Consider the following 56,361-nt stretch of genomic DNA (forward strand, 5'->3'; position numbering starts at 1 on the left):
TGATCTCCTCCGCCCGCTCGTCGGCGTTGAGCATCACCGCATGGCCGGCGAGCTTTTCCGCGTAATCCTCGAAGCCCGTGACCTCGAACAGCACGTTGCCGTGGAAGCGATGTCCGCGCGTGGCGTTGCCCGCCGTCACGCCCGCGACCTCCAGCGGCACGACCGCGCCGTCGATGAGGCACACGATCGACTTGAGCGGCCGGATCCACTGGAACGTGTCCGATCCCCAGCGCATGGACTTCGGCCACGGAAATTTCGCCAGCACGCCCGCCACGACATCGGCCACGATGGCTGTCGCGGCCCGGCCCGGCTTCTCGATCCGCGCGATGTAATAGTCGCCCTTCTTCTCGTCGTGGACGATCTCAGCGTCCGACAGCGAGGCCAGCCCCGCCGACTTGAGAAACCCGGCCACCGCCTGCTCGGGCGCGCCCACGCGCGGACCCTTGCGCTCTTCGGAGACAGCGGGCGAACCCTCCGGCACATCCTCGACGGCGAGCGTCAGCCGGCGCGGCGTCGCGAAGCTGTGCGCGTCTCCGATTGCGAGACCGGCAGCCCGCAGGCCTTCGGTGACAAGACGCTTGAGGTCCTCCGCGGCGCGCGCCTGCATGCGCGACGGAATCTCTTCGGAAAAGAGCTCAAGCAACAGTTCGGCCATGGGTCGGTGCCTCGTAGAGTGCTTCCGGAAAAGTGGGAACCGGTAATGGCGGAGCCATGCCAGCAACAGTGTCCGATAGGAAGCACGACAAAAAAGGTGGGGTCTTCAGCGATCAATCGAAATCCGAAAGCCCCGGATGGCGTTTCGTCGAGTGTGAGACATACGAGCCTGCCCGCCCACCGGCAACCCGCCACAAGGCCCCGCGAGACATAAAAAAACCGGGGGCACGCTGGTCGCATGCCCCCGGGTTCTGACGGAAAGATTGCCGTGCTTACGGTGCCGGAGCGGGCGCAGGCTCGGTCGCCGGCGCTTCGGGTGCCGCGGGCGTCTCCGGAGCAGGCGCGGGTGCGGCTTCGGGAGCCGGAGCGGGCGCAGCCTCAGGCGCGGCGGGAGCGGCTTCCGGAGCAGCGGGCGCGGCCTCGGGTGCGGGAGCAGGCTCAGGTGCGGCGGCCGGCGTCGGCTCGGGCGCAGGTGCCGGGGCAGCCGCGGGGGTCGCCTCCGGAGGCGGCGTGCCGATGTATCCGATCGCCTGCTTGCCGACATCGTCGACCGTGCCGGTGCTGGTGAGATAGCCGAGCCCGACCACCAGCGCTGCAAAGAACATCCAGAACACGGCCCGGTGTCGGGCCAGCAGAATGCCGCCGATCAAGAGCGCCGGTACACCGATCGCAAGGATCCCAATCACTGTCTCGTTCACGAACGTCCTCCCTCGGATGCGAGCCACGCGGCGCAGCAGGCCTTGGCCAGCTCACGCACACGGAGAATATATCCCTGCCGCTCCGTAACAGAAATTACGCCTCTTGCATCGAGCAGATTGAACACATGAGAGGCTTTTATGCACTGGTCGTAGGCGGGCAACACCAAGAGATGCTTTTCGCCATTTGCGCCCTTGGAAAGCAGCGATTTGCATTCGTTCTCGGCATCTCGGAAGTGCTGCAGCAGCAGCGCCGTATCGGCATGCTCGAAATTGAACCGCGAATACTCTTGTTCCGCCTGCAGAAAAACGTCGCCGTACGTCAATTTGCGATCGTCAGTGCGGCCGTTGAAGTTGAGATCGAACACGCGGTCGACGCCCTGCACGTACATGGCGAGGCGCTCGAGACCGTAGGTAATTTCCCCCGCCACCGGGTTGCAGTCAAAACCGCCGACCTGCTGGAAGTAGGTGAACTGCGTCACCTCCATGCCGTTGCACCAGACTTCCCAGCCGAGCCCCCAGGCGCCGAGTGTCGGGCTCTCCCAGTCGTCTTCCACGAATCGGATGTCGTTGACCTTGGTGTCGATGCCGATCGCGTCCAGGCTCGCCAGATAGAGGTCGAGGATGTTCTCGGGCGACGGCTTCATGATCACCTGGAACTGGTAGTAGTGCTGAAGCCGGTTCGGGTTCTCGCCATAGCGCCCGTCCTTGGGTCGCCGCGACGGCTGCACGTAGCACGCGCTCCAGGGCTTCGGCCCGAGCGAGCGCAGCGTGGTTGCCGGATGGAACGTACCCGCGCCGACCTCCATGTCGTAGGGCTGCAGCACGACGCAACCCTGCGCGCCCCAGAACTGCTGCAGCGTCAGAATGAGGTCCTGGAAGCTTTCCTTCGGCCGCAACGGAGGCGCAGCGGAGGATTTGGCCTCGGCCGGTCGGGATGCTGTTTTTGCCATTGCGGATATGCCGGAATTTTGGGGGTTGAGCCGCGCACTATACGCATTCGCGCTCCCCTGTCACGGGCTCGACGCTACCGGCCGGCTCTCGGGCCGTGCCCCCCTGCAAAAGGCGGAAAAAAGAGAGACGCAAGTGCTGCCTGGCGGCGGGGAAAAGCTACTTCACCCGCGGGCGGTACACACCTGACTGAGGATCGAGGTCGAGCGCACCGAGATCCTTCGGGGCGGCGCCGGGCGCGCTTCTCATGGACGACGGCTTCATGGACGCCGGATCGGCCGTCGCGTTCTGCACGAGGCGCGAGACCCATTTGAAACCGGCATAGAGCCCGGCACCGGCGATCACCAGGGCGAACACATGCGGCATGGCGTGTTAGACCTCCTCACGAACCGGACGGCGAAACGAAGCGCGCGCTCATAGCCCGAAGCGCGACCACAGGGCGCGGATCTCGATAGCCGACACCAGATCGTCGGCGAAAGCAAGACCAGCGGATTCGGAACCGCCGAACACCGACGGCAGCTTGCGCAGCCGCGAGGCGAGCCAACCCCGTTCCACCGGCACGACGCGCAGCCGCACGTTCTCGCCATGCACCTCGCGCATCTTGGTGCGCACGTCAGAAATGCCGTCGATGAGCCCGAGTTCCAAAGCGTCCGACGCCGACCAGAACGCGCCCGAAAAGAGCTCCGTGTTCGGTCCCTTGAGCCGCCCCACCCGGCGATCCTTGACGACGCCGATGAACACATCGTGCACGTTGCGCTGAATGGACTTCAGGCGCTCGATGTCGTCGGGCTTTTCAGGCTGGAACGGATCGAGCGATCCCTTGTGCGTGCCCGCCGTATAGACGCGGCGCGTAATGCCGAGCTTTTCGATCGCGCGGTCGAGACCGAAGCTCGCCGAAATCACGCCGATCGATCCGATGATGGACGACGGATCAGCATAGATCTCATCGCCCGCGACCGCGAGATAGTAGCCGCCCGACGCCGCCACATCCTCGCAAAACACATAGATTCTCTTGCCCTTTTCCTCGGCGAGCTGGCGCATCCGCTTGAACAGCAGGCTCGACTGCACCGGACTGCCGCCGGGCGAATTGATGACCACGGCTACCGACTCCGCGCGCGACATCGAGAACGCCCGTTCGATCGGTCCCGCCAGCGCCGCAAGGCTCAGCCCCGGCCGCAGCGGCGAGGCCATGCCGATCGCCCCTGACAACCTCAGCACGGGCACGACCGGGCCCCGGTTGAACCAGCTCATAAAGTGTCTCCTTTCCGAGGTCGCAAAATTGGGTCGAACGATCATGACGAGGCTCCCGCGGCCACTTCGGCGAGGGGCGGCGCGAAGGCCGCGTCGAGTGCAAGCCCGCGACGGAGAACGCCGTCCGCGCCGGGCGTGGCGCATTTCTCCGCGTCGTGCATCACCAGCCCCGCCTCGATCCGGAACGGCGCGCGAGACCCCTTGATGCCGCGCACGATCACTCTGTGGGCCGCTTCCCCAATTTGGGAATGAAGGGGCCGGACCGAAAGTGCGCCAAAACGGCCTTCGAGACTGCCGAGCAGCGCCGGCAACGCGTCCGCCTTGTGGATCACGATCGCCTCCCCTCCCGGCCGCGCCATGCGCGCCATGAACCGCGCCCAGTCGGCGAGCCCGGCTTCCGGCATGGCGTGCGCGGCGGCCTTGAGGCGATGGCGCGCGGCCGTGCCGGCGCCCTCGGAATGAAACGGCGGATTGGCGATCACATGGTCGAAATGCTCATGCCGAACCCCGAGCGCCACGAGCGCATCCCGGCTGATCCGTCCGACGTCGGCTTCAATCACGGTCACGCGGTCTTCGAGGCCGTTGCGCTGAATGTTCTGGCGCGCCAGCGCGACCAGCTCCGCTTCCCGCTCGATCAGCACCACGCGAGCGCCAAGGCACCTCCGTGCGACACAAAGGCCCGCCGTCCCGACCCCCGCGCCGACGTCCAGCACCCGTATCGGCTTCTCCCCGCAGCTCCCCACCGCCGCAGCCAGGAACACCGCATCGAGCCCCGCGCGATACCCTTGAAGCGGCTGGTAGATTCTGAGCCCGCCGCCAAGAAAGGCGTCGTCGCTGACGGACATATGCAAGGCCTCGTGACAACTCATTTTTCGATGCACCCACGCCAAACACTAGCTATGGTGCGGGGGACATTAGACCCCAAGAAACGTCCGCAACAAACCAAGGAATTTGCCGTGGGAGTAGTCGTCCCCCTGGATGAGGCGCGCGAGCCGAAAGGCCTCGCACCGCTGTTCGAGATCGTCGACGAGGACATGAAGGCGATCAATCGCATCATCCTCGACAAGGCCGTATCGGAAGTCGAGCTCATCCCCAAGCTGACCCACCACCTGGTCAATTCCGGCGGCAAACGTCTCCGCCCGATGCTGGCCATCGCATCCTCCAAGCTGTGCGGCTACGACGGCCCGAAGCATGTGCCCACGGCGGCCGCCATCGAGTTCATGCACACGGCCACCCTTCTGCATGACGACGTCGTGGACGAAAGCGACACCCGGCGCGGCAGAAAAACGGCGCGCCTGATCTGGGGCAACCAGACCACTGTTCTCGTCGGCGACTTCCTGCTCGGCCAGGCCTTCCGGATGCTCGTCGAGGTCGGATCGCTGCCGGTGCTGCGCATTCTGTCGAACGCGGCCGCGACCATCGCCGAGGGCGAGGTCATGCAGCTTGCCGCCGCCAAGAACACGGCGACGACCGAAGACGCCTATCTCGAAATCATCGATGCGAAGACCGCCGCTCTCTTCGCGGCGGCAGCCGAAGTCGGCGGCGCCATCGCCGAGCGCCCTGCCGACGAGCAAGCCGCCCTGCGCTCCTACGGCCGCAACCTCGGCCTTGCGTTCCAGCTTGTCGACGACGCCCTCGACTACTCCGGCGACAGCACGAGCCTGGGCAAATCCGTCGGCGACGACTTCCGCGAGGGCAAGATTACGCTGCCCGTCATTCTCTCGTTCCGGCGCGGCACCAGCCGGGACCGCGAATTCTGGAATCGCACCATCGTCAGCGGCGAGCTGGGTGACGGCGACCTCGAGCACGCGATCGGCCTGATGCGCCAGCACAAGACGATAGACTCGACGCTCGAGCGGGCGCGCTCCTACGGCGCTATCGCCCACGACGCGCTGGAGATCTTCCCGCCGAGCCGCGAGAAGAGCGCCATGCAGGACGTGATCGGGTTCTGCATCTCGCGCGCGCACTGAGCGGCACCGCTCGAGGATGAGCGGCACGGCCAGTGAGCTTGAATGACTCGCGGACTTGAGATCAGCCGAACGTCACCGCCGCGATCCACCAATCGGGATGGGCTGCGGCAAGGCTCTGGCGCACGCGATGCGCCTCCGCGGCGTCACCCACGATACCGAAGCATGTCGGCCCGGCGCCCGATAGCGCCGCGTACCTGACGCCCGCCTGGTCCGTCAAAGCGGAGAGAACCTGGCGGATCTCCGGCACGACCCCTGCGGCAGGCGCCTCCAGATCATTGCCGGTTGCGCGCATGAAGTCGAGCAACGCAGCCCTGTCCGCAAACGCAGGCGCCGCTTGAGGCAACGACCCGGGCGGCACCGGCCCGGCGCCCAGCGCACGAAACACGCGCGCCGTCTTGTCTCCCGGCACCGGCGCGAGCGGATTGACGAGCACGGCCGAGAGCGGCGCCAGCCCACCCGGAAGGTCGGCGAGGTCATGCCCGACGCCCGTCATCCAGACCGGTCGCGAGCCGAGGCACACCGGCACGTCAGCTCCCACGCGCGCCGCGATCGCAGGCCAATAGACCGCGGCGGCCGCCTCGGGACTGGCGCGCCGAATAGCTCGGATCAGCGCCGCGGCATCCGCAGACCCGCCGCCGAGCCCGGCAGCTACCGGCAGAGTCTTTTCGAGATGGACGCGCCCGAGCGCAACACCCGGCGCATGCGCGGCGAGCAGGTCGAACACCGCATCGAGCGTCGTCGTATTCGCCGAGAGCGCGGACGCAAACGGGCCCGAGACGACGATCTCGCGCGGCAGTCCCGGCTCGAATGTAAGCGTATCGCCGATGCTCGCGAACGTCGTCAGGCTGGCGAGGCGATGATATCCGTCCGCCTGTCGTCCCTCGACGCGCAGCGTGAGATTGACCTTCGCGGGCGCAAATTCACGGATGGAGGACATGGATGGAGGACACGGGCCCAGTTCGTACGTCAAGTTCGCGCGCCGTACCCGGCACATCGTATCCGGCACGCTGCCTTGCGCGAAAAAGACGGCGAGCCGCTAGCGCCTGAAGGAAAGTGAGCGTCCAGGGCGGACGCTTACTTCTGGTTGGATTCGCCCGCCTTCGCCGCCTGCTTGCCGTTGCCGTCTGCGGTCGGAAGCGCTGCCGACAAGCCGGACTCGAGCTTCTTCTTGATCTTGTCCTCGTCCTCGGGCGCCGGCTTCAGCGTCAGCGCCTGATCCCACTGGTACTTCGCTTCCCGCTCACGGCCCACACGCCACAGCGCATCGCCCAGGTGATCGTTGAGCACGGGATCGTTGGGCTCGAGCTCGACGGCGCGTTCGAGATAGCGCACGGCATCGTCGAAGTTGCCTTGCATGTAGTGCGCCCAGCCAAGGCTGTCGACGATGTAGCCGTCCTCTGGCTTCAGCGCGACGGCCTTCTCGATCAGCGACATGCCTTCCTTGAGATTGCGACCCTGGTCGATCCACGAATAGCCGAGATAGTTGAGGATCAGCGGCTGGTCAGGATAGAGCGTCAGCGCCTTCTCGAGATCGGCCTCCGCAGCAGACCAGTTCTTCAGCCGCTCGTAGCTCGTCCCGCGCGCATAGTAGTAGACCCAGTGGCGGCGCTCGGGCTTCGGCACCAGCGCGAGCGCTTGATCGTAGTGCGGCACGGCTTCCGCGTAGAGCTTGCGGGCGCGCAGGATGTTGCCGAGCGCGTCCAGAATTTCGAGCTTGTCGCTCACCGTGAGCGGCATGCGCGCCTCGACCTCGGCGGCCGCCGCATGGGCGACAGGAGCAGGCGCCGCGCCGCCGCCGGCCGCAATAGCGCGAATGGTTGCCGGGCCCGCCACACCGTCGGCGCGCATCTTGTTCTTCTTCTGGAACGCCATCACGGCGCTCCGCGTGCCGACGCCGAAGCGGCCGTCGCTGGTCGGGACGTCGTAGCCGAGCGACTTGAGCGCCGACTGCAGCTTCTGCACGCCGTCGCCCTTGTCGCCGAGACGAAGCACGTCGTCGCCGTCAGCCAGCTCGCCGAGCTCGGACGCCGGGTTAGGCGCCGCGGCCTTCTGTTCGGCAGCCTTCGGCGCAACGGGCGGAGCGGCCTTCCCATCGGTATCGAGTAGGCGAGACAGCGTCTGCCGCGCCTCGTCGACCTTGTCGAGCGAGTTGAGATTGAACGCCTTGCGGATTTCCACCGCCGTCGTCAGCGGGCTCGTTACCGGAATCCGCTCGTAGGTCTTGATGGCATCAGCGTACTGCTTGTTGCCTTCATAGGCGCTGGCCAGCGCCGCGAGCGCGAACTGGTGCTCGGGCTCCACGTACAGCGCCATCTGCATGTAGAGAACGCCGACGCCCACGGCGCCTTCGCCGATCAGGGCTTCGCCGAGACCGTAGAACACCTCGGCCATGCCCTCGGACGCCGTCGTGACGATCGGCTTCAGCGTCGCGCCGGATTCGATCGCCGCGCGCAGGCTCCTCAGCAGCGGGTGTCCGTCTCCCTGCGATTTGGCGATGTGCGCATCGATGATCGACAGCGCCTTCTTGCGGTCTCCGGCAATTGCCGCATGGCGGGCAAAGGCAAGCGCGGTGCGAAGCGTCCGGCCATCCTGGCCATAGACGAGATCGTAGGATGCGCGCGCCTCTTTGTGCTTGCCCGCGATGTCGGAGATCAGCGCGCGATGGTAGCGCAGGAAGAACTGCGCCCATTCCGCCTGCTTGGGCAGGTTGAGGCTGGCGAGCGCTTCCGACATTTCATTGTGCGAGACGTGCACCCAGGCGATCGCGAGCGCGCTGGTCAGCTCGCCAATCGGGCCGGACCCGGCCGATTTGAAGTGCGCCTCGGAATCCTTCCAGTCGTTGGCCTTGAAGTCCCGCAGCGCCAGCGCGAGCTGCGCCATGCGGTGCTGCTTCTGCACGCCGGCGAGATCTTCCGCCAGCTTGAAGGCCCGCGGCCAGTCTCCGCGCGCGGCTTCAATCTGGAAAGCCTGCTCGAGCAGCAGCTCGTTCGAGGGATCGTGGATCAGGGCGTTGCGGTAGAAGTCCGCCGCTTCCTCGGAATCGTTCTGGGCCCGCGCGAAACGCCCGGCGAGATAGCTGCCGACCAGAGAGCGCGTTCCCTCGAAAGCCTCGCCTGGTTCAGCCGTCTCGCCGCGGGAAAGACCCGGCGCGCCGATCAATCCGAGCGCGACAAGCGGAGCGAAGATGGCAAACCGGCCACGGCGAATACTCATTCCCTGATCCTCTCCGGGCTTACCGCAAGAACGAGCGGTCAGAGTAGCAAACCTTTCGACCGGTTGGCCACTCCGCTTCACCACTGATCCGAAGCTAAATTTCGCCATCGGTTCGTGCGGCGTGAGGGACCAGATACCTACATCTCGGCGTAATTCGGTCCACCCCCACCTTCAGGGCAGACCCAGGTGATGTTTTCGCTCGGGTCCTTGATGTCGCAGGTTTTACAGTGAACGCAATTTTGCGCGTTGATCTGAAAACGGGCGCCGCCCGCCTCGTCGCGCACCACTTCATAGACGCCCGCAGGGCAATAGCGCTGCGCGGGCTCGGCATACTGAGGCAGATTGACCTCGATCGGAATGGCCGGATCGGTCAGCTTGAGGTGGACCGGCTGATCCTCCTCATGGTTGGTGGCCGAGAAAGAAACGTTGGTCAATTTGTCGAACGTGAGCACGCCGTCCGGTTTGGCGTAGGCGATGGGGGTCGCGTTCCGGGCCTTCCGGAGGGACTTGGCGTCGCTCTTGCCATGCCCGAGCGTGCCGAGCGGCGACCAGCCGAAAAGAATCGTCCGGAGCCACATGTCGATCCCGCCGAGCCCGACGCCGGCCACTGTGCCGAATCGCGACCAGAGAGGCTTCACGTTCCGCACGCGCTTGAGATCGGTCGCGATCGGTCCGGCCCGGACGGCTGTTTCATAGCCTTCGAGCACATCGTAGGCGCGCCCGGCCGCCAGCGCCTCGACGGCCGCCTCCGCCGCATGAATGCCCGACAGCACCGCATTGTGGCTGCCCTTGATGCGCGGCAAGTTCATGAAGCCCGCGCTGCACCCGAGCAGCGCGCCGCCCGGGAAGGCGAGCTTGGGGATCGATTGCCACCCGCCTTCCGTCAGAGCGCGCGCGCCATAGGCGATGCGCCGCCCGCCCGCGAAGACCGACCGGATCGCCGGATGCGTCTTGAAGCGCTGGAACTCGTCGTAAGGCGAGAGATACGGGTTGTCGTAGTTGAGGTGGAGAACGAAGCCCACTGACACGAGGTTCTTGCCGTAGTGATAAAGGAAAGAGCCGCCGCCGGTCTTCAAGTCGAGCGGCCAGCCGAAGCTATGCTGCACGAGGCCCGGCCGATGCAGCTCGGGCGACACCTCCCAAAGCTCCTTGAGGCCGATGCCGTATTTCTGCGGCTCGGCGTTCCGCGCCAGGTCGAAACGCGAGATCAGCGTCTTGGCCAGCGAGCCGCGCGCGCCTTCCGCAATCAGCGTGTACTTTCCGCGCAGCTCCATGCCGCGCTGGAAGGTGTCCTTCGGCGTGCCGTCGCGCGCCACGCCCATGTCGCCCGTGGCGACGCCGACCACCGCGCCCTCCGCGTCGTAGAGCACTTCCGTAGCGGCGAACCCGGGATAGACCTCGACGCCCAGCTCGGCCGCCTGCTCGCCGAGCCAGCGCACGACGAGGCCGAGGCTGCCGATGTAGTTGCCGTGGTTGTTCATGAGCGGCGGCATCAGCATGTTCGGCAACTGCACGTCGCCCGCCGGGCCGAGCACGAGGAAGCGATCCTCGGTCACCTGCGTCGTGAGCGGAGCGCCGCGCTCGCGCCAATCGGGAATGAGTGCGTTGAGGCCCACCGGATCGATCACGGCGCCGGACAGGATGTGCGCGCCGACCTCGCTGCCCTTCTCGAGCACAACGACCGAAATATCCTGCCCCGTCTCCACTGCGAGCTGCTTGATGCGGATCGCCGCCGACAGACCCGCAGGCCCCGCACCGACGATAACAACATCGAACTCCATGGCCTCCCGCTCGGGAAGGTCACTCTCTTCGCTCGCCATTCGGTATTGTCCCTAGTTTAGGTGGTCGCCCATAATCCGATTTGGTCCCAAATGCCGGAGGCGTCAAGCTTTGCGGGCCCACCTGCGTCGCCGGGGACGTGCAATCGGAGCGCCGGGCCGGTAAAGTGCGCCGCATGCAATCCGAAATCGACATGCGCGGGATGGCCGCCCTCCTCGACTGGTACCGGGAGATGGGCGTCGATACGTCCGTCGCCGCCGAACCGACGAATTGGCTGGAGAGGGGCGAGACCGCACCCGGAAGCGACTATAAGCTTCCTCAGCCCCAGCCCGATCTGGAACGGGACCCCGCTCGGGTAGAGGCCCGCGCGGATGGGCGTGCAGACCTGCGCGAGCGTCCCCCCACACCCTCGGCCCCGCGCCCCACGGCGCGTGACGGCGGCGACCGGCAGCCGCCGGGGCAAGCCCCCGCACGCAGCCAGCCGCCTCCCGCCATGGCCCCGCCGCGACCCGCGTTTGCGGCGACCCCACCGGACGCCGCCGGATTGGCTGCCCGCACCGTCGCCCGCGACGCCCGCACGCTCGACGAGCTTGAAGCAGCCCTCCGCGCCTTCGACGGCTGCGGCCTCAAGGCCACGGCAAAATCGCTCTGTTTCTACCGCGGCGCCCCCAAGGCCCGGCTGATGATCGTCGGCGAAGCTCCGGGGCGCGAAGAGGACCTTGAAGGCCGGCCGTTCGTCGGCCGCGCCGGTCAGCTTCTCGACAAGATGCTGGCCGCCATCGATCTCAAGGAGCAGGACGTCCACATCACCAACGTCGTCTACTGGCGCCCGCCCGGCAACCGCACGCCCACACCGCAGGAAAGCCAGGTGTGCCGCCCGTTCCTGGAACGCCAGATGGAGCTGGTCGGCGCCGACGTCATGTTGCTGCTGGGCGGCGCGGCGGCGAAACAGGTGCTGGGCACGGACGACGGCATCATGCGCATCCGCGGCAAATGGCGGGACGTCCCGAGCGGTGGACGCACGATCAAGACGATGGCCACGCTGCACCCCGCCTACCTGTTGCGCACTCCGGCCGCGAAACGCCACGCCTGGCGCGATCTGCTCGCCATCCAGGCCGCCCTTCTCGCTCCCCCGACTTGACCCCAAGGCTTGACGCTCAAGACTTGACCCCACTCCCCTGCAGGACCTTGCCGCCATGAGCCGCCTCGACGAAACCCGGCCCTTCATTCCCGTCCGCATCGCCATCCTGACGATGTCGGACACGCGCACGGCCGCCGAGGACCGCTCCGGCAACACGCTGGCCGAGCTAATCACCGGAGCCGGGCACACCGTCGCCGGCCGCGCGCTGGTCAAGGACGATGTGGAAGCGATCCGCGCACGCGTCTCGGGCTGGATCGCAGACCCCGAAGTGGATGTCGTCATCACCACCGGCGGCACCGGCTTCACCGGCCGGGACGTCACGCCCGAGGCCGTGAAACCGCTGTTCGAGAAGGAGATCGACGGCTTCGCGATCCTCTTCCACCAGCTCTCCTACGAAACCGTCGGCACCTCGACCATCCAGTCGCGCGCGTGCGGGGGCATTGCGCGAGGCACTTTGATTTTCTGTCTTCCAGGATCGACAGGCGCCTGCAAGGACGCCTGGAACGGCATCCTGAAATGGCAGCTGGACAACCGCCACCGCCCCTGCAATTTCGTCGAGATCATGCCGCGCTTCGAGGAGCACCGCCCGAAGGCCTGAGACGGCCGTCGGGATTCGCGCTCTAGCCGCGTTCCGCCACGGCTCCGCGAGACACCTGCTCTTTACGCCGCCCGGTCAGCGACGCGATTCGATCGAGCGGCACCCCGAGCAGAAAGAGACTGAGCCGAAGCTGGCTCGTCGCCATGCTCGCGATTGCGCCTTCGGCCCGGTACCGCTCACCGATCGTCAAGGCACGCGCGTTGAGACCCGTGAGCCGCCGCCGCCCGATCCGCCGTGCGAGATCCACGTCTTCCAGCACCGGCGCCTTGCGAAAGCCCCCGGCCTCGTTGAACAGCGACCGCGAAACGAGCAGGCCCTGATAGCCGTGCGGCAGCTTGAGCACGCGCGTCCTGAGCGCCACCATGCGCTCGACGACCCGCGGCATCGTCCCGTCGTCATCGAAGCCGAACTGGAAGTAGGCCGCCGTCGCGCGGCGCCGTCCGCTGGACACGCGTTCGATGTGGAGGTCAGCCTCGCGTTCCCATCCAGCTTCGAGCAGCGTGTCGGCGTTGATGAACAAGAGCCACGGCTGGCGCGCGCGTTCGGCGCCCGCCTTGAGTTGCGCGCCGCGCCCCGCCTCGCTCGTCACGATATCCGCGCCCGACCCGTCCGCGATCTCGAGCGTGCGGTCGGTCGAGCCGCCGTCGGCGATGATGACCTCACGCACAAGCCCTTCCACGGCCGCCGGAATCAGCGCCGAAAGCGTTTCGGCGAGATGGGCCTGATGGTTGAGCGTTGGGATGATGACAGAGATCATGTCTTTCCTTGGCACGGCCGCGCCGGAGCAACAAGAGACGGCGCACAGCCCGGACGACGCAGGTGCTTAGGGTGAGGCGAGCGTGCACGACGCATGAGCACGAAGGCGAATTTGTTCTTTCTTTGTTCTCACGTTTGCACTAGGCTGCGCGGGCATGAAGACACCCCGCACCGCCGCAGCAAAGCCCGCTCCGCCGCCGTCCGAGGCTCTGCCCGGCAGCCTCGTCGACGAAGCGCGCCGTCGCGGCCGTGGCGCGCGCTCGAACCACACCGGCCGCTTTGAAACCGAGCGGCGGACCACGTTCGACGACGGCTGGGAGGGCATGGCCGAACTCGACGCCCTGAAAACCGAGGTGACGATCGAGCCGGCGCGCTCGATCATCACGCGCAACCAGAGCCCCGACATCTCGTTCGACCAGTCCATCAATCCCTACCGGGGCTGCGAGCACGGCTGCATCTATTGCTACGCGCGCCCAAGCCACGCCTACCTCGGCCACTCCGCTGGCCTCGACTTCGAAACCAAGCTCTACGCGAAGACAAATGCGCCCGAGCTGTTGGAGAAGGAGCTGTCCAGCAAGGCCTATTCGCCCAAGGTCATCGCCCTCGGAACCAACACGGACCCCTACCAGCCCATCGAGCGCGAGCACCGCATCACCCGCGCGATCCTCGAAGTGCTCGAACGCACCGGCCATCCGGTCGGCATCGTCACGAAGTCCGCGCTGGTCCTGCGCGACGTCGACATCCTCTCGCGCATGGCCGCCCGCGGGCTGGCCAAGGTCGCGCTCTCGGTCACCACCCTGGACCGGAAGATCGCGCGTGCCATGGAGCCGCGCGCAAGCACGCCGTCGAAGCGCCTTGATGCCCTGCGCGGGCTGGCGGAGGCTGGCGTGCCCGTCTCCGTGATGGTGGCGCCCATCGTACCTGGTCTGACGGACAGCGAAATCGAGCGCATCCTCGAAGCGGCCCGCGACGCGGGAGCGACGGAAGCCGGCTACGTGCTCCTCCGCCTGCCGCTCGAGCTCAAGGACGTCTTCCGCGAGTGGCTCGCAAGTGAGTTTCCCGACCACGCCGGACGCGTGATCAACCTGCTGCGCTCGATGCATGGCGGGGCGGATTACGTGGCCGAATTCGGCGTCCGCCAGAAGGGCCGTGGACCCTATGCCGATCAGATCGCCCTGCGTTTCCGCCTCGCCATGAAACGTCTCGGCCTCAACGAGCGCCGCCAGAAGCTGCGCCTGGACCTCTTCACGCCGCCCGTGCGCAAAGGCGGCCAGATCCCGTTGCTCTGACAACAAACTGTGTGAACGCGCACGTCTATCCACAGTTGGCTTTGACAGAAGCCCCCTCGCCCGCGACCCTTGGCGAATGCGGGTGGATGATTCGAGAATTGTGCCGACCTTCGAATTGGAGGCTGCCGAGCTGACGCTCGACGGCGGACCGATCGCAGGCATCGACGAGGCAGGACGCGGCCCCTGGGCGGGCCCTGTCGTCGCAGCCGCTGTCGTGCTCGATCCATCGCGCATCCCGCAGGGTATCGACGATTCCAAGGCGCTCGACCCTGAGGATCGCGAACGCCTGTTCGAACGCATCATGAAGACGGCCCTCGCTGTCGGCGTCGGCATCGGCGATGTGGACCGGATCGATCGCGACAACATTCTCGCCGCCACCATGTGGGCGATGGCCGAAGCCATGGCCAAGCTCTCCTGCAAGCCCCGCCTTGCGCTGATCGACGGTAATCGCGCCCCGCGCCTGGCCTGCCAGGCGCGCACCATTGTCAAAGGCGATGCGAAGTGCCTGTCGATCGCCGCAGCTTCGATCGTCGCCAAGGTCACGCGCGACCGCATGATGATCGAGTTCGCCCGCGAGTTGCCGGGCTACGGCTTCGAGCGTCACAAGGGCTACGGCACCCCGGAACACCGGGCCGCCCTGACTCGCCTCGGTCTCACGCCCCAGCATCGCCGCTCGTTCAAGCCGGTGCAGCTTGCCCTCGGCCTGCTGGAAGCCGAAACGGTCTGATCCCACCTTCCGAACCGTCCGGCGCGCCGGGCCCATCACGCGTCTTGCGTTTTGGGCCCGCGCCTGAGATCGTTGTTCCTCAGTTATGATTTTTTCCCATCAGGAATGGACCCCTTCGCCCGATGCCTCACAGCACGCCGCTCATCGCGACGATCGTCACCGGCCTCGCGCTTGCCTTTGTCTTTGGTGCGCTTGCGCATCGCCTGCGCATTTCTCCGCTGGTCGGTTATCTCGTCGCCGGCATCGCGATAGGGCCGTTCACGCCGGGCTTCATCGCCGACCAGGGCCTCGCCAACGAGCTGGCGGAGATCGGCGTCATCCTCCTGATGTTCGGCGTCGGCCTGCATTTCTCGATGAAAGAGCTTTGGGCCGTGCGCAACATCGCGGTGCCCGGCGCCGTGGTGCAGATCGCGGTCGCGACGCTGCTCGGCGCGGCGCTCGGCCATGCCCTCGGCTGGACGGCGGGCGGCGGGCTCGTCTTCGGCCTCGCGCTCTCCGTTGCAAGTACGGTCGTGCTGCTTCGCGCCCTGCAGGAACGACGCCTCGTCACCACGGAACGCGGCCAGATCGCCGTCGGCTGGCTCATCGTCGAAGACCTGGTAATGGTTCTGACGCTGGTTCTATTGCCGGCCATCGCCCCGCTGCTGGGCGGCAACTCCGACGGCCAGCCGAATGGCGGCGGTTCCTCGCTCGACATCAACCAGCTCCTGATGACGGTCGCCTTTACGATCGGCAAGGTCGCGGCCTTCGTGGCCCTGATGATGGTCGCCGGCCGCCGCATCATTCCCTGGATCCTGCACTACACGGCCCACACCGGCTCGCGCGAGCTGTTCCGCCTCGCCGTGCTCTCCATCGCGCTCGGTGTCGCGTTCATCGCCGCCAACCTGTTCGGCGTCTCGTTCGCGCTCGGTGCGTTCTTCGCGGGCCTCGTGCTGAGCGAATCGCAGCTCTCCCAGCAGGCCGCCAACGAAAGCCTCCCGCTCCGCGACGCGTTCGCGGTGCTGTTCTTCGTCTCGGTCGGCATGCTGTTCGACCCAAACATCCTCGTCGAGCAGCCGCTCGCCGTCCTCGCCACGGTGCTCATCATCGTCATCGGAAAATCGCTGGCCGCGCTCGCCATCGTGCGCGCCTTTGGCCATCCGATGGGCACCGCCTTCACGATTTCGGCAAGCCTCGCGCAGATCGGCGAGTTCTCGTTCATCCTTGCAGCCCTCGGCGTCAGCCTGGAGCTTCTGCCGCCCTCCGGCCGCGATCTCATCCTGGCTGGCGCGCTGATCTCGATCATCCTCAATCCGGCGTTCTTCTCGGGGCTCGACCGCCTGAAGCCCTGGCTCGAAAAGAAAGACGGCACCGCCGAAGCCGCCCACACGCCGGAGGAGGCCGAAGAGGAAAGCGCACCGATCCACGTCACGACGCTCGAGGGCCATACCATCGTCGTCGGCATCGGCCGGGTCGGCAAACGCATCACGGATATCCTGGCCTCGGGCAGCGCGCCGCTCTACGTGATCGATGAGAGCGACGAGGAGATCAAGCGCCTCCACGCGCGCGGCATCGAAGGCGTCTCCGGCAGCGCCGCAACGCTGCTCTACGCTGCCAATCCCGCCAAGGCGGCAAGCCTGATCGTTGCCATTCCGAGCAACTTCGAAGCCGGCCAGGTGATCGAGCAGGCGCGCGCCGCCAACGCGGACGTGCCCATCATCGGACGCGCGCAGTCTGAAGCTGAAGCGGACTATTTGCGCCGTTACGGAGCCACGCACGTGGTCCTCTCGTCGGACACCATCGCCGACGCGCTTGTAGCTGCATACCGCAAATCCTCCGGCACCTGAGACCGGGTCATTCCGACATTCTTGCAGCCTGAACCGGGCGCAACCGGCGCAGCGTGCGCAATCACGCCTGGGCTATTGGCGAACATCGACAATACGTGAATCGATAATTAACCGTTGTTATTCAGTTGGTAACGGCGATCGCATAAAGCTTTAGATGATCAGGCGCACGGTCGCCCCCGCCACGTAGAACGGTTCCCATGCTCAGCCATATGAAGCTCAAGTACAAAGTCGGCGCGCTTATCGCGCTTCTCGCGTTGATCCCGGTCGCGGGTGCGGGGCTCTCGTATCTCAGTCTGTCCGCGCAGGGCACGGCCCAGGAGTTGGCCATGCGAGCCAAGACCGGCCAGACCCTTCTGGAGCGCATCAACGGCCTCGTCTACGCGATCGTCATGGACTCGCGGGGCGTCTACATGTCGAACGATTGGGCATCAGCCGAGCGCTACGGCAGCGGCATCCTGAAAAGCACGAGCGACCTGCAGCAAGTCACGCAGCTCTGGGAAACCACGCTTGAGCCCGAACACCGCGCCGACTTCACCGACGCGGAGACCACCATCAATCAGTTTATCGGCTTCCGCACCGAGCTGGTCCGCCTCGCGCGCGAGGACTCTCTTGTCGCTGCACGCCAGTTCGGCGACAACGACGCCAACCGCTCGAACCGCAAAGCGCTGAACGACAAGCTGCGCACGCTCTCGACCCACTACGAAACCTACGTCGCGACAACGACGCAAGCCTCCGATCAAGCGCGCGACGCAACGCTTCGCACGTCCGCCATGACGGGCATCGTATCCATCCTGACCATGCTCGCGGGCATCTGGCTCGTCGTCACGAACCTGACGCGCCCCATCGAACGCATGAAGCTCTCGATCCTCGATCTCGCCTCCGGCAACACCGAAAGCGAAATCTACGGCACGGAGCGCCGCGACGAGCTCGGCGAAATTGCAGGCGCGGTTTTGATCTTCAAGCAGAACATCCTCGAAGCCGAACGCCTGCGCGGCGAGCAGGCCGAGAATGAGAAGCGCATGGCCGCACAGCGCAAGTCCGACATGCTGCGCCTTGCCAACCAGTTCCAGGAGAGCGTGGGCCGCGTGGTCGACACCGTCTCGGCTGCATCGAGCCAGCTCGAGAGCGCCGCCGGCCAGCTCACCCTGAATGCCGCCTCAACCCAAGAGCTCTCCGGCACGGTGGCGAGCGCCTCCGAGCAGACGTCGGTCAACGTTCAGGGCGTCGCCGCCGCATCCGAGCAGCTCTCGTCCACCGTTCTCGAAATCGGCCGCCAGGTCGATGAAAGCAGCTCCATCGCCGAGGAAGCCGTCCGTCAGGCCGCCAAGACGAACCAGAACGTCGTCGAGCTTTCGCAGTCGGCCGAGCGCATCGGCGCCGTCGTCGAGCTGATTGGCCAGATCGCGGGCCAGACGAACCTCTTGGCGCTCAATGCCACGATCGAAGCAGCGCGCGCTGGCGATGCCGGAAAGGGCTTTGCCGTCGTCGCCCAGGAAGTGAAGGCGCTGGCCGCTCAGACCGCCAAGGCCACGAGCGAGATCGGCAGCCAGATTCAGAGCATGCAGGAATCGACCCGCCAGGCTGTCGAAGCGATCAACGACATCGCCTCGACCATCAACCGCATCTCGGCAGTCAGCGGCGCCATCGCCTCTGCCGTCGAGCAGCAGGGCGCCACCACGCAGGAAATCAGCCGCAACGTTCTCGAAGCCGCGAAAGGCACGAGCGAAGTCGCCTCGTCCATCACGGCCGTGAGCCAGGGCGCCTCCGAAACGGGCTCCGCGTCGTCCCAGGTTCTGGCGTCCGCCAAGTCGCTCTCGGGCGACAGCCGGACGCTCAAGATCGAGGTCGAGCGCTTCCTGACGATGGTGCGCGCAGCCTAACCTATTGATCTGGAATCCCTATCGGATCGCGCCGGTCACAAGCCGGCGCGATTTACGTGTTCGCCTTTTGTTCGACGTAAATATCTGCGAGTCTTTTCGCTGTCGGGAATGCTAAGACTTCATTGCTCGGGAACCCGGCCATTAACCGAATTTTAACGTCCCATCTTTAGATTCCGTTAACCGTGGGACTGGTTTGTGGTCGCGTTGGGTTCGGAACATGGATCCCTGGCATTTGTGGTTCTTCACAGTGAGTTGCGTCGAATGGGTATGCGTCGTCGTGCAGGTGCGCCTGCAGCAGCTGGCAGCAGCTTTGCCAGAGATCGGGCTTTGGCCCGAAATCGAATCCTGGTGGGAGATTGCCTCGACGAGCTTCGTCGACTACCGGATCGAAGCGTAGACCTCGTCTTCGCAGACCCCCCCTACAATCTTCAGCTTTCGAGCGAGCTTCTCCGTCCGAACAACACGCGCGTCGATGGCGTCGACGACGCGTGGGACAAGTTCTCCTCGTTCGAAGAGTACGATCGCTTCACGCGCGGCTGGCTCGCCGAATGCCGCCGCGTGCTGAAGCCGGACGGCGCGCTTTGGCTCATCGGCTCCTATCACAACGTCTTCCGCCTCGGCACCGCGCTGCAGGATCTGGGCTTCTGGATCCTCAATGACGTGGTGTGGCGCAAGGTCAACCCGATGCCGAACTTCCGCGGCCGCCGCTTCACGAACGCGCACGAGACGCTGATCTGGGCCGCACCCGACCAGAAGTCGCGCTACACCTTCAACTACGAAGGCCTGAAGTCCGGCAACGAAGACGTGCAGATGCGCTCGGACTGGCTGTTTCCGATCTGCTCCGGCCCCGAGCGCCTGAAGGACGAAGGCGGCCGCAAGGCGCATCCGACGCAGAAGCCTGAAGCCCTGCTCCACCGCATCCTTCTCGCCACCACCAACCCCGGCGACACCGTACTCGATCCCTTCTTCGGCACCGGCACCACGGGCGCGGTGGCGAAAAAGCTCGGCCGCAACTGGATCGGCATCGAGCGCGACACCGACTACGCCAAGGCCGCCGAGGAACGCATCGCCAAGGTGAAGCCGCTCTCGGGCTCCGCGCTCGAAACGCCTCCCTCGAAGCGCGCGGAACCGCGCGTGCCGTTCGGCACGATCGTGGAACTCGGCATGCTGCGCGCGGGCTCCGCACTCTTCGACGAGCGCCGCAGCGTGCGCGCCGAAGTGAAGGCCGACGGCACGCTTGCGGTGCCCGGCAGCCGCGGCTCCATCCATCGCCTTGGCGCCGTCGTGCAGGGCAAGTCCGCGTGCAACGGATGGACGTTCTGGCACTACGAGCAGGGCGGCAAGCTCCACTCGATCGATGAGCTGCGCGAACGCGCCAAAGTGAAGCTCGGCCTCACCGCCGAACGTCCCGCCACCACGCTCATCGCCGCGGAGTAGCGGGGGGCGCCCGTCACTGCCCGCATGAGCGCGGGCATTGAACGGGAAAGTTAAGGTGCCTAGTTTCAAGCCGAGCGCGCCGCGATCCAGCGGCGCGCAAACGCGAACATGAGACGCATGGCCGATCCCTACGAAGCGTTGGGCGTCGCTAAAAACGCCAGCCAGGATGAGATCCGCAAGGCGTACCGCAAGGCCGCCAAGGAGACCCATCCCGATCTCAATCCCGGCAAGCCGGAAGCCGAGAAGCGCTTCAAGGAAATCAACGCCGCCAACGACATCATCGGCGATCCGGACAAGCGCAAGCGCTACGACGCGGGCGAAATCGACGAGACCGGCGCCGAGCGCGCCCCCGAACGGCACTACTATCGCGAGCATGCCGAAGCCGATCCGCACTGGCGCTATTCGCAACGCAGCGCGGGCGCGGGCCGCGGCCGCGAGCCGGACTTCGACGACGACATCATTTCGGAACTCTTTCGCGGGCGCGGCGATCGCGGCGCCTTCCGCATGCCGCCGCAGGACGTACGCTACACGATGGAGGTCGACTTCATCGACGCGGTGAACGGCGCGCGCAAGGTGATCGCGATGCCCGATGGAAAAACCCTCGACGTCGCGATCCCCGCCGGCATCGCCGAAGGCCAGACGCTCCGCCTCAAAGGACAGGGCCGCCCCGGGTCGGACGGCGGCGCGGGAGACGCCTACGTCGAGATCTCCATCAGGCCCGATGCCCGCTTCACACGCGACGGCAACGACATCCTGAGCACGGTGCCGGTCTCGCTCGGCGAAGCGCTGAACGGCGCGAGCGTGCGCGTCGAAACCGTCGACGGCGCCGTCGGGCTGACCGTGCCGAAGCGCATCAAGAACGGAACAAAACTGAGGTTGCGCGGCAAAGGCGTACCGCGCGGCAAGGACGGCACGCGCGGCGATCAACTCGTCAAAATCGAGATCGTGCCGCCCGAAGGAGCCGACGACGCACTGGCTGAGTTCATGGCCGAATGGGAGAAGGCCCACCCGCAGCATCCGCGCGGAAGGAGCGTGACATGATCAAGGAAGGCGACCTCATCGCGCAGTTCACCCGCCTCGAAAGGCACGTTCTGTTGACGTGGATCGAGGAGGGCGTGATTGCCCCGCACCGCGACGAGACCGGATATCTGTTCGACAGCATCGACAGCGCGCGCGTGGCGCTGGCCTGCGATCTGCACTACGGCATGGGCCTCGAGCACGCAAGCCTGCCCGTCATCCTGTCGCTGATCGACCAGTTGCATGACGCACGCCACCAGCTCCGTGCACTCACGCGCGCCGTGGCCGAGCAGCCGGATACCATTCAGCAGGACATCACGCTGCGCATTGAACGAACCGGCCGAAAATAGCGAAGCGCTTCGCTCGCACGTTGTCGCGCACGTCGCTAGGAGCGGCCGCGCGATTGAACGGCCTGCTTCTCAATGCTCCTTCAGCGCATGCGCAATCACCTTGCGCATGACGGACGGCAGCGCCGCGCCGCCGAGATCGCGGCGTGCTACCCACCGGCATTGATCGGGCGTAGCCCAGAAGGTGAGGCTCGCGTTCACGGGCACGATCGCGCGCAGCACCATCAGTTCGAGCTTGAAATGCGTGAACGTGTGGCTGACCACGCCCGGCACGGACCACCACTCCGTTTTGACGGGCTGCGCCGCCAGCGCCTGGTCGAGCGGCAGCCAGTCGTCACCCCACTCGCCGGACGGCACTTCGAGCATGCCGCCGAGCAACCCCGCCTCGGGCCGCTTGCGCAACAGCACGTGCCCGTCCTCGCGCAGCGTGAGAAAGGCCGTGCCGTACCGCACAGGCCGGTGCGCCTTGGCGAGCTTGACGGGCAACTGCGCTTCGATGCCGAGCGCATGCGCATGGCAATCGCACTGCAGAGGTCGTCGGTTCGATCCCGATCGGCTCCACCAAATAAAACAGTCACTTACTCGCCAGACCAAAAACCCAAAACTTCCCGTTCACGCAGGGTTCACGCAGGAAAGCTGGTGCGGGCATGTCCGTGCATGTTCGCCTGCGCGCGAGTCATGATGGCGTTTTCAAAGCTCGCGGCCGAAATCCCGACTCTGATTCCGGCTCCGCCATTCCGCCATCTGCCGCTTGATATCATCGGCGCGGTTCTCAGTAGCGTTCGCATCGGCAGAAGCAGCGACGTCGAAGTCAGAGCGGAGTTTGGATTGCGGTTCCGGAACAGGACTTGGCTCAGCCGGGCCGGACCGCGTTGTATGTTCAGGCCGGCGGTTGCGATCATAGAACGCCGTCATTTCGGCCCTGATGCGGTCGACGTAAGCTTGATCGTTCTCGTTGGCTGGCGCGTCGGCGGCCGATCGGGACGGGCGGCCATGCCTGTGCTCAAGGGTTAGCTCGTTTCTGGCGCGCAGGTAACTTATGCCGTCCCGGGCCCTGTACGCCTGCTTCGATCGCTGAACCACGCGCTCGGCCAAGTGTCGCTCGCGCAAGGCATCGAAGCGCGGTTGATGGTGTGTCCAGGCGCGTTCCGCTCGCTCTGCGGTTTCAGCTCTTTCAATCTGACCCAGATGTTTGCGCTCACGGGCGTGCATGTTGCCGACCGCCCTCATGAGTTTCGCGGGTGAACAGATCATCTGGATCTTATTCCGCAGCGACAGCTTTTTGCTGCCGCCGAGTCGGTCGCTGTTGAGGAATACAAAAACGGCCCGCTCGAAGACGTGGTCGCAGCCTTTCATGACCTGTTGCGACTCTTTGCGCTGCTCCGCATAAAGCTCACGCCACCGCGGCTTGTATTTCTGCTCCACATAGTTCTGCGCGACAGCGGTGGCCTGCTTTATTTTCTCGGCCAGCTCGGCAAATTCCTGGCGTTGACGTACCGATGTTACGTCCCGTTCAACCATATGCCGATGATCGTACTCGGCTCGATAGCGCTTCATACGTTGAATTACTTCTGTCGTAGCGAAATGGCGCTTTCTGTGGGGCGAAGGTGATCTCGCCGTTTTTGCGGAAGCCTGCCCCTGAACCTTCTGCGATTCGCTAGAAGCAGGCTGCGTCAGCCGCATCATCTCCTCAGCGGTCACGTGCCGGGCTTCATTTTGGTTGGACTCGCGTTGCCGGTCCTCGTTGTTAATGATGCGTTGATCGCAATGGATGCCGTGCTCGCGTTCGTAAGCCTCTGCCCAGCGGGATAAACGCTCCTTTGTGTATTTGAGCGGGGCGGTCATCCCGGTGACCGGATGGATCGAATTGACGACCATGTGTACGTGCGGATGGTCCTTGTCGTTGTGGGCCGCGATCAGGGCTTGATGGTCTCCAAGTCCGATAGCGTTCAGCGCGGTTCGCGCGGTTTCCAGCATGTGCTGCGGTGTTGGGTTCTCACCAATGGCCCAGGATAGGGAAAGATGCAGGACAGGTTTTTCGTTCTTGCGGCCGCGGCCGTCATGGCCCGATTGCCGTTTCAGCTCGGCCTGATCGCGCGTTGTCGCGAACATCTCGAACCAGGCGTCGTCGGCCTGCGAGATGAGGTTGCGTGTTTCGCTCCATTGGACGCGGTCACGGGAAGTCTTCTGGGCGTCGTGCAGGATGTACCCGCACGCTCCTTTGAAAGACGTCCCGCGCTTGTGGAGGCGGGGTACCATCGTCGTCGGTCCTCGTTCTGAGGGCTGAGGTTTTCTGTTTGATAAGCTCGGCCGCGAGCAGGTTGGTCAGCAGGCCATGGATGCTGCGCCACGCCATCATCTGGTCGGGCGGCAGGTTGCCGTTCACCGCGTGCGCGATCTGGTTGATGTTGTTGCCGATGCGTCGCAGCTCCGTGAACAGCGCCGGGTCCATCAATTTGTAGGATGGCCCAGCGTTCATCTCGACCTTGCCTTCCAGCACCAGCCGTTCGCAAAGCCCTGAGGGTGTCAGGCCAAGCTCGCGTGCCTGTGCGACCTTGAGGGCGTAGTCATCTTCGGTCATGCGAATGCCGACCATTTTGGTGCGGGCACCTCTCGGGTGCGTCCGTCGCTTTGGCACTTGCCGCCTCATCAGGTGGGTTCGGGGCACGCGGGATAGCGCGCCCTGACCGGAGGGGTCCAGGGGAGTGCGGAGCACTCTCCCCGGCGAGTGGGATTTGATATCGATATCGGCGTAAGCCGTAATATCGATATCAAATCCACATCTCGCTCCTCCGCGCTTTAGGCTATGTGCTTCACTCGCTCGCTCCACATAGGCTGCGTTTAGTTATTCCCAACTTTCATAAACCGCTTTCATAATATCGCGCAAATCCAGCATTTACAGAACATGGAAGCACATTAGGAATCGCCCGCGAATTTCGTGGAACATTTGGCGCAAAAATAAATTTGCTGCCGCCTCATAGTTTCTAATCCCGACTTTCATCGAGCGTGCCGTCGCGGTCGCTTCGGTCAAGGCTGGCCTGCGCCCACCCATGCGCGTTGCACGCGCACGGGTCCCTGCGGCTCGGCCACCGCTTGCAGCGGCTGACGGCCTTGACCTCCGCTAGCCCGCGTCCAGCGAAGCGATGAGGTGGGTCGGGGCAGAAGGATGGGCTTTTCAGGTCGAACAAAAGGATGTGTGACTTGGACAGCAACCGGGCCCGCGGCCGTAGGGCCCGCGGGCCTGCAGACTTTATTGCTGGTTCAGGATTTCCTCATGCAGGAGGTCGGCACTCTCCATCAATGCGACTGCTTGTTCAGCCGATTTCTTGGCGAGGCAAAGAAAGCCGTTCCACTTTTGAAGGTCCCCCGCTTTCAGGGCATCGTGTGCCTGACGGGCCCAGTGCTGGCTGGCGTCAAGCTTGCTCTCGACGATGGAAAAGGTGACGACGATCGCACTCGGAATGGGGTTGGCGAGGTCGTAGACATCATCCAGCTCGACCGTTTCGGTTGCTTGTTTGCGTTCAAAGAAAGACATAAAAACTCCTTTTGTTGGTTTTAGCAAAGTTGCGTTTCCGCAACTTTGACTAGCCACGCGGCAATGAGCGGGGGAGCGGGTCAATAGCCCCAAAGTTGCTTGCAACTTTTTTGGGGGGACCGCCCGCGTAAGCGGGTGGGGGAGCCAAAACCCCTTGCGGGTGCGGCTGTTGATGCGCGGGGGCGGCACGCCCCAACTTGCGTGGCGTTCCGCGCCACGGCGCGCTCACTCCGTCGAGGAATAAAATATTTCCCATGCGCACATGAGCGAACTTGGCCGTGCGTGAACGAGCGGCGAGGAATTTCCGGCTTCTTGATCAGACGCGCGAACCGCTATTAATGGGAAGCTTCCAATCAGGAGGCCTCATGAGTCACGAAACAGAATTTCCGCCGCGAGGCTCCGGCATCGCGGGCCGCCACGAAGTCGGCGCATCTGCCAGGTGGGGTCATCCTTGGGACCTCGGCCCGAACTGGGACTGGGGCCCGGGCAAGCTGCTTCTCGGTCATTGGCAAGGCAGAATGCTCGGTCGCGACGATGACCGGCACACAGTGACGGTGGCGGGCAACCGCGCCGGCAAGTCGTCCACGGTACTCATCCCGAACCTGTTGCGCTATCCGGGCTCCGCATTGGTGCTTGATCCCAAGGGTGAGCTAGCGCGCGCGACAGCGGCGCAGCGAATCCGCATGGGCCAGACGGTTCACATTCTCGATCCTTTTGGCGAGACAGGCGCGCCGACCGCCAGCCACAATCCGTTTGACGAATTGGGGCAGGGACGACGCGAGCATGTAGCGGCGGACGCAGCGCAGCTAGCGGATGCACTGATTATTTCCAACAACAAGGACCCGCACTGGACCGACAGCGCGAAGAACCTCGTGCGCGGCATTGCGCTGCACTTGCTATCCACGGACGGAACCGTCGTAACCATCCGGGAAGTGCGCAAAAGACTAAACGGCACCCCCGCAGACCTTGATGCGCTTTTTACCGACATGGCCGGTTCGAGCGCCTTTGACGGCATCATCGCCAATATCGGCGCTTCGTTCTTAGGCAAGTTAGAGTCGGGCGGACGAGAGTTGCAGGGCATCCTCTCAACCACGCAGGAGCAGACGGCCCCGCTCGACGATATCGTGGGCATCACCGAGCGATCGGATTTCCGGCTCCGCGATCTCGCGGCGGGCCGGACGACGATTTACCTCGTGTTGCCCGGAATGCGCATGGGCACGCATTACCGATGGATGCGATTGGTCATCCAGCAAGCACTGGCGGCGATGGAGCGAACGCCTGTGCCGCGCGGCCAGTTGCCGGTATGGTTCATGCTCGAAGAGTTCCCCTCGCTCGGGCACATGCGCTCGATCGAGACGGCGGCCGGCCTCATGGCCGGCTTCGGCGTCAAGCTCTGGTCGGTGCTGCAGGATCTGACGCAGCTGCAAACGCATTACCCTAAAAGCTGGGAGACGTTTCTTGGCAATGCCGGAGTTATCCAGGCATTCGGAAACGCTGACGTGACCACCACCGAGCACTTGTCAAAGTTACTCGGTTCCACTCAGGTCATCGAGCGACAAGCCGTGAGGCTGTCGGCGCAAGCCATGGGACACGGCGATCCTGGCGTGCGCGAGCAGTTGCGCAGCGTGCGCCTGCTCGATGCGAACGAGATCACGCGTCATTTTTCCCGCGAGAGCAACCGGCAGTTGATCCTCGTGCCCGGGCGTCCGCCCATTTACATGGAGCGATTGAGCCGTGATACATAAGCTCATCAACCGCCTATTCGACCATCCAGTCATCCGCGAACGCGACGAAAACGGTATGCTGACGGCTGCTGGATTCACGTGGACTGAGCCGGTGATGTGGGTCTTCGAGATTTTCGGGACGGCGGGCTTCCTGCTCGCATTTTACTGGCTGATGTGCCTCGCGGATCCCCACACGCCGACAGAATTCACGGCGATGGTGGGGCTGGCGCTGATGGGCTGCGTAGGCGCATGCGCAGTCCTTGGAAGCGTCAGTCGTGGCATCGGTTTCGAGCGCAGTGGCCGAATCAGCAACCGTGGCGGATGGGTGAATTGGCTCGACATGGTCGGCAGCATCAAGGACCACGCCCATATCGCATCCATCGAAGTGACAAAGACGGAGCTGGGCGCAGGCGTCGCGATGTTTACGACCTGGGGCGGGACAGTGATGCTCTCGCATGGCTTAAGCGAGCCAGCGGCGCGGCTCGCCGCTGTGCAGCTGACGATCGCCCTGCGCGAGATGCGTGAAAGTCTCACCACGGTCCGAAGTCACCAGTCAGGGCAGCGGCAAGCTGCCGCTGCCCTGATCGACTAGAACAGGCTCCCCTGACGTGACGCGGCGACAGCAGCTCGCCATTCAGGGGATTTCGATGCGGCGTCCAGCCAGCGCATTGCGAACGAGGCCGCGCCGCCGGCATTTTCGACTTCTCCGCCGTGTATAAAGAGAGACCGGTAGCCGGTCTCGCTGATCGGAAGCGGCTTCCGTGGTTCGGTAATGACCTCCACGTGGCAATGGTGAAACGCACTGCCCGGGGTCGAGTGGTAATCCGGCGTGTAGACGACGGTGGCCGCGATGCCGTGCCAGACGATCGCATGATGCTCGATCGGCCGTTTTTCGGCGACCGTAAAAAGAGGTTCGCCGCTCATGAGCCCGCCTCCTCCTCGAACAGTGCGAAGTGTCCGGTCTCGACGCGGCCGTCACGGCAGCGGAAGGCGGTTTCACCATCGAGATCGTAGAGATCGTTGGCGCGCAGGATCGTATTTTCGATACGGGCCTCGTAGGGGTCGGCAGCAAGCCGGCGGGGCATGGTGGTGAAGGGGCTCATTGCTGAGCCCCTTTGTCTTCTGCGTCCTTCTCTGAGAACTCGCGGACCACGACTTTATTGGTCAGGGGCAGAGCATCGAGCATTAAGGACAAGCCTTTGCCGTCTCTGTTTTGCCAGGCGGCGCCGATCTTGATCCAGCGAGCGTTGTCGCCGTCGCCCTGCACCACGTAAATGCCGTGCGTCGGGGCCTTCTTTTCTTTGGGTTGCTTCTTCATTTTAGTCACTCCGTTTTTTGTTCGGCCCGACACCACGTCAGGCCTTGATGGGGGCTTGAGGAACCGGGCTCGGGGAGCGGGTCAAACGCAGCGCGTAGCGCTCCGAAGGGGCGGAGCTGCACAAGGCGAAGCCGCGGAAGCGAGCCGCGTTGACCCATAGCGATCGAGCCCGGTTAGACCCCATCCTTGAAAGGCCTTACGTGATGCCGGACGAAGGTTTGACGCGGGGGACGTGGGAAGAAACCCGAAAAAACAGAAGGCAACCTTTGAATCTCGGCGGGGGGGCGCAAGCAAAGGAGGCATCGATAATTGATGAGATAGTTGACCGCCGCAGCCAATAAACAGTAGACTGAATATGGGCTTGCACTGTGCTGAACGTGCATCGGAGCCCGTTCGGGGATTGATTGAAGACAGCATTCAGAAGCACTGCGCTAGCCCTCATACTGTTTGCGCTCGGCGGTATTTCAGACGCTCATGCCGCATGCACATCTCCTCCCGGGCTGCCTGGGACTATCACCTGGAATGGCGTTAACGCCGTCATTTGGTGCGATGGCACGAACTGGATTTCGATGGCGTCTGGTGGCGGTGGCATCACCGCGCTCACTGGCGACGTAACAGCGTCCGGCACCGGAAGCGTAACTGCAGCCATTGCGAATAGCTCAGTCACTTATGCCAAGATGCAAAACACATCGGCTGCCAGCGTGCTTCTAGGTCGAGGAGCAGGAGCAGGGGCGGGGAACGTCCAGGAACTCACACTCGGGTCCGGGCTGTCACTCTCGGGCACGACACTGAGCGCGACTGGTAGTGGAACAGTTTCCGGCACCACAAACTATGTCGCCAGATTCACCGGCGTGTCGGCTGTCGGCAATTCGCAGATTTTCGACAATGGCACCAACGTCGGCATCGGGACGACCACTCCAGGTAGTTACGGCAACCTCGAGGTCACAGGTAGTGGCTACAGGAGCATTGCGGTGCAATCGACCGTAGCTTCAGGTGCAATTGGCGTTCTTGCTGCGAACGCTGCAACTGAAGTGCGCGTCGGTGCAGTGAGTAACCATCCGCTGTGGCTTATGACTAACAATACGAACCGCATCACGGTCGATGTTACCGGCAACGTCGGCATCCGGACGACAAGTCCGGACCGGCCGTTGGTAGTCAAGGCGTCAGGGGGGCTCGGCGGTGCAATAACCGTGTGGCCGACGACCGACAGCACCGAAGCATCTATTCGCTTTACAACGACGGCCGAAGGCGGCGGCAACACTTGGTATGCGGGGCAGGGCGTTTGGGGTGCCGGCGCAGGGAATTTCGCAATTGGAGAGATCGCCAACCGACTTACGATTCTAGCAGGCGGCAACGTCGGCATCGGGACGACCACCCCGGCCGACATGGTCCACGCGCAGAAAGATCAAAACGCAGCGACGCGCCTGCAGGTCAGCAACTCCGATTTAGGGGCATCAGCCTCTGCACAATTAACGGTAGCTAACGTAGGAGGGTCCGTAGAAGACACTCTTAGGATAATGGCTATGGGGAGGGGCTTTGGCTCACTTGGTGGCTTCGTCCAGGATGGTGGAGTCGTGGTCGCTGGAAGCAACCTGACAGGAGGCTTGTCATTGATAGCAAGGGAGACTGCAGCGCCCATCCGTCTCTATGCCGGTGGCGAATCAAATGAAGTAATGAGGATCACAGCCGGAGGTAATGTCGGCATCGGGACGACCTTGCCCACATACAAGCTCCACGTCGTCGGCCAGGTTGCTGGCAACGCGGCTTACGTCAACACTTCGGACGGACGTTTAAAGAAAGATGTTGCCGACCTTGACTATGGTCTTGAAACGGTGATGCGCCTTCGCCCCGTTTCCTTCCAGTGGAAGAGACAATCAGAACCGTGGAGTAAGGGCAGGAAGCTCGGTTTAATTGCCCAGGAGGTCGAGAAAATTGCGCCCGAGGTCGTCTCGACCGCGAGCGATGACATGCACACCAAGAGCATTGCCTATGGGGACCTGACGCCGGTACTCATCAAGGCTGTCCAAGAACTCAAAGCTGACAACGACCGCCTTCGCTCTGAGCTGAAAGCGGCCAACGACGATGATGGGTTGCAGAACGCTGCAATCGACGAGCTGCGCCGCGAGATCGACGCTTTAAGACCGGCCCGTTAACAGTGCGGCGGTAGCCGCTTCGAGTAGGTACCTGCCTCCGAAACCTTCGTAGCGGCCCAAAGTTAGCCCAGCCGTCATCCCTCTTGCTTGAGCCACTGTGCCAGGACTGTGCATGATCCACTGGCCTGCGCGGCTAGCGGTCCATAGAATATTCCTGCGAATATCTGAAACGTCTGCGACAGGGATTACGACGCTCCTGATGCCACCAACAGCATCCCATGAATTACGCAGAAGCCGCTTGTCATGGCTGTTGCGAAGCTTGTTGGGGAGCCGGTTGCAAAGCATCCGTATTGCAGAGTCTGGTATCGATCTTTCGGGAAGCAGTCCGCGGCAGCTGCCATTTACCGAGATGAAAAGCCCCGTACGTGCTGCCGGCCGCGGCTCGATCATCGTCGCACTCGCGAACAGTTCAGAGTTTCGCGCATCAGGCTTCCGGCAGGCGGACATTCCGCCATTCGTGCAAGCAGTGAATGAGGCGCGTCGAAGTTTCATCTCCGACCTGTTCGAGCAGGCGGAGCCAGAGCTGCGCGCGCTGATGCAGGCAAAGGAACGTCTGGACAAACCAAGGCGCTATCCGGCCGCGTGCCTGCTGAACCCGTTCGTCAAGCGCGCTGAGGCATTGTTCGAGCGGCTGCCGGTCGCCGAGCCGGCGGACCTGCTGACTGACGAACAGATTCCAATATTCAAGGCCGCTTCGTCAATGCGCCATCAGCCTGAACAGCTTCGCGACGCGGCAACTAACGCCTTCGTCGTAGCCGAACTACAGGAGATGAAGGCATTCTTCGAAACGATTGAATCGCACCCTTTGACGCCCGAACAGCGTCTGGCCGTGGTGACGGATGAAGATGCGACCCTCGTTCTGGCGGGCGCAGGCTCCGGCAAGACAAGCGTGATTGTCGCAAAGGCCGCCTATCTGATCGAGCGCGGTATTCGCACTCCCGAAGAAATACTTCTCCTGGCCTTCGGGAAAGACGCCGCTGCGGAGATGGCCGCGAGGATCAGGCAGCGATGCGGCTCACCCGTCGAGGCAATGACCTTCCACGCGCTTGGCTACGAAATCATTCGACAGGTCGAAGGACAGGGGCCCGCCCTCGCTGCGCACGCAAGCGATGACGCACAGTTTTACGTATTGTTGCGCGAGATCCTGATGAGCGAGATCGCGACGAAGGCTGGTCCTTGCGCAATCCTTCTTAACTGGTTTGCGGAGTTCTACAGGCCCTGGAAAACGGAATGGGATTTCACTTCGGCGCATGAATACGCACACTATGTGCAAACGACCGAGCTGCGGACTCTTCAAGGAGAGCTTGTGCGCAGCTTCGAGGAGCTCGTGATTGCGAACTGGCTCTATCTCAACGGGATCGCTTACGAATACGAGCCGGACTACGAGCACGCGATAGCGGGCAATGACCGCCGTGCCTACACGCCGGATTTCCGGCTAAGCGAAAGCGGCGTCTATATTGAGCATTTCGGCGTTCGAAAAGCGCGCGGTCCAGGCGGTGAAGAGCGCCTGACCACAGCGCCGCATATCGATCGCGAGCGTTATCTCGAAGGTATGGCGTGGAAGCGCAAGGTCCACAAGGCGCACGGCACCATTCTGGTCGAGACCTACAGCTATGAGAATGTCGAGGGCCGGCTGCTCGAAGAGCTTGGGAACAAGCTCAAACCATACGCGACACGTAGGCCGATCTCTCCCACCGCAGCCCTGGAAAAGCTCTCGCAACTGGGACAGGTCGATGCGTTCACGCAGACGCTCGGCATCTTCCTGCGGCACTTCAAGAGCGGCGGTTTGAGCGTCGAAAATTGCCGGGAGCGCATCGGGGATAACGCTGGCGCTCGACGAGGTGAGGCATTCCTCCAGATATTCCAGCTGGTCTTAGAGGCCTACGAGGAACGGTTAGGTGAACGTATTGATTTTGAAGACATGATCAACCGCGCCGCGACTCATGTGAAATCGGGCCGATACCAGAGTCCTTACAGACATTTTTTGGTCGATGAGTTCCAGGATATCTCAGACGGCCGGGCGGGTCTGCTTCTGGCCCTCAAGGCGCAGCATTCGGACGCGCGGCTTTTCGCAGTGGGGGATGACTGGCAGTCGATCTATCGCTTTGCAGGGTCCGATCTCACCCTCATGCGCAAATTCGGAGAAACCTTCGGAGGCAGTCTTTCTGGCTCGAAGGACGTTCACAGTGTCGTGGATCTGGGCCGGACATTCCGCAATGTGGACCGGATCGCTGATGCGGCGCGCCGCTTTGTACTAAGGAATCCATCGCAGCTTTCGAAACATGTCATCCCGGCTGCCCAGGCGGACGCGCCGGCAGTCAAGCTGGTGTTTTACACACGCAGCACCGAGGCCGATGCCTTGCGGGCAGCGTTAGACGAGATCCGCGTCCGTTCCAACGCAAGCGGCCGAGCCAGTGTTCTTCTTCTTGGGCGGTACCGCTTCGTCCAGCCGCAGAATCTGGCCGCGCTTGGCACGGCGTATCCCGACCTGGATATGCGCTTCCTCACGGTGCATCGCTCCAAAGGCCTTGAGGCCGATCACGTCATCATCCTGCGTGCTGCGCGCGGGCGAATGGGGTTTCCATCCGAAATAATCGACGACTCTCTTCTTGATCTGGTTTTACCGGAGCCAGAGGCGTTTGAGCATGCTGAAGAGCGTCGGCTCTTCTATGTGGCCTTAACGCGGGCCCGGCATTCGGTAACAATATTGGTCGACCGGGACGCTCCGTCGGTCTTCGCAACAGAGATTTTGGAGGACAAGACGTATGGCGCCATCCGGCTCGCCGAGTAATGAGAACGTCCGGTGGCGACCCAGGTAGAAGGCTTTCACTCTCGAAGGGATCGGGCGCAGCGAGACCAGTTATGCAATTGCGCAAATGTAGGTTTGCAATGACAAGTGAATAGCCGCCTCTTTCCGAAGAAGGAACGCTGCATGAGCGAGGACGACGCGATCCAGAATGCAATCGATGTGGTTTCGGCATTCTTCGACGTGTCGATCGCGGACATGGCATCAGAACGGCGGTCGCGGAGCGTTCACCGCGCACGTTGTTTCGGGATCTATCTAGCGCACATGGCAGGAGCGGACGCACAGGAGATCGGCCGGCGGTTTGGCAGAGACCAGAACATGGTTCTGGCCATCTGCCGGGCAATCAGGAACGAGGTGTCCCGCGATCAGGAACAAGCGAGGCAACTGAGTGTCCTCATAGATGCCTGCGCTTCAGCCTCCGAAAGCCGCAACTGGCTCAATCGACCAACGACCTGATAGGCCTCCCACTCCCGACAAGCGAGCGTATTTCGGCCTCTGCGAGGCACCGACGCTCGATCAGGGCATCAGTGACAGCGATGACAGCAGTAGCGTCATTCGTAATGAGAGCTCGCGCTTCTGCGTAAGCTGCCGATAGGATGACATCGACTTCCTTCGCCATGGCACCGCGATAGGGGAGCGCGGGACGTTCCATAACCGAGGTTCCGTACCAGACGATGGAAGAGGTTTCGCCAAGACCCAGGTTTGCGATCGCATCGATAGCCGCACGCGTAGCTGCTGCCAGATCTGAAGAGGGGCCTCCGCCGGCACCGCCGCTGATCGAGCCGAGCAGAACTTCTTCCGCAGCGCGTCCGGCCAGCAGGACCGTCAGCGTCTTTGTAAAGCTGTCACGGGTTATGAGCTGATGGCCTGAACCGATAAAGGTGCGTCCCGATCCGCCCCCACGATCAATTATTGAAACATGCATGCCGTCGGCCTTCTCCAGCCGAACGGCGGCGACTGCGTGTCCTGCCTCATGGATGGCGACACGCCTGTCTTCGTCGAAGTCACGCTTCCTCGGCTCAAGGACTGCATAGAAATCTTCAATATTGAGCGTTCGTTTGAGGATACGGGCGTGCCTGCGCGCGTCGCGCACCAGCTTGCCAAGATCGGCGCCGGTCATCCCGAAGCAGCTCACCGAAAAAAGCGAGAGATCGCCCAGGCGATCTACCTCTGCTTGTTCGAGGTGAAAACGCAAGATTTGCGGAATGTCGCCTGAGCCCGGCATCGGCACATAGATCAGTCGGTCGAGCCTGCCGGCGCGCAGCAACGCAGGATCGAGGCGGGACGGGTCATTGCAGATGCCGATGACAGCCACACCCTGTCGGGCGATAGCGCCACTTAGGCGCTCCAGCAGAGCATTGACGACGGGTATCCACCAATCCTGCCGATCGTCGCCGGGACGGCGCGTGGGGATGCTGTCGAGTTCGTCGATTGCGAGAATGCACGGGGCGTGCGATTCCGCGGCCCTGAAATCCAACTCCATCGCACCCAGGACGTCGCCAAGGTGACCTTCGCGGTGTCGTTGCCACCGCGCGTAGGATGCCGCGATCAACGGAACATCGCAGCTTGCGGCGAGGGCTTTGGCGAACGTCGACTTGCCCGTGCCGGGAGGCCCGTGGACGACAACTCCGGGATCAACATCCTCCCACCGTATTCTGTTTTCACGAAACGCTAACAGATCCTGCGCGAATGCCTCGCCCCAGGTCCGCAATTCGGACATGCCGGCCAGATCACAAAGCTTGGGGGACTCGGGTCTTAGAAGAGGGGAGCAGCCGATCAGGGGCGGCCGCGGTCGTTTGTCTGCCATGAAGCTTCCTCCAGCGTTAAAGCAAGCGCTCTTGCCTGCATCAGGAAGCTTCGTGAAAAACGAGGAACGCTTGATGTATTTGCGGTCGAAGGCAAAATTTTGACGACAGAATCAGCTGCGAGAAATCACTCTGTTCCGAACATGCGCGAACGTGGGCAAACCTGCAGTCTAACCCGCCAAGCCTCAACTGATGAATGTGGACTATTTGAAAGCGAGACTTCCCTGATTATCGCGGACACGCTCTGATCGACCTAGATTATTTTTGATGTGATTCCCGAGGCGACCATGTTTGATGATCTGATTACATATCACGCGCCACCGCCCAACCGCGTCATCGCCTGTGAAGCCGACGTTGAGCATCACCTGTCAGAAGCCGCGGTGATGCTCGCGTTCGCCATGCACCTGCTGCGCACAGTGCCAGATCTGATGCATGTTGAGATTCACCCAGACGGCGAGCACGGCAAACGCTTTGATTTTCAAGGCTGGCTGCAGACCCACGATTTCACGATGACGAGTTCATTGGGCTCGACCAGCTACGGCGGCATGTATTCGGACAGGTCTGGGCGCACGTTGACGTTGAGCCTGATCCCGGGACGAGGCGACGTCGTTGCCGACGTAAATGGGCAGAGCTTCGTTGCAGAGTGCAAGGGGGGCGTGATCAATACCAAGCACTCCGGCCAGACCTCCCGACTACGCAAAGGCCTGTGCGAGACGGTGGGTCTATCGCTCGCCACACCCATAGTAGTTGGCAGGCGTCAGTTCGTTGTCGTTCCGAAAACGCGGACGACAGAGGTCCTCGCTCTTAAAATGGCTCATCGCGCCCAGCAGGCTGGAATCTCGATTGCGTTGGTCGACGGTCGCGGAAATATTTTTGACATCCGGCCGGATGACGCGCCCGAAATGAACGAAACGCCATGAGCATGGCCCTTGCGCGGGCACAAGGTTTGGGATCGGGAAGGGGAACGTGATGGGGGCAGTCAGGCTGATGCGGTACACCAATCTCGCATCGACAATTCACATCCTGCGGAATAATTGCCTGACACTACTAAGTCCCAAGACCTGGAATGACCAAAACGATTCTGCTTACATCGCTGAGTACAAGAGGCGGAAGAAGGTTAAAAGCGTCCTCGCGCTTTGCTTCACGGAGTCGATCGAGACCTATCACCACTGGAGCAATTTTGCGCCAGGATGCGACGGTGTCTGCATCGAATTTGACAAGCAAGGGCTGGTTGATGCGGTCCGCGACGAGCCAGACGTCGATGCCCAGCAAGTGCAGTACAAAACGATCAAAGATGTCCAGCGCAACCCGCCGGGAGATGAGGAGCTGCCTTTTCTCAAGCGTTTGCCTTACGAGCCGGAGAAAGAGTTCCGCATAATCTTCAAGAGCACCAAGGTAAATACAGAGGCGAAACGTCTTCCAATATTGCTAACGGCAATCAAGCACATCACATTGAGCCCATGGATGCCTGAGGCGCTTGAGGCGTCAGTAACTGCGACCCTTAAAAGCATCCCGGAATGCGACGCCATCCCGATGCACCGTTCAACGCTGCTTAACAATGAGGATTGGAGGAAAGCAGTGGAGCCGGACCTCCTTTCGACGGTGTAGTCGCTCTCGCGTCCGCTAGCCAACGATGCAGCTCGTATTGCGACAGCAGGTTGCTAAACGCTGCTGCGCGATTAAAAGAGGCCTTTCGGAGCCTCGCTGAACGCCACCTGCTAAGCGCCTAGCTGCGATCGCTTTAAGTAAGCTACCGCTTCCGACGCCTTCGCAGCGGCGGTGAAGATAGCGCGGTTGTCGTCCTTCATCAGCTTGAGCCATTGCGCGAGGTACTGCGCATGATCGGCGCGTATGTCCTGCGTGATCCCAAGCTCGCTGCACAGGAAGGCGGAAGAGATCTCAGCGATCAGTTCTTCAGCTGCGTATGCAGCATCGCCAAATCGCTTACCCAATTGTCGGCCCAGCCGTTTGGGGGCGGCCGTCCAGTGGGTTAGCTCATGAACAATGGTGGCATAGTAACCTTCGGTGCGCGTCATCGTTTCGGTGCCGCTGAACAGGTTCTCATCTGGCATCTGGATGTGATCGGTGGAAGGCCGATAGAAGGCGCGGTCGCCGCCATGCTCGATGCGGGCACCCGTTGCAGTGATGAAGCGATCAACGGCATCAAGTCGTTCGATTGGGCCAAGCGGAGCCGGGGCATCCGGCAACGCATAGCCGTCAACCTGGCTGGCATTAAACACGTATGACGCACGAGCCACGCGGCGCTTGCCGTCATCCTCAGCAACATCAGGTCTAGGCTCGGCTTCGTACTCCTTATAGAAGACGACGAGAGACGACTTCTCGCCCTTGCGCACCTGAGCACCAAGCTCGGACCATTGCCGGTAGGTCGCCCAGACCGGGGTGGAGTAGCCTTGCACTTCGGCAGCTATCCAGAGGCTTACAATGTTGATGCCGTTATAGGCTTTACCGGTGAAGGCATTGTTCGGCGAAAACAAAGGAGCCGATGACCGTCTCCAGGGCATGGATGGCTTGCCGGGATCGGCCTCGATAGCGGCTATGAGCTTATTGGTGATTTCCGAGTGGATGTCCTGGCGCGGCGCGCGTGATGGATCTGACATGTTTGCCTCCTTCGTCTCTGACGACCCGCGTGATTGCGGGCTTGATGCCGGACAAAAGCGGAGGCGAATGAGCAGGCGCGGAACCGAGCCACAGGCGAGGCGGCCGGCGGAGCCGAAAGCCGAGGGCGAAGCCCTTGCAGCGTTTGCGCGCCACCGCAAAGTCGGCGTCATGGGAGCCCGTTACGTGGACCGTCCTGAGCAGAAGGCCGACTGATCCATTACCCTTGATCCCGCGCTATCCATCCGCAGGATCGACAATGGACAAGCCTGTTCATCGAGCAGTCGCGTTTTGGCCATACTCTTTTGACAATTTTTGTGTCGAAAGGTTACTGCACGATGACGCTTCGAGAACTAGCCAAGCTCACCGCCACCCCGGAACGGCAGATCCGTTTCATGATAGCGGAGGGTTTCGTGCCCCCTCCGACTGGTGGCCGGACCTATGCTGACTACGGGGAGGAACACGTTACGGCGGTGCGCCGGTATACCAAGCTGCGGGAGCAGGGGCTTCCGCCGCAGGCCATCCGGGTCTTGTCCTCGGAAGTTTCGACGGTTCCTTTCTCGATCGGGCCCGGCATTTCACTCCATGTCGAGACCTCCCTCGTGGGGAGCAAGCATGACGTGGATGCCCTTACCGAGCGAGCACGCGAGGTATTCGTCGATCTCTTTGTGGAGCATGAACGAGATGGCCAAGCCAAACCGGCTATACGAAAACGAACCCGTTCCTAGAACATCGCCTCTCTCAAGGACGCATTACGCTGTCTGGATTTCAGGCGGCCTCGCCGACGTCGCGCTGACCCGGACGTTCCGCAACACCGAAGCGCACAGCATCGAAGGGGTGCTGACCTTTCCTCTCCCCATCCACGCCGTGCTTTACGAACTCGAGGCCCGCATTGATGGTCGCGTCTTACGTGCCGTTACGGAAGCCAGGGGAGAGGCAAGGGACACCTACGAGGACGCAGTGGAAGCAGGGCACACAACAATCCTGCATGAAGAAGTTCTCCGCGGCGTGCACCAGATTTCGCTGGGTCAGCTTCATCCCGGAGCTGACATCGCCGTTACGGCCCGCTTCGCTATCGCATTGAGCGCAATCGACGGAATTATCAGCCTTCGCGTACCGACGACGGTTGGAGATATCTACGGGCGGTCCAATCTTTTTGAGTGCGATGAGCTCGTTCACTCAGACGCCCCGCAGGCGGCAACGATCAACGCAGCGATCGACACCGGTACTTTGCGAGTGAACGGGCGACCGATGGTAGGCGTCCCCGAGATAGTCACGCTAAATGCCCCCATAGACATCGTGGTTGAGGGATGGAAGCCGCGAGAGCTGAAGGGCGTCGCAGCAGACGGCCGCCATGTGAGCCTGAAGATGACACCGGCTGTGGCAGGCGAGAGCCCGTTGAACATGGCCGTGCTCGTCGATTGTTCTGGATCGATGAACGAAGGATGGTCGAACAATGCCTCGAAAACCAAATACGACGTCGTAAGAGACGCGCTAGGCGGCATTCACCAAAGCATCCGAACGCGGGACCACGTCGAGTTGTGGGATTTCCAGGATGACGCGGTACGCGTCGGCGCGACGCCCGAAGAAGACTGGTCCGAAATCCTTTCGCACATGCGCACGCCCGGCGGGGGGACGGAAATCGGTGCTGCTATTATGGCGGCGCAGGCAGAACGCAGACTGCAGGACGTGCTACTCATCACCGACGGGAAGAGCCATGCGTTGCCGATCCAGTTTCTTGCCCGATCCGGCACCCGCTTCAGCGTCGTCCTGATTGGCGACGACAGCCTAGAAGCCAATGTCGGTCATTTGGCCGCCCTGACTGCAGGGCAGGTGCTCGTGCCGGTGGAACAGCCGCAGATAGCCTCCGCTTTTAAAGACCTACTCGGTCACCTGCGGCATGCACCTGAGCGGTCGTCCGGGCCGGGCGTAGAAACACTGCGCGGCGGCATGAAGGTTACAGCTCGTTGGAAATCTTCGAGCAGCGAAACCATGGAGCAGGGCAACCGGGCGGTCGCCGCTTATGCGGCGAGTCTGATGCTAACGTCTCTATCTGACGACGAGGCGTCACAGCTCGCCGTAACGGAAGGACTTGTGACGCATCTGACAAGCCTTGTGCTTGTCGACCGTGATGGTGTTCAGCGCAAAGCGCCTCCCCAGATGGTGAAGCTCCCGCTGTACTCGCCCGTACAGTCTTCACGCTGCACCATGATGAGCTATCGCGCGCGTGCTAGCACATCCTACAGCGCAGGGCCGTCCACGCCAAAGGTTAGTCGATACCATGATCTTGCGGCGGGCATGGACTGGCATCAACTCGATGAACGGGAGCCGTTTGCGGTTTCCGAAGACGACGTAGCCGATCACCGCGATGCGCGTCTGCCCGCCGCTGCAAAAAAACTGAATATAGAGCCACATATTTTGCTGCTCTGGATACTCGCAGAAATATCGAAGCCGCATGAGACTGCGGCTGAGGAAGTGCAGCATCGCTTGCTCGAAGGCCTGAAGCCGGCAATGCAGGCTGAGATCGCCGTAGTGGGACTTGATATCCTCGAAGCCGCAAAGCTGCGGACAGTCAGACAAAGAGAGAAAGACAACTTTAAGCCTCAGCTCATTGCCAAGCCGAATTCGGCAGTCCTATTGGCCCGACGCATCCCTTGGGAGGATCAATTCCAAGATCTCATCGAAGGGGACATTTCCGGCTTAACTAACGAAGTTGCGGAAGCCGTGCAGCGTCTTGCTGACCATCCGGATATGCTTGCCACCGCCAAAGGCGTTGGCAGGCCGCCCTTGGCGACGGTCCTTGGTCTCCTTGCCCGCCTGATAAAATGCGAGGATCTGTACGCCGGAAAAGCAGAAGCGGAACTCTGGAAGAAAATGCCGATGGAGCCGTGGCTGTACCTTACGAACGAGGGCACGAGGCTTCTTTGCAAACTGGCCCCGTGAGGCGCAGCAGGCGGACAGGATAAGCGGTCATTGAGGCGGCAATGGCTTCAATGGCCGCATATACGAAGCGTATCGAGCTGATTGCGCTGCGGTATTTCAAAACGCCTGTCTGACTTGGAGCCTTCGGCATGATGGCGCCGGCTATCCCAGACCTCGTCTGCGCGCCGCTGCAAGCCTCGAGTGCTTTGTTATCAAATACTGAAGCGCTTACGACTTCGGCTCGATGGCTTTGAGGTTTGCTTTGCCCTTTTGCATGCAGGCCATGGCTTCATTCGTGCCGTCGGTGATGTTGCGAATGGCGCCGCTGATGCCACGCTTTTCACGTGCACCGAGCCTGGACGACTGCCACTTGCCGATGAACGACGGCCCTTGCTTCCACATGACGACCAGGCTTTCGATATCGAAATTTTTGTCGTTGATAAATTCATTCACGCTCCGTGAACCTGCTCTTGGATCTGTGAGATAGGCTAGCAACGCTCTCGACGATACTTCCGGCAAGAGCAACAGATCAGGATTGCCGTACAGGTCTTCACCAATAAGATCGCCCACGGTTTGATACGATTCCGGCGCCGTAAGCCGCAACAGCCCGCGTTCGTAGTATCGATTGCCATTGGCTTGCGGCTTCAATGCCCAATCGACGTAAAAAGGCCGCTCGGTGCTGTTGCCATAACGGCCCTTGAACTTTTCGATGACGCACAGCTCGGTCAAGCAATTGTATGCCCTGCCGGGAATCCCAAGACTTTCGTAACGCATGACCGCGATCGCATAGGCGAGCCACCGCTCGTCGGTCAGTGCTGCCCACTGGTTCCAAGTCTGCACCAGCGCTTTCAGCGCTCTTATCTGCGCGCTGTTAAGTTGGTGCTCGGTATTCTTCAGGATGGCATTGTCGCGAAAGCAGGTGATCAGCGAGTCGGCATCGACCTTTGGGGGTTCGGATAAGTTAGGCTGTGGCGGGTGCTTCTCTCTCCACGCATTCGCAATACTGGCCTGGTGCGCCGCTTCTCCAACGGTTTTGTTCAATTGGTGAAAGATGAGCAACTGCACACAATCCGCGGTCGAGAAGGCGACGCTGGTCTGGCGGAACTTCAGGTCTGGATCGCAGTCCCAGTGTCTGCCGTTCTGCAAACCGATGATGTCCTGCGTCTGGGTCGAGAGCCTCCAACCCAACGGAACTGTGTAAATTGGATTGCGAAAACTGACTTCGTGCACGCGAGGAAACGAGCCCGAGTTACCGAGTATTTCCTTGGCTGACTCCACGGCAATTTTGCCGCGAGACGACTGGGAACTGACCAAACTCCGCAAGGGTTCGAGAAGCTCTCCCAAACCATATGCGCTGCGCTGCGCATACTCGCCGGTGGTCAATGCAATGAGATGGATGTCGGCTTTGATGCCATTCGCCTTGATGCGTTTTTCAATCTCAATGATGACGTCGACGGCAGTCACGACCCCAGAATTATCGGAATAGCCACCATCAACCAAACGATACTTCCTGTCTTTTTTGTCGAAGGTGCAGTTGGTATTGACGGAGCCGGCAGGCGTCACCCAGGGAAAGCGCGCACTGAGACCCACAGCCGTCGCCAAGCTGATCGAAAGTCCCTTGCATTCGGCGAGCTGCTTTTCTGGAACCAGCGGCTTGTAGTCAAGATTGAGCCCCCACAAGGGAAAATGAACGAGATCACGGGGCGCGACTTTTTCTGCAGATTCGATGAGAAATGGTGCAATTACCCGCCGCCGGCCGGAATCGCTTTCCGTGGTATTCAAAAGAAGAGCGGGTGCGGACCCTTTTGAATCCCAGCTACCTAGAAAGTCTTTCTCGAACGGATTGGCAGCCTCCGGATATTGCCCCCGCCAGGACTCGATGAAGCTGGCCTCCAGGCCCCGGGCCCTGTCGAATGGCGGGACTCTGAAAAACAATAACCGCTGGATCGCATCAGGGAAAAGCGTGCGCGATACCAGCGGCGCAAGAAGATCGTCCTTCAGGATGCCCGACGCTCGATCTTCATGTGAACCTTCCACGATCTTAGGACGTATGGAGTCCTGAAAGCGTTGCGTCTGCCAAATCCGCTCTAGCGGTGCGCACGGCTTGGACGGTGCCGCGCCAGCCGCTGGTGCCCCATCTGCAGCCATCTGCGACGAGAAAATCGCCGCCCCGAGACTGCCGCCTGAGACGGCGCTGATCGCGAAGACGTGGTTCTTGAAGCTAGGGCAGTAGTCCTGTAGGCGCGCCAGAAACGTAGCGGTATGATAAGCGGCATATATACCGCCGCCCTGCGCCGCTACCACATAAACTGGGTAACCCTCCGGGTAGGCATCCTTATCGGGTCGTGAGTCGTACCAGGCCTGGAACTCGGCTCCAACCGTCTTCGGATCGCGTGACGGAGCTGTCTCCGTCCTCAGCACTTGATGATTATCATTCAGGTCGAACAGAGAAAATATGATCGCCAGGCCTGTAATCGTCAGCAGGATTGGCACACCGGTTACCATTTGCTGATATGACCACTGCGATAGAAGGACAATCAAGCAAACGAAGAATATCGAGATAAGAGGCAACGTCCCGACATAGCCAATTGCCTTGGGCGACAACCACAGCACGATGAGCGCCAATGTAAATACCGCTAGTGCCGCATAGATCAAACCTCGGCCACTGAACAAGACCTTCTGCAGGGAGGTCTCTCTGCAGCCCTCAGAACTCTCAGCCAGCCGCGCACGTTGCGCCCTTATGAATCCCACGAACAAGGTGATCGACAGCATCGATATCGCTACGGCGACGACGATCAATTCAATGTTGAGTGCGTGGGCAACTTTCTTGTCCAATGCTTCCCATGGGCTGCCGATAAAATCGATCTGACCCCGTATGGTATCGTCATACTGCCGGGTCCGTGCCCGCAGGTGTCCCAACGCACAGCCGACGAGCGGAAGTACAGCGAGCGCGGGTGGCAGATAGGTCAGCACCAAACCCGCCGCGCCTGATTTCGCGGGCAAACCACATTTCACGGCGAGTTCGAAAGACGTTGCCCAGAGCACGAGAGTAAGGACGGCGATTGATACGAGCGACAGGAAAGCTTCGAAGAACTTCCTGTCGGCGCTTATTATTCGATACAGCTCCCTGATTTGATCAGGGGCGAAAAAAACAATGAAGGCCGCGATTGAGATGGCAATAGGAACCCGCAGGATTCTTAAAACGGCAATCACTTCCTGCAACGACGACTCGCGAGCTTTAATGCCCATCGCCAGCCTCAAAATGCTCAAGCTGAAATATCGCTGCAGACTGCCGACGATGTAGCGCCCCGTCAAGCGGCCAATCAAACCCATTCCAAATAACCAAGACCGAACTCACGCGCGCATCTACTCTAGCAGCCGGCCTCATACTTGAACGTGGCGATTGCCTCGTGCAGCGCCATCACCGTCTGATGGCTACCGGTTCGCTTGCCGCTTTGCTAAGCTTGACGGATGAGCGATGCCAACAACCTCACTCTCTCCCCGTATTATCTCAATACGCGACGGCTATCAGAGCTAACGGGCGTCGAAATTCCCATCATCGCTCAGCGCTCTCTCAACGAAAATTCGGGCGAGCGTGCTCAGGCAATGCGGTTCGCCAGTGGCATCGCACGAGAGCTACTGAACAGCGGCAGTATCCCGAGCTTGATACGGGCATTTGCCGCATCAGGAGCCGGAGATACTCCATTCGTCGCCAGCCTCTGGGCTGTTTTTACCTTCCGCGACGTGGCCGGCGCGCTGGCTGGCGAACGCAAGGGCAAAACGAAGAAGCCGGGTACCTTTACGGCGACCATGCAGCTAGGTGACACAGAGTTTGAGATAGCAGGAGCATTATCGAACGATCACTTATATTCCGAGACAGCACCGGGCATTCTTAGCAAGAGGCGGCGAATGCTGGTGGTTGGCCGGTTCGAGTTGAGGGACAAGGTATTCGAACTTCAACCGTACATCATCGGGGACATGGTGAGAGATTTAGGCAGCGGCATGCAGATGTCCTGGTCGCAGAGCGTGCGCGCGTATCCTGAATTCATCAGCACCTTCACCAAGATGAAGGATGTGAACGCCTCAACAGCAACAGATCTCAAAACTCTTTTGGACACTCCCGAGGATGACGTGAAGCACGCCTTTGCCACGATCATCGGGGAACCATTCGTGCCGAAAGATTGGGGTGGCGAGAAATCGGACCTCCAGACATCTCGCGTTCGCATCGACGACAGGCCGGTGTCGGCTGCATTCATCTTCAAGGGGCCCGCCGTAAAAGGCGAGATGCATCCAAACAATATGGGCAAGCGCGGTGACCAGTTGGTGCGAGCTTTCGACGAGCCCGTCGACCTTGTCGTCGTCCAGCATTGCAACAAGATCGCGAACTCAGTCGTGCGCATAGCAGAGGCTCTTGCGGTCGATCCCAAGCGTCCACGGCGCTACTGCATTATAGACGGCGAGGATACCGTTCGCATTCTCAAGGCCTATGGGTTGTTTCCGCCGCCGGGAGCGCCGAGCGCCCCTTAGCCATAACGTGGGGTGATAATGTAACTTATGGGAAATTATCGTCGCGACCGGAAGAGGGACTATGCCAACCGTCGCTCAAGACTTTGCTTGCGCTTTCTCCAGTCCGGCATGACGCGGTCGAGCAGCTCGTAGAACTTCGCACCGTGGTGATGATAAACACGGTGGCAGAGTTCATGGGTGATGACGTAGTCGATCTCAGACTTTGCCGCGCCGATCAGCGACCGATTGAGAAGCAAGCGTCCTGATTGGCTCATTGAACCCCAACGCAGCTTCAACTGCCGAACGATAAGAGCCTTGGGTGCGACCTTGTCCTTATCGCTGAAGCGATCGATGCAGACGAGGAGCCGGCGCTCGAACCAGACTCGCGCCTGCGCTTTTTGCCATGCGTCGAGCTGGGTGCGAACGGCATCACGGTCGGTCGGGTTGAGCAATCCTATTACAATACGCGAGCCTATGATCTTGACGGAGGACGTGTCGGACTTCACGAATTTGAGCCGGTATGTGCGGCCCAGATATAGATGGGTTTCACCGGGTTCGTAGCGGCGCATCGGAGTCTTGGGATGAAACTGTCGAAAGAACTCCATCTGCCGTAGAATCCATCGCCCCCGGCGCGTGACACGCTGCCGGACATCAGCATCATTGGCGGCTCGCGGCGCAACGACTTCGACTGACATGTCGGGGAGCACCGATATTTGCAGAGTTCGCCTGTCGCGGCGCACCACGCGGTACGCGATAGTCTTAGTCCCATAGGCGATTGAAAAAGAAGACGCGCTCACGCCGGAAACCTCGCACGCCCAAGGTTCATCAGCTGCGTTTGAACGGTGTCGAGCTTATCATCATCAAATTCGACGCCTTTTTCATCTCGAACAACATCGAAAAAGTAGTCATCGATGGCATTGCGCATCTTGTTGATGGCGAGATCGTTGGACCAAACGTCAACGATCAGATGGCTCTTGATGATGTCGATGATCGACAACGACATCTCGCCGGCATCACTCTTCCGGGCCTCGTCAGCGTCATTCGGCGCGATGAAGGGTTCAAGAATGCCGTAGAAGGCAGCGGCGTCGTCGTTGCCTACGATCGAAGCGGGCAGCTTCCGGCCATGATCCTTGGCCGCGACGCGAGTAGTGATGTCGATGACATTGTCGAGATAAGCGGTTTCAGACAGGCGATGTTCCCGATAGGCTCGGATTGTATCTTCCAGCATCTCGGAGAACTGCTTGTAGAAAGCGGGGTCCTCCTCCATCCTCTCCGTGATGGTCCGCTTCGTGGCGCTCGCAATACGGTCAGCTTTGGAAGCGACCGTGATGCCCTTCTCTTCGATCACCGCCTGAAGCTCTGTGCGGTTGTTGATATTGACGGGTTTGATAATCACTTCAGCCGGCATCGCGATGACATGGTCGTCTAGGAGCTTCTGAACCTTCGGTTCGTATTCCTTAATATCGACGATCTCCTGATATCTGATCTGGACCGAGCGCTTCAGCTCGGAAAACTGCTTCCAGTCCCGTTTGAACTCCGCGACCTTGGCGTCGGTGAAGACCTCGTGGAGCTTGTCCGATGACAGGCAGATATGGAGGCAGCGGCTGAACACCCGAAGCCGCTCATAGAACTCGTGTCGGAGATCTTCGTCTGCGAGCAGCTGCTCGAACTGTTCCATATCCTTCTTGTTGCGGACTTCCTTGAAGACGGCCCATAGCTGTTCGTGAAGCTGCGGCAGCCGCTTCATCTCCTCACGTATGTCCGTCAAGGCCCCGGCAACGTCCTCGGCATCGTACCCTTCAAACGCGGTGTACGTGGTCAACGCCTTGTCGAGCTCACCTAGCAGGCCCTCGTAATCCACGATGAAGCCGACTTCTTTCTCCTGCTCGTCTTCCTCGAAAAGGCGGTTCACGCGCGCGATGGCCTGCAACAAGGTATGCTCTTTGAGCTTCTTGCAGACGTAGAGGATGGTATTGCGGGGCGCGTCGAAGCCTGTCAGAAGCTTCGAGACGACGATGAGAATGTCCGGGTCGCCGCTGCCCTTGAACGCATCGGTGATCTGCCGGTTGTATTCATCCTCGGAGTTGTTGAAGCGCTTCATCATCCGGTCCCAGAACTGTCGGATGAGATCCTTAGATTCGCTATCGACCTCTTCGTTGCCTTCGTTGTCGTCCGGCGGCGAGATGACGACCTCGCTCGAAACATGACCGATTTCGTCCAAAACCTGTTTGTAGCGGACGGCGGCAGCCTTAGAAGGCGCGACCAACTGGGCTTTGAAGCCCGTCCCCTGCCAATGCTGGCGATAATGCTCCGAAATGTCGAAGGCTTTGGCGCGGATGGCTTGCCCGGTCTTTGACAGGGCGTCCATCCGGGAGAACTTACGCTTCAGGTCGGCAATCTGCTCGGCCGTCAGTCCCGACGTAATTTTCTCGAACCACTTGTCGATGACCTTGCCCGTCACCTCCTGCTCTACCATCCGGCCTTCGTAGAGGAGTGGCACGACCGCTTCATCAGCGACAGCTTCATCGATCGTGTATTTGTGTATCAGGCCGCCGAAAGTGTGGAGCGTGTTTTTCTCACCCTTTAGCAGCGGGGTCCCTGTGAAGCCCAAGTAGCACGCCTTGGGAAGCATCCTGCGCATCTTCTTGGCGAAGTCGCCAAACCCACCGTAGCGACCTGTCTGTGTGCGGTGACTTTCGTCCACGAGCACGAAAATGTCGGAGCTATCATCCTTAAAACTCGATCCGGTCAGCGCCGTCGAGAACTTGTTGATGATGGTCGTGACCAGGGGCGCGCGCGCCGCAATCAGCTCCGCAAGATGAGCGCCGGATCTGGCGCGGATGGGCTCAAGTTCGCAGGATTTGAATGTACCCTTGATCTGCTTGTCGAGGTCATCGCGGTCGGTGACGATAATGATGCGTGGATTAGTGATCTCTTTGTCGAGGGCTAGGCAGCGACCGAGCATCACCATGGTCAACGACTTACCAGACCCCTGCGTATGCCAGATGACGCCGCCTTTGCGAACATCGGAGAGATCACGCTGCATGAGACGACCGACAGCCGCTTTGATCCCGAAATACTGCTGATGCCGCGCGATCTTCCGCATCCCGCCATCAAACACTGTGAAGCGCCGCACAAGGTCGAGAAGTCGTTCAGGGCGGCATAGAGCGTATATCAGGCGATCTTGCGCGGAAACAGCGCGCGACCCCTCCCCCGCAAGCGCATCGAAGAAAGGGCGCGCGGGTGCGAAGTCGCCCGAGAAAACTGCCTTCTTCTCGTTCTCCGTCAGCGCGCGGTTAGCTAGGCTGGCGATATCTTCGTCGCAATCCTCTTCGTCGCGCCAGGTTCCCCAGAACTTCTGCGGCGTGCCGACGGTGGCATAGCGTCCCTCGCCGCGGTTCATGGTCATGAGCAGTTGGGCGAAGTGGAAGAGATGAGGAATGTTGTCTTCGTTCTGATACCCGATGAGCTGACTGCCGGCTTTCTTCAGGCTCTCGGTTGGTCGCTTGTTTTCAATGACGACGAAGGGGATGCCATTGACGAAGCAGACAAGATCGCAGCGCCTGGTCTGGGCTGCGCCTGTGCGCTCGACCGACATCTCGGCCGTAACGTGAAAGACATTGTTCGACGGCGTATCCCAGTCAATGTACTTGAAGGAATAGCTCTTGCTGTCGCCTTCGATCGCCTTGCTTATGGTCGTACCCAGGACGAGGAGATCATACACATCCTGATTGGTGCCCCTCAGGCCTTTGATCTTGTCGGGGGTCGGCTTGATGCGGCGAAGCGCTTCATGAGCGTCCTGGAGATCGAAGGGGTAGTCCTTACCCCGATGGTTGAAGCGGTTGATCTTGAGCAGCTGCTCCACCACGATGGCATCGAGCGTGACATTGCGCGGCCGAAGGCGCAGGTTTTCAGCCTCCGTCTGGGCAAGCGGCTTGAACCCCAACGCCACGAGCATCTGTATCGCAGGAATCTGGGATTGATATTTCTCGGCAGCGTCGAAGCTCATCCGGTCACCACATGCTTGAAGAATTTATCGCACAACGCATCCGCCTGCTTGGCGGTGAGGTCTCGCGCGCAGAAATCAGAAATCCGGGTCTCGATCCCTGAACTCATATTCTTCTTGAAACCGGCCATGGAAGCGCGTGTGGCGCTTGTCGCTCTTTCGAAGCGGTATTCATATTTCCCGTTCACACCAAACAGATCGCCGGCGGGACGTACAGACCAGTATCCTGGGTACGATAGCTTCTCGATGGCGCGCCTCATCTCCAAAGCGGTTTGGAATCGGGTCGATGGGTTGGGATCTACCGCCTTAAGAAGGACGCGGCGAAATGCAGCCGGTATGTACGCAGGAAAATCATTATTAGTCAGCAGCGTGCCTGCGTTGAGAGCAGCGTAATAGTCATTCCAGCCGAGTGCCGCTTGCTTCATCCTCAGCGTGGAAATGCCCGTGGCCAGACGGTAGAGCGTCAAGCCGGTTTGGAAGATATCCGTCCGAGCGCTGATCTGCCTCGTTGCCAGCACCTCCGGTGCCATGTGAAGACGATACGCATTTGGCGCCGCCGTCGGCTGACCATTGGCGGATACACCCATGATCCCATAGTCCGTGAGCATAGCTTGGCCAACGCCGCCCAGCATGATGTTCTCAGGCTTGATGTCGTTATGGTAGAAGCTGTTGGCGTGTAGATAATCGAGCCCTTGGAGTACGTCTTTAGCGACGCGGAGGACTTCCGGCAGAGGTAGAAAATTTCCCGGGTTCACGCGCTTTACAACGGAGCCGTTCGGCAAATACTCCATTGCCAAAATTACGACGTGTTCGGTGCCCTGCGGAACTACGTCTGCCTGATAGACATGGACTAGATTGTTGTGCTGCAGCCGGTGCCCGATCTGAGCTTCGCGCAGGCGTTGGTCGACGGGCACACCCGCATTGAGAATTTTGATTGCATACTGGCGTTGTAAAGTGAGGTCGTTGGCAAGCCAAACCTGACCAAACTGTCCTTGTCCGAGCCGGCTGACGAGATTGTATTTGTACAGCTGATTGCCTGCGCTGTAGGCGGGTACCGGGAGATTTGTCATTGGCTGGCTCCCCAGCACGCAGCGACGACCGCGTCTGCGATCTTGCCATCCCAATACTTGGCAGTTCGTCCGGCGCGCTGCTCCGCGTGGTCCTTGACGTCCGCGCTGCGGGTGCCGAGAGAAGCGTAGACCTTCACCCAGACGGGAATCCGCTTCTGCTCGCAATACAGCATAAGCGCCGCCTCGATGTAGCTGGACTCGCGCATCGCAGCTTTCTCGCGAAGACCATACTCGTTGGTCTTAATGACCACGCGGGAGATCGTCGGGTCGGCGTGGAAGATCCGCTCGATCTCGCGGTACAGCCACAGCACCTTTTTGGGTGCATCGGTTACATCTGCGGGATAGGCTAGCCGGCTTTCTGTTGCACCATTCATCAGGCTGAAGGTGGTGCCATCATGGTCCACGATCGCATATCGTGCGCTTGAAGGATCGGCGCGGAAACCAAGCACGCGCATCATCACCCTTTCTCCTTGGTCTTTACGCGCCACTCACCTGTCAACAGCTTCTGCATGAGGCCACGCTTCTGCTTCGCGAGCCCATTACGTTGCCTTTCCAGGACGTCGATCTCGCAGAGAAGAGCATCCATCAGTGCGGCTTGCTGCTTTTGAAGCCTGATGGGCGGCAGGTGGACGACAATCTTTGAGAACGCAGGGAACTTCAGGTTCCAAGTGTCGCTAGTGAGGCCCTGCGAATAGCGTTCAAAGTCGAAGACCATGCGTCGCGACTTGAATAGGTGCGCGGCATAGCGAGCATCGATGTACCGGTTGTCCGGAGTGACAATCGTGTAGGCAGGGCTCACGATGCCTCTTAACTGGGACAAGCCGCAAACGCCTTGCCACATGCGCATGGTATTGTAACCGAGATCCCCGGGCAGGATCAGCTTGTACGACGACTTATCGTGGTTAGAGACGTCTCGACGGCCCACGTCATCGCGATCGATGACGCCACCAGCCATCGTGATGCTCAGCAGACGGTCGTCCTCGCGACCCTGTTCGTCTCGCTCCGAAAAAACATCCCCGAGTTCAAACCTTGCCCAGTCGTCGGGTCGGGTCGCTGATTTCGGGTGGCAAGGCTCGAAGAGACGCCGCGAGAGAGCTTTGACGCGCGACTGTTTGGTTGAAATTAGCCGCTTGCACGCCCCGATGGCCTCGTCCCAGGTCTCAATAACCTCAACAATCTTGTTTTGCTCAGGTGCTGGAGGAAAGCAACACGGCTTGTTGTGTACGTTGTTTCGATTCAGAGTTGGGACAGATGATGCCTCGTCGAAGCGAACCAAATTCAGGCTGTGAAGGTAATAGAAGACATATTTGGGCACGTTGCCCTTAAAGTCGCGAACCCAAAGAGTTGTGTCGTGTGGCCAAAAGGACTGGTCGACGTAGTGGATGGACCCAACACTTCCTTTGCGGCCAATAACGACGCCGGGTCCGTCGGCCAGCGCCTTATTATGATAGTATGACACGCCAGCCGAGGAGTAGACCGGAACCTCACCCGAGATAGCCTGTCGCGCGGTGATGTCGAAGCCTCGTTTCAACTCGAAGAAATCGAGGACGACGCCTCGCGACCAATCACTAAGCATCGATGCCGAGCTCCTTGAGATGCTTGGCCATGCGCTTGCGCACGTCCGCTAACTCCGCCTCGACAGCGACGATCTCTTTCTGCACGGCAGCAACATCGATCTCGGCCTCCGGCTCGAACGTGTCGACGTACCGCGGGATGTTGAGATTGAAGTCGTTCTCGGTGATCTCCTTGGCAGTTGCCTTGTGTGAGTACTTCTCAATCGCTTTCCGCTTGCGGTAAGTGTCAACGATCTTCGCGATGTGCTGGTCTTCGAGGACGCTCTGCGTCTTGGCGTTCGCGTACTCGCGGCTCGCATCGATGAAGAACACGTCCTTGCGCTTCTCATTGGCGCCACCCTGCTCGCGCGATCGATCGAAGACGAGGATGGCGACCGGGATGCCGGTAGTCGTAAACAGGTTCGACGGCAGGCCAATCACCGCGTCGAGCAGGTTTTCCTCGATCAGCCGTTTGCGGATCTCACCTTCGGAGCCACCACGGAACAGCACACCATGCGGCACGATCACCGCCACGCGCCCCGACTGCCGCCTGGCGATCTCGATCATGTGCGTTATGAAGGCATAATCGCCCTTCGACTTCGGCGGAATACCGCGCCAGAAGCGCTTATAGGGGTCTTCGCTTGCGTGTTCTGCCCCCCACTTGTCGAGCGAGAAGGGCGGGTTTGCGACGACCACGTCGAAGCGCATCAGCTGGTCGCCCTCGATCAGTGCGGGGCTGTTGAGCGTGTCGCACCACTCGATGCGCGCGGCATCCTTGGCGTGCAGGAACATGTTCATGCGGGCGAGCGCCCAGGTCGCGCCGTTCACTTCCTGCCCGTACAGGGAAAAATTGTCAGAGCCGACTTCCTCGGCCGCGCGGATGAGCAGCGAGCCAGAGCCGCAGGCAGGATCGCAAATGGTGTTCCCCGACTGCGGGCCTGCCAGCTTGGCCAGCAGGCGGGAGACGGCGGTCGGCGTATAGAACTCGCCGGCTTTTTTGCCCGCGTCGGATGCAAACTTGCCGATAAGATAGATGTAGCACTCGCCGATGATGTCTTCGGTTACGCGCGACGGGCGTAGATCGAGCGCGGGGTTGGCGAAGTCTTCAAGCAGGTTTTTAAGGCGGCGGTTGCGGTCCTTGGTCTTACCGAGATTGGCTTCCGAGTTGAAGTCGATGTTGCGGAAGACGCCTTCCAGCTTGGAGCGGTTCGCATCTTCGATCTTCTCGAAGGCGATGTTGATCATCTCGCCGATATTGGCTTCGTTGCGGCCCGCGTAGAGATCGTAGAAGCTGGCGCCCTTCGGCAGGATGAAGCGCTCGCGTTCGAGGCGACGGCGGATGCGGGTATCATCACCGCCAAACTGTTTCTTGTACTCCTCCACGTGGGCGTTCCACTGGTCGGAGATGTACTTCAGGAACAGCATCACGAGGATGTAGTCCTTGTATTGCGCGGCATCGACGACGCCCCTGAAGGTGTCGCAGGCGGCCCACGCGGTGTTGTTCACCTGGCTCTGTGTTACTTGATCGGTCATTATTCCCCCTGCTTTCCGGAGCGAGACGCTGCGGCGCGACCTGCTCGATGTTGGCTTGATGAATGGCGGTTGGCGCGCTCATGGAGCGCGAAAGCTGTCACTTGTCGGCGCTTGGCCGCAAGGCGCGTCGCGAGATCGCATTCGCGGTCGGCAAGCCGATTGACCTCGGCGATGGCGCGTTGGGTCGCGAGATCAGGGACAGGGATTTCGAGATCCGAGAGGCAGCCTATCGGGATCATTCGAATATTCTGACCCTGCGCGCATACATCGAAGTGTCGCTGCGCAACGGGCTGGTTGATGCACCAGGCCAGATAAGTTGCGTCAACCAAATCCGATTTGGGTCTGAGGATAACGAGCGGCATGACCGCTACTGCTGGTTGGTCGAATTCAGGACCGAGGGCCGTCGCCGTATTCCTGTCTCCGCGTGAGCGAAACAGGACATCGCCTGCCCGAGCCAAATAGCGGTCTGGAACCGGGTCCATTCGGTATCGTCCGATGGCATTATCCGCCATGCCTCCTTCAGGACGGGTGTCGCGAAGCTGAATGGCAGCGACGCCGTTCGGCTCAGCCTCAAGACGGCCCCGAGCCGTATGGCCGATCTGGACTGTGCAAAGTTGGGTTAGAATTGCCATAAATACCTCTGTAGAGCAGGCTACAGATACCTATCGTGAGCGCGCATGTCAACATAAAATTGTCTGTAGAATATTCTACAGTGAGAACTGTTCATAACTACGCCTGCGACGCAGGCGTAGTTACGGCTGGTTAACATTCGCTCGGCCGAAGGACCGTATTGTCGGTCACGTAGAACTTGATTTCGGACAGCGGGAAGTCGGTGACGCCAATCCGCTCAGTCGCAGCCGGCAAAGGCCGGATGCGGTCCATTGCGTTCGTCAAGCCGGCTTGGCCGTCGGCTTCTTGTTGTTGCTATTGGCTGGCACGGCTTCCATCGCCTTAGCGCGACGGTCCATGATCTGTACCGGTGTCGCGGAGGACAGGACGGTCCCTGCCCGCGTCTCGACCTTGGAGCGGAAGGTTTGCTTGAGCGTGTACTCGTCGCCCTTCAAGCGCTCTGCATCTTCTTTGCTGAATGCTTCTGCGCCGGTGATGTTGTTGGCGGGCACGTACCGGTCGGAACCGAGATTGACCAGTGCGATCCCCTGCTCACGCAGCGCATCGAGTGATTCCTGTGCGAGCTTGGATGACTTGTCACCGAACTCAATGCGGACATTGACGCGAGCAGCATCAATGTCGATGCCCTTCTTCTCTTTTAGGGAATCCTTGGCACGCGCCTTATCTTCTTCGGTCAAGTGACGGATGAGACGAATAGTGTCGAGCGGTACAAGTTTGATAATGCCTTCGTGGGTCGTGTACTTGAGTGCATTTGTAGACATGAACATCCTTCTGCTTGTCGGGGTTATACCGATGAAGATGATGGCAAGCTTGTCGCGCGTGTCACGATGCAGTGCAGCAATCGACGCTATGGAAAATCTTGACCGCATCGGCCGCCTGAGGATCTGTTAACGCGGCTTAACCGACAAAGCTGCGCGGATCGCTCAAGATCGAAAGACCCCGCGATTCGGAGCGACCATGCGCTGCCACTACATGAGCGATCTGCATCTGGAAGCACAGGCGTTCCGGCACCAGCTGCCGGCCGGCGACGTGCTTATCATCGCCGGAGACCTATGCCACGCAAGCGCGCTTGATCCCGCACGGACTGACCCTTACAGCGTCAAGCAGCGGGACCGGGTCCTTCGTTTGATCGAAGAAGCCACCAAGGCATTTGCGCATGTGCTTCTGGTCGCCGGAAACCACGAGCATTATGGCAGCGTGTTCGAGGACACCGTCCCGCTGCTGCGCAAGCACTTGGCAGGCGTGAACGTTCTCAATGACAATCTCATCGAGATTGAGGGCGTGCGGTTTTTCGGGACAACGCTTTGGACTGACCTGGCAGGCCGCAACGAAGACGCATCAGAACGCATACGCCGAGGCATGGGCGAATACTTCTTCACGAAGACGCGCCGCGCTGATGACAACGGCGAGAATGCGCTCGTGAAACTGCGCCCTACCGACACCCTTGCCGCACACGATTCAGCGGTCGCAGCACTTCGAAAACAAGCCATGGAGACAGCTGGATCGATGGTAGTTATTTCTCATCATGCTCCGAGCCCGCAAGGGCTCAATCCGCAGCACAAAGGCAATGGCCTCGATGAGGCATTCGCCAGTGACCTGGAGACAATCATCGAAGCACTAACAAACACGCCTTTCTGGATTCATGGGCACACGCATATCCGCAAACGATATCGCGTCGGAGGCACGACGCTGCTCGCCAACTGCCGCGGCTTCGACGGAAAGGACCTGTCGGCGCGAAATTTCAGCCCGGATTGCTATTTCGATCTGCGATGATCAACGCATTGGCGGGAAGGCGATAACACGCTCCGCACGGTCCACGATGGGCAGATGCTTCTCGGGGACGAAGACGTCGCGTTCGTAGAGGGCTGCGAGGGCGGCCTTAAGCATGTCTCTCCGTCAAAGCAGAGGATGGAAGTCGTTGGCTTCGTTGAACACGAGCACGATCCGCCCTGCCCGGCTCTCGTGCTCCACGAAGAAACAGGCCAGCTGCGTGCCCATCCACGCCTTGGCTGTCAGGATAGCCCGCCACTTCAGGAGACGCTTGCGCGGGTGATCATGCTCGCCCAGTGCGTCGGCATCGGGATGTGCAGCGAGGTCATGTATGCCGTGATGGCGAGGGCCGTTCATGTCTGACAGTCTAGCAACGTGGATGCAGCACGCACGATACCCTGCAGCATTCCGCCAGGGATCGAAGCCGGATGGCGGAAACCCGCACTCTCGGGGTTCCGTTCACGAGAGCCCGGTCCGCGCGCAGGGCGGAGACGGCTTCACCAATATCCTGTTACGAAACCTCTATGAGAGACGCACGCACACCCTTCTTCTTTATGATGTGATCTATCTCGTCGATGGTAGGGCCAAGTATCACGGGCAGTTCGTCGCCCGGACCAACCTTGGAGTACGCTATCGGAGTTAAACCCTTGAAGTCGGACGGGAGCTTTACGTCCGTCCCACGTGGCACAAGAAGAAGGGACCGCGCTCTTCCCAGACGCGACATGAAGAAACCGAGCTCGAAAATGACATTGTCTCTCACGGTCACCTGAGACCGGTCTCGTGAGCGGATGATATCGTCGGGTTCAGCAAGAGCGATTGCGAAGTCAGCCTGATTGACTTCCTTTTCCAGGGTCTCAAGCGGATATGATCCGCTCTCGAATAT

The 56,361-nt window shown here is 61.1% G+C and carries 53 protein-coding genes and 1 pseudogene (2 of these 54 running past the window's edge); 24 read left to right on the top strand and 30 right to left on the bottom strand.

The features are described 5' to 3' along the window. The 6 genes from glyS to K2Y42_RS18735 form a co-directional block, all read right to left on the bottom strand. On the bottom strand, positions 1 to 655 hold the 5' end (the start) of the coding sequence (glyS, locus tag K2Y42_RS18710; RefSeq protein WP_291155477.1) for a glycine--tRNA ligase subunit beta. 1,469 nt of this gene lie to the left of the window's left edge; the window shows 655 of its 2,124 coding nt (coding positions 1-655); the start codon lies at positions 653 to 655; its stop codon lies off the left edge, out of view. Positions 656 to 926: 271 nt separating this feature from the next. After that, complete coding sequence (locus tag K2Y42_RS18715; RefSeq protein WP_291155478.1) at positions 927 to 1,352, bottom strand: hypothetical protein; 426 nt, start codon at positions 1,350 to 1,352, stop codon at positions 927 to 929. Next, entirely contained in the window at positions 1,349 to 2,302 is a 954-nt protein-coding gene (locus K2Y42_RS18720; RefSeq protein ID WP_291155480.1) for a glycine--tRNA ligase subunit alpha, read from the bottom strand. The genes K2Y42_RS18715 and K2Y42_RS18720 overlap by 4 nt, the downstream gene beginning before the upstream one ends. 157 nt (positions 2,303 to 2,459) lie before the next feature. Continuing rightward, positions 2,460 to 2,666 (bottom strand): hypothetical protein, encoded by a 207-nt coding sequence (locus K2Y42_RS18725; RefSeq protein WP_291155482.1) that lies wholly within the window; start codon positions 2,664 to 2,666, stop codon positions 2,460 to 2,462. Between the two features lie 48 nt (positions 2,667 to 2,714). Next, on the bottom strand, positions 2,715 to 3,551 hold the full coding sequence (locus tag K2Y42_RS18730; RefSeq protein WP_291155483.1) for a S49 family peptidase: 837 nt from the start codon (positions 3,549 to 3,551) through the stop codon (positions 2,715 to 2,717). 41 nt (positions 3,552 to 3,592) lie between these two features. After that, a complete protein-coding gene (locus K2Y42_RS18735) occupies positions 3,593 to 4,396 on the bottom strand; it encodes a class I SAM-dependent methyltransferase (protein ID WP_291155484.1) in 804 nt (267 codons plus the stop codon). A 189-nt stretch (positions 4,397 to 4,585) separates the two neighbouring features. Here K2Y42_RS18735 and K2Y42_RS18740 point away from each other — a divergent pair, with 189 nt between their 5' ends. Continuing rightward, positions 4,586 to 5,521 carry a polyprenyl synthetase family protein gene (locus tag K2Y42_RS18740; RefSeq protein ID WP_291155679.1) on the top strand — a complete coding sequence of 312 codons (936 nt, stop codon included), beginning with the start codon at positions 4,586 to 4,588 and terminating at the stop codon, positions 5,519 to 5,521. A gap of 61 nt (positions 5,522 to 5,582) precedes the next feature. Here K2Y42_RS18740 and K2Y42_RS18745 read toward each other — a convergent pair whose 3' ends face one another. From K2Y42_RS18745 to K2Y42_RS18755, 3 genes are all read right to left on the bottom strand, one after another. Beyond that, on the bottom strand, positions 5,583 to 6,458 hold the full coding sequence (locus K2Y42_RS18745) for a 4-(cytidine 5'-diphospho)-2-C-methyl-D-erythritol kinase (RefSeq protein WP_291155486.1): 876 nt from the start codon (positions 6,456 to 6,458) through the stop codon (positions 5,583 to 5,585). Between the two features lie 137 nt (positions 6,459 to 6,595). Further along, positions 6,596 to 8,734 carry a tetratricopeptide repeat protein gene (locus K2Y42_RS18750; protein WP_291155488.1) on the bottom strand — a complete coding sequence of 713 codons (2,139 nt, stop codon included), beginning with the start codon at positions 8,732 to 8,734 and terminating at the stop codon, positions 6,596 to 6,598. A gap of 137 nt (positions 8,735 to 8,871) precedes the next feature. After that, a complete protein-coding gene (locus tag K2Y42_RS18755) occupies positions 8,872 to 10,554 on the bottom strand; it encodes an electron transfer flavoprotein-ubiquinone oxidoreductase (protein WP_291155490.1) in 1,683 nt (560 codons plus the stop codon). Positions 10,555 to 10,688: 134 nt separating this feature from the next. Here K2Y42_RS18755 and K2Y42_RS18760 point away from each other — a divergent pair, with 134 nt between their 5' ends. Both K2Y42_RS18760 and moaB read left to right on the top strand, forming a co-directional pair. Continuing rightward, positions 10,689 to 11,654, top strand: a complete 966-nt coding sequence (locus K2Y42_RS18760) for a uracil-DNA glycosylase (RefSeq protein ID WP_291155493.1) — start codon at positions 10,689 to 10,691, stop codon at positions 11,652 to 11,654. A 55-nt stretch (positions 11,655 to 11,709) separates the two neighbouring features. Then, a complete protein-coding gene (gene moaB / locus K2Y42_RS18765; protein ID WP_291155495.1) occupies positions 11,710 to 12,252 on the top strand; it encodes a molybdenum cofactor biosynthesis protein B in 543 nt (180 codons plus the stop codon). 22 nt (positions 12,253 to 12,274) lie between these two features. Here moaB and K2Y42_RS18770 read toward each other — a convergent pair whose 3' ends face one another. Continuing rightward, complete coding sequence (locus tag K2Y42_RS18770) at positions 12,275 to 13,009, bottom strand: glycosyltransferase (protein ID WP_291155497.1); 735 nt, start codon at positions 13,007 to 13,009, stop codon at positions 12,275 to 12,277. A gap of 154 nt (positions 13,010 to 13,163) precedes the next feature. Here K2Y42_RS18770 and K2Y42_RS18775 point away from each other — a divergent pair, with 154 nt between their 5' ends. The 8 genes from K2Y42_RS18775 to K2Y42_RS18810 all read left to right on the top strand — a co-directional run bounded on the left by K2Y42_RS18775 (position 13,164) and on the right by K2Y42_RS18810 (position 21,534). After that, positions 13,164 to 14,297, top strand: coding sequence for a PA0069 family radical SAM protein (locus K2Y42_RS18775; protein ID WP_291155499.1), 1,134 nt, complete (start codon positions 13,164 to 13,166; stop codon positions 14,295 to 14,297). 76 nt (positions 14,298 to 14,373) lie between these two features. Further along, positions 14,374 to 15,024 (top strand): ribonuclease HII, encoded by a 651-nt coding sequence (locus K2Y42_RS18780; RefSeq protein ID WP_291155500.1) that lies wholly within the window; start codon positions 14,374 to 14,376, stop codon positions 15,022 to 15,024. 122 nt (positions 15,025 to 15,146) lie between these two features. After that, complete coding sequence (gene ybaL, locus K2Y42_RS18785; RefSeq protein ID WP_291155502.1) at positions 15,147 to 16,850, top strand: YbaL family putative K(+) efflux transporter; 1,704 nt, start codon at positions 15,147 to 15,149, stop codon at positions 16,848 to 16,850. Positions 16,851 to 17,047: 197 nt separating this feature from the next. Beyond that, on the top strand, positions 17,048 to 18,730 hold the full coding sequence (locus tag K2Y42_RS18790) for a HAMP domain-containing methyl-accepting chemotaxis protein (RefSeq protein ID WP_291155504.1): 1,683 nt from the start codon (positions 17,048 to 17,050) through the stop codon (positions 18,728 to 18,730). Between the two features lie 217 nt (positions 18,731 to 18,947). Beyond that, positions 18,948 to 19,127, top strand: coding sequence for a hypothetical protein (locus K2Y42_RS18795; protein WP_291155506.1), 180 nt, complete (start codon positions 18,948 to 18,950; stop codon positions 19,125 to 19,127). Continuing rightward, entirely contained in the window at positions 19,079 to 20,167 is a 1,089-nt protein-coding gene (locus K2Y42_RS18800; RefSeq protein WP_291155508.1) for a site-specific DNA-methyltransferase, read from the top strand. The genes K2Y42_RS18795 and K2Y42_RS18800 overlap by 49 nt, the downstream gene beginning before the upstream one ends. A 117-nt stretch (positions 20,168 to 20,284) precedes the next feature. Next, entirely contained in the window at positions 20,285 to 21,208 is a 924-nt protein-coding gene (locus tag K2Y42_RS18805; protein ID WP_291155510.1) for a DnaJ C-terminal domain-containing protein, read from the top strand. Continuing rightward, entirely contained in the window at positions 21,205 to 21,534 is a 330-nt protein-coding gene (locus K2Y42_RS18810; RefSeq protein ID WP_291155512.1) for a MerR family transcriptional regulator, read from the top strand. Before K2Y42_RS18805 ends, K2Y42_RS18810 begins: the two co-directional genes overlap by 4 nt. Positions 21,535 to 21,603: 69 nt before the next feature. Here the strand turns inward: K2Y42_RS18810 and K2Y42_RS18815 are convergent, their stop codons facing one another. The 4 genes from K2Y42_RS18815 to K2Y42_RS18830 all read right to left on the bottom strand — a co-directional run bounded on the left by K2Y42_RS18815 (position 21,604) and on the right by K2Y42_RS18830 (position 25,066). Continuing rightward, the gene (locus K2Y42_RS18815; protein ID WP_291155515.1) at positions 21,604 to 22,017 is read right to left on the bottom strand and encodes an NUDIX domain-containing protein; all 414 of its coding nucleotides are present in this window, start codon (positions 22,015 to 22,017) and stop codon (positions 21,604 to 21,606) included. Between the two features lie 204 nt (positions 22,018 to 22,221). Next, on the bottom strand, positions 22,222 to 23,790 hold the full coding sequence (locus K2Y42_RS18820; RefSeq protein ID WP_291155518.1) for a relaxase/mobilization nuclease domain-containing protein: 1,569 nt from the start codon (positions 23,788 to 23,790) through the stop codon (positions 22,222 to 22,224). Beyond that, positions 23,705 to 24,127 (bottom strand): MobC family plasmid mobilization relaxosome protein, encoded by a 423-nt coding sequence (locus K2Y42_RS18825; protein WP_291155521.1) that lies wholly within the window; start codon positions 24,125 to 24,127, stop codon positions 23,705 to 23,707. Before K2Y42_RS18825 ends, K2Y42_RS18820 begins: the two co-directional genes overlap by 86 nt. A 654-nt stretch (positions 24,128 to 24,781) precedes the next feature. Further along, positions 24,782 to 25,066 carry a hypothetical protein gene (locus K2Y42_RS18830; protein ID WP_291155524.1) on the bottom strand — a complete coding sequence of 95 codons (285 nt, stop codon included), beginning with the start codon at positions 25,064 to 25,066 and terminating at the stop codon, positions 24,782 to 24,784. Between the two features lie 365 nt (positions 25,067 to 25,431). Here K2Y42_RS18830 and K2Y42_RS18835 point away from each other — a divergent pair, with 365 nt between their 5' ends. Together K2Y42_RS18835 and K2Y42_RS18840 are read left to right on the top strand one after the other, a co-directional pair. Continuing rightward, positions 25,432 to 26,811 carry a type IV secretory system conjugative DNA transfer family protein gene (locus K2Y42_RS18835; protein ID WP_291155526.1) on the top strand — a complete coding sequence of 460 codons (1,380 nt, stop codon included), beginning with the start codon at positions 25,432 to 25,434 and terminating at the stop codon, positions 26,809 to 26,811. Next, positions 26,801 to 27,382: a hypothetical protein gene (locus K2Y42_RS18840; RefSeq protein ID WP_291155529.1), complete on the top strand. Its 582-nt coding sequence runs from the start codon at positions 26,801 to 26,803 to the stop codon at positions 27,380 to 27,382. Before K2Y42_RS18835 ends, K2Y42_RS18840 begins: the two co-directional genes overlap by 11 nt. On the opposite strand, the gene K2Y42_RS18845 is transcribed toward K2Y42_RS18840, so the two are convergent. The 3 genes from K2Y42_RS18845 to K2Y42_RS18855 are packed head-to-tail and all read right to left on the bottom strand — an operon-like array spanning position 27,379 to position 28,108. Beyond that, positions 27,379 to 27,714 carry a hypothetical protein gene (locus K2Y42_RS18845; protein ID WP_291155532.1) on the bottom strand — a complete coding sequence of 112 codons (336 nt, stop codon included), beginning with the start codon at positions 27,712 to 27,714 and terminating at the stop codon, positions 27,379 to 27,381. The two genes, K2Y42_RS18840 and K2Y42_RS18845, sit on opposite strands and share 4 nt — an antisense overlap. After that, a complete protein-coding gene (locus K2Y42_RS18850; protein ID WP_291155535.1) occupies positions 27,711 to 27,893 on the bottom strand; it encodes a hypothetical protein in 183 nt (60 codons plus the stop codon). The genes K2Y42_RS18845 and K2Y42_RS18850 overlap by 4 nt, the downstream gene beginning before the upstream one ends. Then, positions 27,890 to 28,108, bottom strand: coding sequence for a hypothetical protein (locus K2Y42_RS18855; RefSeq protein ID WP_291155537.1), 219 nt, complete (start codon positions 28,106 to 28,108; stop codon positions 27,890 to 27,892). The genes K2Y42_RS18850 and K2Y42_RS18855 overlap by 4 nt, the downstream gene beginning before the upstream one ends. 404 nt (positions 28,109 to 28,512) lie before the next feature. Between K2Y42_RS18855 and K2Y42_RS18860 the strand changes: the two genes are divergently transcribed. The 3 genes from K2Y42_RS18860 (at position 28,513) to K2Y42_RS18870 (ending at position 33,523) form a co-directional block, all read left to right on the top strand. Next, positions 28,513 to 30,261, top strand: a complete 1,749-nt coding sequence (locus K2Y42_RS18860; protein WP_291155540.1) for a tail fiber domain-containing protein — start codon at positions 28,513 to 28,515, stop codon at positions 30,259 to 30,261. Between the two features lie 274 nt (positions 30,262 to 30,535). Then, entirely contained in the window at positions 30,536 to 33,052 is a 2,517-nt protein-coding gene (locus K2Y42_RS18865) for a UvrD-helicase domain-containing protein (protein WP_291155543.1), read from the top strand. 141 nt (positions 33,053 to 33,193) lie between these two features. Next, positions 33,194 to 33,523: a helix-turn-helix domain-containing protein gene (locus K2Y42_RS18870; protein ID WP_291155546.1), complete on the top strand. Its 330-nt coding sequence runs from the start codon at positions 33,194 to 33,196 to the stop codon at positions 33,521 to 33,523. Here the strand turns inward: K2Y42_RS18870 and K2Y42_RS18875 are convergent. Next, entirely contained in the window at positions 33,504 to 34,874 is a 1,371-nt protein-coding gene (locus K2Y42_RS18875) for an AAA family ATPase (protein ID WP_291155549.1), read from the bottom strand. The genes K2Y42_RS18870 and K2Y42_RS18875 overlap by 20 nt on opposite strands. A gap of 285 nt (positions 34,875 to 35,159) precedes the next feature. Here K2Y42_RS18875 and K2Y42_RS18880 point away from each other — a divergent pair, with 285 nt between their 5' ends. Both K2Y42_RS18880 and K2Y42_RS18885 read left to right on the top strand, forming a co-directional pair. Further along, a complete protein-coding gene (locus K2Y42_RS18880) occupies positions 35,160 to 35,792 on the top strand; it encodes a hypothetical protein (protein ID WP_291155552.1) in 633 nt (210 codons plus the stop codon). Positions 35,793 to 35,838: 46 nt separating this feature from the next. Next, a complete protein-coding gene (locus tag K2Y42_RS18885) occupies positions 35,839 to 36,480 on the top strand; it encodes a hypothetical protein (RefSeq protein WP_291155555.1) in 642 nt (213 codons plus the stop codon). Between the two features lie 110 nt (positions 36,481 to 36,590). On the opposite strand, the gene K2Y42_RS18890 is transcribed toward K2Y42_RS18885, so the two are convergent. Then, positions 36,591 to 37,490: a zincin-like metallopeptidase domain-containing protein gene (locus K2Y42_RS18890; protein ID WP_291155558.1), complete on the bottom strand. Its 900-nt coding sequence runs from the start codon at positions 37,488 to 37,490 to the stop codon at positions 36,591 to 36,593. Between the two features lie 67 nt (positions 37,491 to 37,557). On the opposite strand from K2Y42_RS18890, the gene K2Y42_RS18895 reads away from it, so the two are divergent. From K2Y42_RS18895 to K2Y42_RS18900, 3 genes and pseudogenes are all read left to right on the top strand, one after another. Beyond that, a complete protein-coding gene (locus tag K2Y42_RS18895; RefSeq protein WP_291155561.1) occupies positions 37,558 to 37,704 on the top strand; it encodes a hypothetical protein in 147 nt (48 codons plus the stop codon). A 122-nt stretch (positions 37,705 to 37,826) separates the two neighbouring features. Continuing rightward, positions 37,827 to 38,009 (top strand): annotated as a pseudogene (locus K2Y42_RS21325) (helix-turn-helix domain-containing protein); the annotation flags it as partial. 163 nt (positions 38,010 to 38,172) lie between these two features. Further along, positions 38,173 to 40,431, top strand: coding sequence for a VIT domain-containing protein (locus tag K2Y42_RS18900; RefSeq protein WP_291155564.1), 2,259 nt, complete (start codon positions 38,173 to 38,175; stop codon positions 40,429 to 40,431). A gap of 207 nt (positions 40,432 to 40,638) precedes the next feature. On the opposite strand, the gene K2Y42_RS18905 is transcribed toward K2Y42_RS18900, so the two are convergent. Continuing rightward, entirely contained in the window at positions 40,639 to 43,743 is a 3,105-nt protein-coding gene (locus tag K2Y42_RS18905) for a hypothetical protein (RefSeq protein ID WP_291155567.1), read from the bottom strand. A gap of 138 nt (positions 43,744 to 43,881) precedes the next feature. Between K2Y42_RS18905 and K2Y42_RS18910 the strand changes: the two genes are divergently transcribed. Continuing rightward, positions 43,882 to 44,937 carry a hypothetical protein gene (locus K2Y42_RS18910; protein ID WP_291155570.1) on the top strand — a complete coding sequence of 352 codons (1,056 nt, stop codon included), beginning with the start codon at positions 43,882 to 43,884 and terminating at the stop codon, positions 44,935 to 44,937. 59 nt (positions 44,938 to 44,996) lie between these two features. On the opposite strand, the gene K2Y42_RS18915 is transcribed toward K2Y42_RS18910, so the two are convergent. Genes K2Y42_RS18915 through K2Y42_RS18940 form a run of 6 tightly spaced genes read right to left on the bottom strand, consistent with a single transcriptional unit; the run spans position 44,997 to position 53,078 of the window. Continuing rightward, positions 44,997 to 45,713 carry a SprT family zinc-dependent metalloprotease gene (locus tag K2Y42_RS18915; RefSeq protein ID WP_291155573.1) on the bottom strand — a complete coding sequence of 239 codons (717 nt, stop codon included), beginning with the start codon at positions 45,711 to 45,713 and terminating at the stop codon, positions 44,997 to 44,999. Beyond that, positions 45,710 to 48,925, bottom strand: a complete 3,216-nt coding sequence (locus tag K2Y42_RS18920) for an HsdR family type I site-specific deoxyribonuclease (RefSeq protein ID WP_291155575.1) — start codon at positions 48,923 to 48,925, stop codon at positions 45,710 to 45,712. Before K2Y42_RS18920 ends, K2Y42_RS18915 begins: the two co-directional genes overlap by 4 nt. Then, positions 48,922 to 49,992 (bottom strand): serine/threonine-protein kinase, encoded by a 1,071-nt coding sequence (locus K2Y42_RS18925; protein ID WP_291155578.1) that lies wholly within the window; start codon positions 49,990 to 49,992, stop codon positions 48,922 to 48,924. The genes K2Y42_RS18920 and K2Y42_RS18925 overlap by 4 nt, the downstream gene beginning before the upstream one ends. Next, positions 49,989 to 50,450, bottom strand: coding sequence for a hypothetical protein (locus K2Y42_RS18930; RefSeq protein WP_291155581.1), 462 nt, complete (start codon positions 50,448 to 50,450; stop codon positions 49,989 to 49,991). The genes K2Y42_RS18925 and K2Y42_RS18930 overlap by 4 nt, the downstream gene beginning before the upstream one ends. Then, positions 50,450 to 51,568 carry a restriction endonuclease subunit S gene (locus K2Y42_RS18935; RefSeq protein ID WP_291155584.1) on the bottom strand — a complete coding sequence of 373 codons (1,119 nt, stop codon included), beginning with the start codon at positions 51,566 to 51,568 and terminating at the stop codon, positions 50,450 to 50,452. Before K2Y42_RS18935 ends, K2Y42_RS18930 begins: the two co-directional genes overlap by 1 nt. Further along, positions 51,561 to 53,078, bottom strand: a complete 1,518-nt coding sequence (locus K2Y42_RS18940) for a type I restriction-modification system subunit M (protein ID WP_291155586.1) — start codon at positions 53,076 to 53,078, stop codon at positions 51,561 to 51,563. The genes K2Y42_RS18935 and K2Y42_RS18940 overlap by 8 nt, the downstream gene beginning before the upstream one ends. Positions 53,079 to 53,158: 80 nt before the next feature. Here K2Y42_RS18940 and K2Y42_RS18945 point away from each other — a divergent pair, with 80 nt between their 5' ends. Further along, positions 53,159 to 53,506, top strand: coding sequence for a hypothetical protein (locus tag K2Y42_RS18945; protein ID WP_291155589.1), 348 nt, complete (start codon positions 53,159 to 53,161; stop codon positions 53,504 to 53,506). A gap of 334 nt (positions 53,507 to 53,840) precedes the next feature. Here the strand turns inward: K2Y42_RS18945 and K2Y42_RS21330 are convergent, their stop codons facing one another. Further along, positions 53,841 to 53,960: a DUF6876 family protein gene (locus tag K2Y42_RS21330; protein WP_366512439.1), complete on the bottom strand. Its 120-nt coding sequence runs from the start codon at positions 53,958 to 53,960 to the stop codon at positions 53,841 to 53,843. Between the two features lie 8 nt (positions 53,961 to 53,968). Continuing rightward, entirely contained in the window at positions 53,969 to 54,469 is a 501-nt protein-coding gene (locus K2Y42_RS18950) for a hypothetical protein (protein ID WP_291155592.1), read from the bottom strand. A 196-nt stretch (positions 54,470 to 54,665) separates the two neighbouring features. Here K2Y42_RS18950 and K2Y42_RS18955 point away from each other — a divergent pair, with 196 nt between their 5' ends. Continuing rightward, complete coding sequence (locus K2Y42_RS18955) at positions 54,666 to 55,481, top strand: metallophosphoesterase (RefSeq protein WP_291155595.1); 816 nt, start codon at positions 54,666 to 54,668, stop codon at positions 55,479 to 55,481. A gap of 123 nt (positions 55,482 to 55,604) precedes the next feature. On the opposite strand, the gene K2Y42_RS18960 is transcribed toward K2Y42_RS18955, so the two are convergent. Next, a complete protein-coding gene (locus K2Y42_RS18960) occupies positions 55,605 to 55,835 on the bottom strand; it encodes a hypothetical protein (protein WP_291155598.1) in 231 nt (76 codons plus the stop codon). A 154-nt stretch (positions 55,836 to 55,989) separates the two neighbouring features. Beyond that, positions 55,990 to 56,361, bottom strand: the 3' portion of a protein-coding gene (locus K2Y42_RS18965) for a TIR domain-containing protein (RefSeq protein WP_291155601.1). The gene runs 561 nt beyond the window's last position; 372 of the gene's 933 nt are visible here — the last part of the coding sequence; the start codon falls outside the window, past its right edge; it ends in the stop codon at positions 55,990 to 55,992.

It is taken from the genome of Hyphomicrobium sp., assembly GCF_019744875.1.
Lineage (GTDB): Bacteria > Pseudomonadota > Alphaproteobacteria > Rhizobiales > Hyphomicrobiaceae > Hyphomicrobium_C.

Excerpts from the sequence above, each read along its gene's own strand:
- K2Y42_RS18720 (WP_291155480.1), bottom strand. The coding sequence starts at position 2,302 with ATGGCAAAAACAGCATCCCGACCGGCCGAGGCCAAATCCTCCGCTGCG.
- K2Y42_RS18725 (WP_291155482.1), bottom strand. The coding sequence starts at position 2,666 with ATGCCGCATGTGTTCGCCCTGGTGATCGCCGGTGCCGGGCTCTATGCC.
- K2Y42_RS18730 (WP_291155483.1), bottom strand. The coding sequence starts at position 3,551 with ATGAGCTGGTTCAACCGGGGCCCGGTCGTGCCCGTGCTGAGGTTGTCA.
- K2Y42_RS18735 (WP_291155484.1), bottom strand. The coding sequence starts at position 4,396 with ATGTCCGTCAGCGACGACGCCTTTCTTGGCGGCGGGCTCAGAATCTAC.
- K2Y42_RS18740 (WP_291155679.1), top strand. The coding sequence starts at position 4,586 with ATGAAGGCGATCAATCGCATCATCCTCGACAAGGCCGTATCGGAAGTC.
- K2Y42_RS18745 (WP_291155486.1), bottom strand. The coding sequence starts at position 6,458 with ATGTCCTCCATCCGTGAATTTGCGCCCGCGAAGGTCAATCTCACGCTG.
- K2Y42_RS18750 (WP_291155488.1), bottom strand. The coding sequence starts at position 8,734 with ATGAGTATTCGCCGTGGCCGGTTTGCCATCTTCGCTCCGCTTGTCGCG.
- K2Y42_RS18755 (WP_291155490.1), bottom strand. The coding sequence starts at position 10,554 with ATGGCGAGCGAAGAGAGTGACCTTCCCGAGCGGGAGGCCATGGAGTTC.
- K2Y42_RS18760 (WP_291155493.1), top strand. The coding sequence starts at position 10,689 with ATGCAATCCGAAATCGACATGCGCGGGATGGCCGCCCTCCTCGACTGG.
- moaB (WP_291155495.1), top strand. The coding sequence starts at position 11,710 with ATGAGCCGCCTCGACGAAACCCGGCCCTTCATTCCCGTCCGCATCGCC.
- K2Y42_RS18770 (WP_291155497.1), bottom strand. The coding sequence starts at position 13,009 with ATGATCTCTGTCATCATCCCAACGCTCAACCATCAGGCCCATCTCGCC.
- K2Y42_RS18775 (WP_291155499.1), top strand. The coding sequence starts at position 13,164 with ATGAAGACACCCCGCACCGCCGCAGCAAAGCCCGCTCCGCCGCCGTCC.
- K2Y42_RS18780 (WP_291155500.1), top strand. The coding sequence starts at position 14,374 with ATGCGGGTGGATGATTCGAGAATTGTGCCGACCTTCGAATTGGAGGCT.
- ybaL (WP_291155502.1), top strand. The coding sequence starts at position 15,147 with ATGCCTCACAGCACGCCGCTCATCGCGACGATCGTCACCGGCCTCGCG.
- K2Y42_RS18790 (WP_291155504.1), top strand. The coding sequence starts at position 17,048 with ATGCTCAGCCATATGAAGCTCAAGTACAAAGTCGGCGCGCTTATCGCG.
- K2Y42_RS18795 (WP_291155506.1), top strand. The coding sequence starts at position 18,948 with ATGGATCCCTGGCATTTGTGGTTCTTCACAGTGAGTTGCGTCGAATGG.
- K2Y42_RS18805 (WP_291155510.1), top strand. The coding sequence starts at position 20,285 with ATGGCCGATCCCTACGAAGCGTTGGGCGTCGCTAAAAACGCCAGCCAG.
- K2Y42_RS18810 (WP_291155512.1), top strand. The coding sequence starts at position 21,205 with ATGATCAAGGAAGGCGACCTCATCGCGCAGTTCACCCGCCTCGAAAGG.
- K2Y42_RS18820 (WP_291155518.1), bottom strand. The coding sequence starts at position 23,790 with ATGGTACCCCGCCTCCACAAGCGCGGGACGTCTTTCAAAGGAGCGTGC.
- K2Y42_RS18825 (WP_291155521.1), bottom strand. The coding sequence starts at position 24,127 with ATGGTCGGCATTCGCATGACCGAAGATGACTACGCCCTCAAGGTCGCA.
- K2Y42_RS18830 (WP_291155524.1), bottom strand. The coding sequence starts at position 25,066 with ATGTCTTTCTTTGAACGCAAACAAGCAACCGAAACGGTCGAGCTGGAT.
- K2Y42_RS18835 (WP_291155526.1), top strand. The coding sequence starts at position 25,432 with ATGAGTCACGAAACAGAATTTCCGCCGCGAGGCTCCGGCATCGCGGGC.
- K2Y42_RS18845 (WP_291155532.1), bottom strand. The coding sequence starts at position 27,714 with ATGAGCGGCGAACCTCTTTTTACGGTCGCCGAAAAACGGCCGATCGAG.
- K2Y42_RS18850 (WP_291155535.1), bottom strand. The coding sequence starts at position 27,893 with ATGAGCCCCTTCACCACCATGCCCCGCCGGCTTGCTGCCGACCCCTAC.
- K2Y42_RS18855 (WP_291155537.1), bottom strand. The coding sequence starts at position 28,108 with ATGAAGAAGCAACCCAAAGAAAAGAAGGCCCCGACGCACGGCATTTAC.
- K2Y42_RS18870 (WP_291155546.1), top strand. The coding sequence starts at position 33,194 with ATGAGCGAGGACGACGCGATCCAGAATGCAATCGATGTGGTTTCGGCA.
- K2Y42_RS18875 (WP_291155549.1), bottom strand. The coding sequence starts at position 34,874 with ATGGCAGACAAACGACCGCGGCCGCCCCTGATCGGCTGCTCCCCTCTT.
- K2Y42_RS18880 (WP_291155552.1), top strand. The coding sequence starts at position 35,160 with ATGTTTGATGATCTGATTACATATCACGCGCCACCGCCCAACCGCGTC.
- K2Y42_RS18890 (WP_291155558.1), bottom strand. The coding sequence starts at position 37,490 with ATGTCAGATCCATCACGCGCGCCGCGCCAGGACATCCACTCGGAAATC.
- K2Y42_RS18895 (WP_291155561.1), top strand. The coding sequence starts at position 37,558 with ATGAGCAGGCGCGGAACCGAGCCACAGGCGAGGCGGCCGGCGGAGCCG.
- K2Y42_RS18900 (WP_291155564.1), top strand. The coding sequence starts at position 38,173 with ATGGCCAAGCCAAACCGGCTATACGAAAACGAACCCGTTCCTAGAACA.
- K2Y42_RS18905 (WP_291155567.1), bottom strand. The coding sequence starts at position 43,743 with ATGGGTTTGATTGGCCGCTTGACGGGGCGCTACATCGTCGGCAGTCTG.
- K2Y42_RS18910 (WP_291155570.1), top strand. The coding sequence starts at position 43,882 with ATGAGCGATGCCAACAACCTCACTCTCTCCCCGTATTATCTCAATACG.
- K2Y42_RS18920 (WP_291155575.1), bottom strand. The coding sequence starts at position 48,925 with ATGAGCTTCGACGCTGCCGAGAAATATCAATCCCAGATTCCTGCGATA.
- K2Y42_RS18925 (WP_291155578.1), bottom strand. The coding sequence starts at position 49,992 with ATGACAAATCTCCCGGTACCCGCCTACAGCGCAGGCAATCAGCTGTAC.
- K2Y42_RS18930 (WP_291155581.1), bottom strand. The coding sequence starts at position 50,450 with ATGATGCGCGTGCTTGGTTTCCGCGCCGATCCTTCAAGCGCACGATAT.
- K2Y42_RS18935 (WP_291155584.1), bottom strand. The coding sequence starts at position 51,568 with ATGCTTAGTGATTGGTCGCGAGGCGTCGTCCTCGATTTCTTCGAGTTG.
- K2Y42_RS18940 (WP_291155586.1), bottom strand. The coding sequence starts at position 53,078 with ATGACCGATCAAGTAACACAGAGCCAGGTGAACAACACCGCGTGGGCC.
- K2Y42_RS18945 (WP_291155589.1), top strand. The coding sequence starts at position 53,159 with ATGGAGCGCGAAAGCTGTCACTTGTCGGCGCTTGGCCGCAAGGCGCGT.
- K2Y42_RS21330 (WP_366512439.1), bottom strand. The coding sequence starts at position 53,960 with ATGGACCGCATCCGGCCTTTGCCGGCTGCGACTGAGCGGATTGGCGTC.
- K2Y42_RS18950 (WP_291155592.1), bottom strand. The coding sequence starts at position 54,469 with ATGTCTACAAATGCACTCAAGTACACGACCCACGAAGGCATTATCAAA.
- K2Y42_RS18955 (WP_291155595.1), top strand. The coding sequence starts at position 54,666 with ATGCGCTGCCACTACATGAGCGATCTGCATCTGGAAGCACAGGCGTTC.
- K2Y42_RS18960 (WP_291155598.1), bottom strand. The coding sequence starts at position 55,835 with ATGAACGGCCCTCGCCATCACGGCATACATGACCTCGCTGCACATCCC.